Source organism: Microbacterium sp. EF45047 (genome assembly GCF_028472845.1).
GTDB lineage: Bacteria > Actinomycetota > Actinomycetes > Actinomycetales > Microbacteriaceae > Microbacterium > Microbacterium neungamense.
In genome coordinates, this window is record NZ_CP069429.1 from 1,696,845 (window position 1) to 1,753,980 (window position 57,136).

Annotated in this window: 54 protein-coding genes, 1 tRNA gene and 3 rRNA genes (2 of these 58 only partly in view); 7 read left to right on the forward strand and 51 right to left on the reverse strand. The window is 70.7% G+C overall.

Annotated features, from left to right (window positions below):
* Positions 1-46, forward strand: partial view of a hypothetical protein gene (locus JRG78_RS08220; RefSeq protein WP_259606232.1) — the final stretch only. 308 nt of this gene lie to the left of the window's left edge; 46 of the gene's 354 nt are visible here — the last part of the coding sequence; its start codon lies beyond the left edge, outside the window; it ends in the stop codon at positions 44-46.
* On the opposite strand, the gene JRG78_RS08225 is transcribed toward JRG78_RS08220, so the two are convergent.
* Positions 9-85 (reverse strand) — tRNA-Pro (locus JRG78_RS08225). The genes JRG78_RS08220 and JRG78_RS08225 overlap by 38 nt on opposite strands.
* A 130-nt stretch (positions 86-215) precedes the next feature.
* On the opposite strand from JRG78_RS08225, the gene JRG78_RS08230 reads away from it, so the two are divergent.
* The 3 genes from JRG78_RS08230 (at position 216) to JRG78_RS08240 (ending at position 3,071) form a co-directional block, all read left to right on the forward strand.
* On the forward strand, positions 216-800 hold the full coding sequence (locus tag JRG78_RS08230; RefSeq protein ID WP_272653285.1) for a GNAT family N-acetyltransferase: 585 nt from the start codon (positions 216-218) through the stop codon (positions 798-800).
* Positions 801-865: 65 nt separating this feature from the next.
* Positions 866-1,255 (forward strand): RNA-binding S4 domain-containing protein, encoded by a 390-nt coding sequence (locus JRG78_RS08235; protein WP_259608168.1) that lies wholly within the window; start codon positions 866-868, stop codon positions 1,253-1,255.
* Positions 1,256-1,298: 43 nt separating this feature from the next.
* Positions 1,299-3,071, forward strand: coding sequence for an HNH endonuclease signature motif containing protein (locus JRG78_RS08240; RefSeq protein WP_272653286.1), 1,773 nt, complete (start codon positions 1,299-1,301; stop codon positions 3,069-3,071).
* Positions 3,072-3,268: 197 nt separating this feature from the next.
* On the opposite strand, the gene JRG78_RS08245 is transcribed toward JRG78_RS08240, so the two are convergent.
* From JRG78_RS08245 to JRG78_RS08340, 20 genes are all read right to left on the reverse strand, one after another.
* Positions 3,269-4,219: an NUDIX domain-containing protein gene (locus JRG78_RS08245; RefSeq protein ID WP_272653287.1), complete on the reverse strand. Its 951-nt coding sequence runs from the start codon at positions 4,217-4,219 to the stop codon at positions 3,269-3,271.
* Between the two features lie 98 nt (positions 4,220-4,317).
* On the reverse strand, positions 4,318-5,385 hold the full coding sequence (locus JRG78_RS08250; protein WP_272653288.1) for a Glu/Leu/Phe/Val dehydrogenase family protein: 1,068 nt from the start codon (positions 5,383-5,385) through the stop codon (positions 4,318-4,320).
* 151 nt (positions 5,386-5,536) lie between these two features.
* Positions 5,537-7,057, reverse strand: coding sequence for a ribosome biogenesis GTPase Der (gene der / locus JRG78_RS08255; RefSeq protein WP_272653289.1), 1,521 nt, complete (start codon positions 7,055-7,057; stop codon positions 5,537-5,539).
* Positions 7,050-7,748 (reverse strand): (d)CMP kinase, encoded by a 699-nt coding sequence (cmk, locus tag JRG78_RS08260; protein ID WP_272653290.1) that lies wholly within the window; start codon positions 7,746-7,748, stop codon positions 7,050-7,052. The genes der and cmk overlap by 8 nt, the downstream gene beginning before the upstream one ends.
* On the reverse strand, positions 7,741-8,883 hold the full coding sequence (locus JRG78_RS08265; protein WP_432806399.1) for a prephenate dehydrogenase: 1,143 nt from the start codon (positions 8,881-8,883) through the stop codon (positions 7,741-7,743). Before JRG78_RS08265 ends, cmk begins: the two co-directional genes overlap by 8 nt.
* Positions 8,880-9,704: a pseudouridine synthase gene (locus JRG78_RS08270; protein WP_272653291.1), complete on the reverse strand. Its 825-nt coding sequence runs from the start codon at positions 9,702-9,704 to the stop codon at positions 8,880-8,882. Before JRG78_RS08270 ends, JRG78_RS08265 begins: the two co-directional genes overlap by 4 nt.
* Positions 9,701-10,339, reverse strand: a complete 639-nt coding sequence (gene scpB / locus JRG78_RS08275) for an SMC-Scp complex subunit ScpB (RefSeq protein ID WP_259606238.1) — start codon at positions 10,337-10,339, stop codon at positions 9,701-9,703. The genes JRG78_RS08270 and scpB overlap by 4 nt, the downstream gene beginning before the upstream one ends.
* Before the next feature lie 10 nt (positions 10,340-10,349).
* Complete coding sequence (locus JRG78_RS08280) at positions 10,350-11,255, reverse strand: segregation and condensation protein A (RefSeq protein WP_272653292.1); 906 nt, start codon at positions 11,253-11,255, stop codon at positions 10,350-10,352.
* Positions 11,239-12,120, reverse strand: coding sequence for a ParA family protein (locus tag JRG78_RS08285; RefSeq protein WP_259606240.1), 882 nt, complete (start codon positions 12,118-12,120; stop codon positions 11,239-11,241). The genes JRG78_RS08280 and JRG78_RS08285 overlap by 17 nt, the downstream gene beginning before the upstream one ends.
* A gap of 113 nt (positions 12,121-12,233) precedes the next feature.
* Positions 12,234-13,136 carry a site-specific tyrosine recombinase XerD gene (gene xerD, locus JRG78_RS08290; protein WP_259606241.1) on the reverse strand — a complete coding sequence of 301 codons (903 nt, stop codon included), beginning with the start codon at positions 13,134-13,136 and terminating at the stop codon, positions 12,234-12,236.
* Position 13,137: 1 nt separating this feature from the next.
* A complete protein-coding gene (locus tag JRG78_RS08295) occupies positions 13,138-13,785 on the reverse strand; it encodes an NUDIX domain-containing protein (protein ID WP_272653293.1) in 648 nt (215 codons plus the stop codon).
* Positions 13,778-15,475: a CTP synthase gene (locus JRG78_RS08300; RefSeq protein ID WP_432806400.1), complete on the reverse strand. Its 1,698-nt coding sequence runs from the start codon at positions 15,473-15,475 to the stop codon at positions 13,778-13,780. Before JRG78_RS08300 ends, JRG78_RS08295 begins: the two co-directional genes overlap by 8 nt.
* 48 nt (positions 15,476-15,523) lie before the next feature.
* Positions 15,524-15,847, reverse strand: coding sequence for a GH32 C-terminal domain-containing protein (locus tag JRG78_RS08305; protein ID WP_259606243.1), 324 nt, complete (start codon positions 15,845-15,847; stop codon positions 15,524-15,526).
* A 33-nt stretch (positions 15,848-15,880) separates the two neighbouring features.
* Positions 15,881-16,039 carry a hypothetical protein gene (locus JRG78_RS08310; protein WP_259606244.1) on the reverse strand — a complete coding sequence of 53 codons (159 nt, stop codon included), beginning with the start codon at positions 16,037-16,039 and terminating at the stop codon, positions 15,881-15,883.
* Between the two features lie 64 nt (positions 16,040-16,103).
* Positions 16,104-17,783 (reverse strand): DNA repair protein RecN, encoded by a 1,680-nt coding sequence (gene recN / locus JRG78_RS08315; RefSeq protein ID WP_259606245.1) that lies wholly within the window; start codon positions 17,781-17,783, stop codon positions 16,104-16,106.
* A complete protein-coding gene (locus JRG78_RS08320) occupies positions 17,780-18,694 on the reverse strand; it encodes an NAD kinase (protein ID WP_259606246.1) in 915 nt (304 codons plus the stop codon). Before JRG78_RS08320 ends, recN begins: the two co-directional genes overlap by 4 nt.
* Positions 18,691-19,488 (reverse strand): TlyA family RNA methyltransferase, encoded by a 798-nt coding sequence (locus tag JRG78_RS08325; protein WP_259606247.1) that lies wholly within the window; start codon positions 19,486-19,488, stop codon positions 18,691-18,693. Before JRG78_RS08325 ends, JRG78_RS08320 begins: the two co-directional genes overlap by 4 nt.
* Positions 19,485-19,649, reverse strand: coding sequence for a hypothetical protein (locus tag JRG78_RS08330; RefSeq protein ID WP_259606248.1), 165 nt, complete (start codon positions 19,647-19,649; stop codon positions 19,485-19,487). The genes JRG78_RS08325 and JRG78_RS08330 overlap by 4 nt, the downstream gene beginning before the upstream one ends.
* Before the next feature lie 43 nt (positions 19,650-19,692).
* Entirely contained in the window at positions 19,693-20,727 is a 1,035-nt protein-coding gene (locus tag JRG78_RS08335) for an HAD-IIA family hydrolase (RefSeq protein ID WP_259606249.1), read from the reverse strand.
* The gene (locus JRG78_RS08340; protein ID WP_272653294.1) at positions 20,727-21,590 is read right to left on the reverse strand and encodes a hypothetical protein; all 864 of its coding nucleotides are present in this window, start codon (positions 21,588-21,590) and stop codon (positions 20,727-20,729) included. The genes JRG78_RS08335 and JRG78_RS08340 overlap by 1 nt, the downstream gene beginning before the upstream one ends.
* Positions 21,591-21,596: 6 nt before the next feature.
* Between JRG78_RS08340 and JRG78_RS08345 the strand changes: the two genes are divergently transcribed.
* A complete protein-coding gene (locus tag JRG78_RS08345; protein ID WP_259606251.1) occupies positions 21,597-22,199 on the forward strand; it encodes a hypothetical protein in 603 nt (200 codons plus the stop codon).
* A gap of 46 nt (positions 22,200-22,245) precedes the next feature.
* Here JRG78_RS08345 and rrf read toward each other — a convergent pair.
* From rrf to JRG78_RS08360, 3 genes are all read right to left on the reverse strand, one after another.
* Positions 22,246-22,362, reverse strand: a 5S ribosomal RNA gene (rrf, locus tag JRG78_RS08350).
* A 105-nt stretch (positions 22,363-22,467) separates the two neighbouring features.
* Positions 22,468-25,571: ribosomal RNA gene (locus tag JRG78_RS08355) — 23S ribosomal RNA — on the reverse strand.
* Positions 25,572-25,922: 351 nt separating this feature from the next.
* Positions 25,923-27,446: ribosomal RNA gene (locus tag JRG78_RS08360) — 16S ribosomal RNA — on the reverse strand.
* Together the 16S, 23S and 5S rRNA genes form the textbook arrangement of a ribosomal RNA operon.
* Positions 27,447-27,902: 456 nt before the next feature.
* On the opposite strand from JRG78_RS08360, the gene JRG78_RS08365 reads away from it, so the two are divergent.
* A complete protein-coding gene (locus tag JRG78_RS08365) occupies positions 27,903-29,219 on the forward strand; it encodes a CoA transferase (protein WP_259606252.1) in 1,317 nt (438 codons plus the stop codon).
* A gap of 54 nt (positions 29,220-29,273) precedes the next feature.
* Here the strand turns inward: JRG78_RS08365 and JRG78_RS08370 are convergent, their stop codons facing one another.
* The 22 genes from JRG78_RS08370 to infC all read right to left on the reverse strand — a co-directional run bounded on the left by JRG78_RS08370 (position 29,274) and on the right by infC (position 52,382).
* Complete coding sequence (locus tag JRG78_RS08370; protein WP_259606253.1) at positions 29,274-30,050, reverse strand: DUF4184 family protein; 777 nt, start codon at positions 30,048-30,050, stop codon at positions 29,274-29,276.
* Positions 30,051-30,072: 22 nt separating this feature from the next.
* A complete protein-coding gene (gene tyrS / locus JRG78_RS08375) occupies positions 30,073-31,374 on the reverse strand; it encodes a tyrosine--tRNA ligase (protein WP_259606254.1) in 1,302 nt (433 codons plus the stop codon).
* A gap of 65 nt (positions 31,375-31,439) precedes the next feature.
* Positions 31,440-32,261 (reverse strand): hypothetical protein, encoded by an 822-nt coding sequence (locus JRG78_RS08380; protein ID WP_259606255.1) that lies wholly within the window; start codon positions 32,259-32,261, stop codon positions 31,440-31,442.
* The gene (locus JRG78_RS08385) at positions 32,258-32,902 is read right to left on the reverse strand and encodes a SatD family protein (protein WP_259606256.1); all 645 of its coding nucleotides are present in this window, start codon (positions 32,900-32,902) and stop codon (positions 32,258-32,260) included. Before JRG78_RS08385 ends, JRG78_RS08380 begins: the two co-directional genes overlap by 4 nt.
* Positions 32,903-32,997: 95 nt before the next feature.
* Positions 32,998-34,416 (reverse strand): argininosuccinate lyase, encoded by a 1,419-nt coding sequence (gene argH, locus JRG78_RS08390; RefSeq protein WP_259606257.1) that lies wholly within the window; start codon positions 34,414-34,416, stop codon positions 32,998-33,000.
* On the reverse strand, positions 34,416-35,345 hold the full coding sequence (gene argF / locus JRG78_RS08395; protein WP_259606258.1) for an ornithine carbamoyltransferase: 930 nt from the start codon (positions 35,343-35,345) through the stop codon (positions 34,416-34,418). Before argF ends, argH begins: the two co-directional genes overlap by 1 nt.
* On the reverse strand, positions 35,342-36,562 hold the full coding sequence (locus JRG78_RS08400; protein WP_259606259.1) for an acetylornithine transaminase: 1,221 nt from the start codon (positions 36,560-36,562) through the stop codon (positions 35,342-35,344). The genes argF and JRG78_RS08400 overlap by 4 nt, the downstream gene beginning before the upstream one ends.
* On the reverse strand, positions 36,562-37,458 hold the full coding sequence (gene argB, locus JRG78_RS08405) for an acetylglutamate kinase (protein ID WP_259606260.1): 897 nt from the start codon (positions 37,456-37,458) through the stop codon (positions 36,562-36,564). Before argB ends, JRG78_RS08400 begins: the two co-directional genes overlap by 1 nt.
* Entirely contained in the window at positions 37,455-38,612 is a 1,158-nt protein-coding gene (gene argJ, locus JRG78_RS08410; RefSeq protein WP_259606261.1) for a bifunctional glutamate N-acetyltransferase/amino-acid acetyltransferase ArgJ, read from the reverse strand. The genes argB and argJ overlap by 4 nt, the downstream gene beginning before the upstream one ends.
* Positions 38,609-39,667 (reverse strand): N-acetyl-gamma-glutamyl-phosphate reductase, encoded by a 1,059-nt coding sequence (argC, locus tag JRG78_RS08415; RefSeq protein ID WP_272653295.1) that lies wholly within the window; start codon positions 39,665-39,667, stop codon positions 38,609-38,611. Before argC ends, argJ begins: the two co-directional genes overlap by 4 nt.
* A gap of 322 nt (positions 39,668-39,989) precedes the next feature.
* Positions 39,990-41,795, reverse strand: coding sequence for a bifunctional hydroxymethylpyrimidine kinase/phosphomethylpyrimidine kinase (locus JRG78_RS08420; RefSeq protein ID WP_336297713.1), 1,806 nt, complete (start codon positions 41,793-41,795; stop codon positions 39,990-39,992).
* Between the two features lie 839 nt (positions 41,796-42,634).
* Complete coding sequence (locus tag JRG78_RS08425) at positions 42,635-43,069, reverse strand: cupin domain-containing protein (protein WP_259606262.1); 435 nt, start codon at positions 43,067-43,069, stop codon at positions 42,635-42,637.
* Positions 43,070-43,084: 15 nt separating this feature from the next.
* Positions 43,085-45,688 carry a phenylalanine--tRNA ligase subunit beta gene (locus tag JRG78_RS08430; RefSeq protein ID WP_259606263.1) on the reverse strand — a complete coding sequence of 868 codons (2,604 nt, stop codon included), beginning with the start codon at positions 45,686-45,688 and terminating at the stop codon, positions 43,085-43,087.
* Positions 45,688-46,740, reverse strand: coding sequence for a phenylalanine--tRNA ligase subunit alpha (gene pheS / locus JRG78_RS08435; protein WP_259606264.1), 1,053 nt, complete (start codon positions 46,738-46,740; stop codon positions 45,688-45,690). The genes JRG78_RS08430 and pheS overlap by 1 nt, the downstream gene beginning before the upstream one ends.
* Before the next feature lie 68 nt (positions 46,741-46,808).
* Positions 46,809-47,747, reverse strand: a complete 939-nt coding sequence (locus JRG78_RS08440) for an amino acid ABC transporter permease (RefSeq protein WP_259606265.1) — start codon at positions 47,745-47,747, stop codon at positions 46,809-46,811.
* Positions 47,744-48,400 (reverse strand): amino acid ABC transporter permease, encoded by a 657-nt coding sequence (locus tag JRG78_RS08445; protein ID WP_259606266.1) that lies wholly within the window; start codon positions 48,398-48,400, stop codon positions 47,744-47,746. The genes JRG78_RS08440 and JRG78_RS08445 overlap by 4 nt, the downstream gene beginning before the upstream one ends.
* Positions 48,401-48,465: 65 nt before the next feature.
* Entirely contained in the window at positions 48,466-49,383 is a 918-nt protein-coding gene (locus tag JRG78_RS08450; RefSeq protein WP_259606267.1) for a glutamate ABC transporter substrate-binding protein, read from the reverse strand.
* Between the two features lie 42 nt (positions 49,384-49,425).
* A complete protein-coding gene (locus JRG78_RS08455; protein WP_259606268.1) occupies positions 49,426-50,175 on the reverse strand; it encodes an amino acid ABC transporter ATP-binding protein in 750 nt (249 codons plus the stop codon).
* Between the two features lie 51 nt (positions 50,176-50,226).
* Positions 50,227-51,042 (reverse strand): TrmH family RNA methyltransferase, encoded by an 816-nt coding sequence (locus JRG78_RS08460; RefSeq protein WP_259606269.1) that lies wholly within the window; start codon positions 51,040-51,042, stop codon positions 50,227-50,229.
* 78 nt (positions 51,043-51,120) lie between these two features.
* On the reverse strand, positions 51,121-51,507 hold the full coding sequence (gene rplT / locus JRG78_RS08465) for a 50S ribosomal protein L20 (protein ID WP_259606270.1): 387 nt from the start codon (positions 51,505-51,507) through the stop codon (positions 51,121-51,123).
* Between the two features lie 32 nt (positions 51,508-51,539).
* Complete coding sequence (gene rpmI / locus JRG78_RS08470) at positions 51,540-51,734, reverse strand: 50S ribosomal protein L35 (protein ID WP_259606271.1); 195 nt, start codon at positions 51,732-51,734, stop codon at positions 51,540-51,542.
* A 72-nt stretch (positions 51,735-51,806) separates the two neighbouring features.
* Entirely contained in the window at positions 51,807-52,382 is a 576-nt protein-coding gene (infC, locus tag JRG78_RS08475) for a translation initiation factor IF-3 (RefSeq protein ID WP_432806401.1), read from the reverse strand.
* Positions 52,383-52,633: 251 nt separating this feature from the next.
* Between infC and JRG78_RS08480 the strand changes: the two genes are divergently transcribed.
* Positions 52,634-53,071 carry a DUF1844 domain-containing protein gene (locus JRG78_RS08480; RefSeq protein ID WP_432806402.1) on the forward strand — a complete coding sequence of 146 codons (438 nt, stop codon included), beginning with the start codon at positions 52,634-52,636 and terminating at the stop codon, positions 53,069-53,071.
* 252 nt (positions 53,072-53,323) lie between these two features.
* Here the strand turns inward: JRG78_RS08480 and JRG78_RS08485 are convergent, their stop codons facing one another.
* The 5 genes from JRG78_RS08485 to JRG78_RS08505 form a co-directional block, all read right to left on the reverse strand.
* On the reverse strand, positions 53,324-54,109 hold the full coding sequence (locus tag JRG78_RS08485) for an SseB family protein (RefSeq protein ID WP_259606273.1): 786 nt from the start codon (positions 54,107-54,109) through the stop codon (positions 53,324-53,326).
* The gene (priA, locus tag JRG78_RS08490; RefSeq protein ID WP_259606274.1) at positions 54,093-54,839 is read right to left on the reverse strand and encodes a bifunctional 1-(5-phosphoribosyl)-5-((5-phosphoribosylamino)methylideneamino)imidazole-4-carboxamide isomerase/phosphoribosylanthranilate isomerase PriA; all 747 of its coding nucleotides are present in this window, start codon (positions 54,837-54,839) and stop codon (positions 54,093-54,095) included. Before priA ends, JRG78_RS08485 begins: the two co-directional genes overlap by 17 nt.
* Before the next feature lie 87 nt (positions 54,840-54,926).
* The gene (hisH, locus tag JRG78_RS08495; RefSeq protein ID WP_259606275.1) at positions 54,927-55,562 is read right to left on the reverse strand and encodes an imidazole glycerol phosphate synthase subunit HisH; all 636 of its coding nucleotides are present in this window, start codon (positions 55,560-55,562) and stop codon (positions 54,927-54,929) included.
* Positions 55,559-56,176 carry an imidazoleglycerol-phosphate dehydratase HisB gene (gene hisB / locus JRG78_RS08500; protein ID WP_259606276.1) on the reverse strand — a complete coding sequence of 206 codons (618 nt, stop codon included), beginning with the start codon at positions 56,174-56,176 and terminating at the stop codon, positions 55,559-55,561. Before hisB ends, hisH begins: the two co-directional genes overlap by 4 nt.
* Positions 56,173-57,136, reverse strand: the 3' portion of a protein-coding gene (locus JRG78_RS08505) for a histidinol-phosphate transaminase (RefSeq protein ID WP_432806403.1). 137 nt of this gene lie beyond the right edge of the window; the window shows 964 of its 1,101 coding nt (coding positions 138-1,101); its start codon lies off the right edge, out of view — the gene reads right to left on this strand; it ends in the stop codon at positions 56,173-56,175. Before JRG78_RS08505 ends, hisB begins: the two co-directional genes overlap by 4 nt.

Sequence of the window (57,136 nt, forward strand, 5' to 3'; positions counted from 1 at the left end):
GCCTCACCTGGTCGGGCTGACAGGATTTGAACCTGCGACCCCTTGACCCCCAGTCAAGTGCGCTACCAAGCTGCGCCACAGCCCGTGGACGACCGCGCTCTCGCGCGGGCAACTCCCCTATCGTAGCCCACCAGGCAGAGCCCCGCGAACCGCGGACGGACGGGCGTGGCGCCGGATCGTTGCCCGAAGTCGGAGGCACCGCGTAGCGTGCTGACATGTCGAGGATCACGACTGAGAAGGCCACCATCGAGCGCTCGGACGACATTCAGCACTCGCTCACCGGCGGCGACGACGGACCCAGCTGCCAGTGCATGTGGCCGATGCTGACGAACAAGGACTGGAACGCCACGAACGTCGACGAACGGCGCGCGATGTTCCACGACGAGATCGCCGCCGGACCCGCGCCCGGCCTGGTCGCGTACGTCGACGGAGAGGCAGCGGGCTGGATCCGCATCGGACCGCGCGACCGGCAACGGCGCATTCCTCGCACCCGGGCGATCGCGGCGGCCACGACCGAACCTTTCGGCGACCCCGGCGTCTGGTCGGTCACCTGCTTCGTGGTGCGCCGAGATCATCGCGGCAAGGGGCTCAACACCGAACTGCTCCGCGCGGCGATCGACTATGCGCGCGAGTCCGGCGCCCGCCTCATCGAGGCGTATCCCGTCGACACTTCCGAGGGCGAGCACCGCTCCAACGATCTCTTCCACGGCACGCTCTCGACGTTCCTCGCGCAGGGCTTCCAGCAGGGTGCTCCGTTGACGCGGGGGCGCGTCCTCGTGACCCTCAATCTCAGGGGATGACGCCGGACTTCACCCGCATCCCGCGCCTACGATGGACGGATGCTGCGCGAACGTGAGCCCGCCCGATGAACGACAAGCCGGTCCGAGTGGACAGCTGGCTGTGGGCGATCCGCATCTACAAGACCCGATCAGCGGCGACCACCGCCTGCCGAGCGGGGCACGTCCGGGTCAACGGGGAACGGACGAAGGCAGCACAGACCGTCCGACCGGGCGACGAAGTACGCGTCCGCATCTCGGGCTTCGATCGGCTCCTCGTCGTGCGGCAGACGCTGTCGAAGCGGGTCGGGGCCCCGGTCGCCGTCACGGCGTACGAGGACCGCACCCCACCACGGGAACCTGTCGCTCTGGTCGCCGTGCGTGATCGCGGTGCGGGTCGGCCCACGAAGCGCGAGCGCCGGGAGATCGACCGTCTGCGCGGCCGCGACTCCTACCCCACAAGCGAAGATTTCTTCTAACTATTCTGTTGCTTCTATCGTAGTTGTGTTCTAGTATGGGTTCATGGCGGGGACGGATCCTCTGGACTTCGAGCGGCGGGCGGCGCTGCTGGATGAGTGGGTGCGGACCCGGGCCGAGATCGCGGCGCTGGAGGCGCGGGCGGCGGGGCTGCTCGCGGAGCGGATGCGGGTGATGGAGACCGATGCGGCCCGGTCGCCGGTGCATCGGGACGGGATCTGGCGGTCGATGGTCGCGGAGTACTCCGCCGCCGGTCGGCTTTCCAAGGGCAGCGTGGAGTACGCGTTCACGGACGCGTGGGCGCTGGCGGAGGACTTCCCCGCCGTACGCGAAGCGCTCCAGGATGGGCGGGTCACGATCGGGCATGTGCGGGAGATCGTGCGCTGCGCCGGTGCGGTGCACGAGGCGATCGGGCACGGCACGGTCGACCCGGGAACCCTGGCCCTGTACGAGGCGGCGGCGCTCGTGGTGGCCGAACAGGACAGCCCCGCCCGCACCCGCGCGCACGCCCGGCAGGTCGCCGCGTCCCTGGCCGGGCAGACCGTGACCGAACGGCACAGCAAAGCCCGCGCCGAACGCACCGTCACCATCCGCTCCGTCGGCGACGGCCTCGCCCTGCTCACCGCCGTCCTGCCCGAACACCTCGCCGCCGGCATCATGGACCGCCTCACCCAGATGGGCCGCCACCTCCTCCGCACCCACAAACCCACCAGAACCACCAAAGCGGCGGGAACCGCACGAGCCGGGGCGGGTGCAAGGACCACCGCAGCGGCCGGAGCCGGTGCGGCGGCGGGGACCGGGCGGCCGGGACCGCTCGATCCCGACCTTGGCATCGCCCTCCTGGACGCGCACGAGGACGATCATGCCCTCACCGCCGAGGACTGGGCAGCCGTCGACGCTTTCCGCCGCCAACTCGACGGGGTTGATGGTGAGCACGACGAAGGATCGTTTCTTTCCGACAACGACGACGTCGATGACGACGGTGAAGACGAGGACGATGGCGGGATCGATGAGAAGGAATGGACGCGGATCTGGGAACAGATCCTCTCCGCCGACCCCGCACCGCTTCTCCCCGCCGAATCACCCACGGTCGAGGAGACGCGCACGCTGGATCAGATCCGCGCGGACCTGCTCGCCGACCTCCTCCTGACCACGGATCCGGCCCAGGCCCGGGGCACTGCTCTGGACGCCATCACCGCCCGCATCCAGGTCACCATCAACGCCACCACCCTCCACGGCGACGACGAGCGATCTGCCGAACTCGACGGCCACGGCCCCCTCCACCCCGACACCGCCCGCGCCCTCGCCGGCCGCACCACCGGATGGACCCGACTCTTCCTCTCGCCCACCGGCCTCATCACCCACACCGACACCTACACACCGACCGAGCCCATGCGGCGGTTCCTCCGCGCGCGCGACCAGCACTGCCGCTTCCCCGGCTGCCGCATGCCCGCCCACCGCTGCCAGATCGACCATAACCACGATCACGCCAAAGGCGGACCCACCGCGATCGGCAACCTCAGCCACCTCTGCCTCACCCACCACACCATCAAGCACCCCGATCTGCCTGACCACATCCGCTGGGCCGTCCGCCAGCTTCCTGATGGCACTCTGGAATGGACCAGCCCCCTCGGCCGCACCCACACCGACCGGCCCCGAGCACGGGTCCTCTTCACCCCCAACCCCCATCCGGGTCCGGATGCCGACCCGGGTCCAGATCCAGACCGACGTTCAGATCCAGTCCTTGAATCCGATCCCGCGCGCCAGCGGCCCGATCACTGGCGACCCGCACCGGAACGAGAGCCCGCACCCTTCTGAACGGCCACCTCCAGTCCAGGGCTCTGAGCATGCCCGCGTCTGAGCAGGCCGGCTCCGAACATGCCGCGCGTCCGAGCAAGCCCTGTCGAGCAAGCCGTGTCGAGCAAGCCGGCCGATCACGCCCGCGTCCGAACGTGCCCACGTCCGAACATGCCCGCGTCCGCACGATTGCGAACGCCTCATGGTTGAAAGGACCGTCAGTCCGGCAACTGGTCGAGCAACCACCCGGCCGGCATCACCGGCACCCCGGCGGCCACGAGACGCCCCCGCAGTTCCCGGTCGCTGGTGACGCCCGTCACGCGGCGCCCGGCGTCGCGTCGCGCCACAGCCTCGCGCAAGATCGCGTCATCGCCGTGTCCGTCGGCACGCACCACACGGACAGCGGCGCCCCCGGCGAGCCCACCATCCGGACGACCGCTCGAAGCCGCCCCGGCACCGTCATCCATGCCCCGTGCGGCGCCCTCGACGACGAGGGACACCTCGGGGTACCACCGCTCCGCATCCAGGCCGAGCGCGGCCCCCGTCACTCCGGCGTGCGTCCACCGGCGCAGACGCTCGCGCAGCCGCGTGGCTGCGCCGGCTCGATCCTTCCACCACCCGTCCGGAACCGATCCGACGACGTTCGCGGCATCCACCACGATCGCCGGCCGCACCTCGAGCAGCGGACGCAGCCGAGCCCAGGCATCCGCGAACCCGGGATGAAGCGGCCGCTCCGTCACCTCGCCGACGGGAACCCATTCCAGCGCGAGGCTCTCCGGGTCGCTGATCACCGGCTCGAACGGCTCCAGCACCTCCCCGACCACCGTCGTGTACGACCAGTACCCGAGATCGAACACGCTCGCGAACCAGGGCCGCACCGCCTCGTCCGGGATGCCGGCCTCCTCCTGCGCCTCTCGCACAGCGCCGTGCAGCGCGGACTCCCCCTCGTGCAGTGCACCCCCGGGCAGCGCCCAGGTCCCCCCGTAATGGCTCCACCCGACGCGGTGCTGCAGCAGCACGCCGCGCTCCGGGTCGACCGCCAGCAGGCCCGCCGCGCCGTACCGCCCCCAGTACCGCTCCCCCGACGGCGCGACCACCCAGGCGTCGCCGCTGTCCCGCGGCCCTTCCGGGCGCCGCGGCTCACCGGGCTGGGGAGGAACGATCGTCACCTCTCCAGCCTTTCACAGCCGCGGCGCCCGTGCCGCCGTCCGGATCGGACGCCGCGTATCAGTTCGCGCCCGGACGCACCTGCAGCCGACCGCGATCGTCAGCGCGCGGCGACCCCGGCGTTCAGCCGCGCCGCCGCCAGCTCCTCCGCCGCGGCGAGCGGGGTGATGCCGCGAGTCTCCGCGTCGTCCAGAATCCGGCGCACCGTGTCACCGATGCCCGCGACGCGCGCCATGATCTCCTCCGTGCTGCCGAGGTGCTTGGCCTCCAGGTCCAGGTAGATCACGCCTCCCGCGTTGACGACGAAGTCGGGCGCGTACAGGATGCCGCGCGCCGCCAGGCGGTCCGCTCCCGAGTGATCGGCAAGCGGGTTGTTCGCCGGACCGCACACCGCCTTCACGTCGAGCGCGTCGATGACCTCGTCGGTGAGCACCCCGCCGATCCCGGCCGGCACGAAGACGTCGGCGGGCACGAGGTGCTCGGCGCCGGGCTCGACCCAGGTGGCCCCGATCGCCGCCGCCAACTCCTTCTTCGCGGGGTTCACATCTGTGACGGTGAGCACCGCGCCCTCGTCGGCGAGGCGCTTCGCGAGCCGCCCGCCCACCTGGCCCAGGCCGGAGATCGTCACCCGGCGGCCCGCAGGCGACGCGGATCCGGCGATGCGCTCGAACACCGCCTGCATGGAGGAGTACACACCGAGACTGGTCGGCCCGGCCGGCTCGCCCGACCCGCCGACCGTCGACGGAAGGCCCACGACGTGTGCCGTGCGCTCGCTGACCACGAGCATGTCCTCCGTGGTCGAGCCGACGTCCTCCGCGGTGCGGTAGAGACCGCCGAGCAGTTCCACGGCGTCACCGAGGTCGAGGAAGGCGGCGCGCCGCCGGTCGGCGTCGAGCACGGTTCCCTCCGGCAAGCCGATCACGGACTTGCCGCCGCCGGCGTCCAGCCCCGCCGCCGCGTTCTTGAGCGTCATCGCGGCGGACAACCGCAGCGCGTCGCCCAGCGCGTCGCTCCAGTGCGGATACGTCCAGAGCCGCGCACCGCCGAGAGCGGAGCCCAGCACGGACGAGTGCAGCGCGACGGCGATGAACAGGCCGCTCCGAGACCCGGTGATCACCTCCACCCGTTCGTGCGTGAAATCAGGCAGGGGCAGGGTGTGGTGCGTCATCGCGTCCTCTTTCGGCGGGCCTTGTGGGCGTGCGCTGCGGATGCCGCGGTGTTGCGGCATCCGCATCCATTATCGCGCGCGGAGGGACCCTTCGACAGGCTCAGGGACCGTTCGACAGGCTCAGGGCCCGTCAGCCGAGGAGACGGGAGCGCTAGCGCTGGCGGCGCTCGCGGACCCGCATGTTGATGACGATCGGCGTGCCCTCGAACTCGTACAGCTCGCGCAGGCGCCGCTGGATGAACCGGCGGTACCCCGGGTCGAGGAACCCGGTCGTGAACAGCACGAAGGTCGGCGGACGGGTGGACGCCTGGGTGCCGAACAGGATGCGCGGCTGCTTGCCCCCGCGCAGCGGGTGCGGATGCTCGGCGACCAGCTCGGTGAGGAACGCGTTGAACTTCCCGGTCGGGATGCGGCGGTCCCAGTTCTCCAGCGCCTTCTCCAGAGCCGGCACCAGCTTGTCCAGGTGACGTCCGGTCTTCGCGGAGATGTTCACCCGCGGCGCCCACGCGACGTGGGCGAGATCCTGCTCGATCTCCCGCTCCAGATAGCGGCGGCGGTCCTGGTCCTCGTACTCCGGCGTATTCAGCAGGTCCCACTTGTTGAACGCGAGCACCAGCGCGCGCCCGGACTCGAGCACCATGTCGATGATGTTGAGGTCCTGCACGCTGATCGACCGGCTCACATCCAGCACGACGACGGCGACCTCGGCCTTCTCCAGCGCCGTCGAGGTGCGCAGCGACGCATAGAAGTCGGCACCCTGCTGCAGGTGCACGCGGCGGCGGATGCCGGCGGTGTCGACCAGGCGCCACATCTTGCCGCCCAGCTCGACGACCTCGTCGACGGGGTCGCGGGTGGTGCCGGCGAGGTCGTTGACGACCACGCGCTCCTCCCCCGCGGCCTTGTTCAGCAGCGATGACTTGCCCACGTTCGGCCGGCCGAGGATCGCCACGCGGCGCGGTCCGCCGATCTCCTGCTTCGCGACCGCCGACACCTCCGGCAGCTTCGCCATCACGGCGTCGAGCAGATCGGCCACACCGCGCCCGTGCATCGCCGACACCGGGTACGGCTCGCCGAGCCCGAGGTTCCACAGCGCGGCGGCCTCCGGCTCCTGCCGCGCGTCGTCGATCTTGTTGGCGACGAGGAACACCGGCTTGCCGCTCTTGCGCAGCAGCCGCACGACGTGCTCGTCCGTCGAGGTGGCGCCGACCATGGCGTCCACCACGAACAGCACCACGTCCGACAGGTCGATCGCGACCTCCGCCTGCGCGGCGACCGAGCGGTCGATGCCGCGGGCATCCGGCTCCCACCCGCCGGTGTCGACGAGCGAGAACCGCCGGTCCATCCACTCGGCCTTGTACGTCACGCGGTCGCGCGTCACGCCGGGGGTGTCCTCGACGACGGCCTCGCGGCGACCGAGGATGCGGTTCACCAGCGCCGACTTGCCGACGTTCGGCCGCCCGACGATCGCCACCACCGGCAGCGCGGGGAGGTACTCGATGCCGTCCTCGCCGAGCACCGAGCCCTCGAGCAGCTCGGCGTCGTCCTCGTCGAGCTCGTAGTCCGCGAGGGAGGCGCGCAGCGCCTCGGCCCGCTGCTCGGCGAGGTCCTCGTCGAGCTCCGCCATCTTCTCGGCGAGATGATCGGGCGCGCCCTCGTACTCGTCCTCAGCCATTGTCCACTCCTCTTCCATCGCCGCGTCGTCGCTCGATCACCGCGAGCACGGCCTCGACGGTCTGCGGAAAGTCCAGTGCGGTCGAGTCCACCACATCCACGCCCGGCGCGGCGGTGAGGAAGTCGACCATGGTGCTGTCGCGTGCGTCGCGCTTGTGCAGCGCCTCCGCGACGGCGGACGCGTTCTCCGCGCCCAGCTCGTTCGCCCGGCGCGCGGCGCGCACCTCGGGCGCCGCGGTCAGCAGGATGCGCACCGGGGCATCCGGTGCCACCACGGTCGTGATGTCGCGACCCTCGACGACGACCGCCGGATACGGCGCCTCCGCGACGATGCGCCGGAACATCTCGTTCACCTGCACGCGCACCTCGGGCACGCGCGCCACGCCGCTCACCGCCGCCGACACCCGCGACTCGCGGATCGCGTCGGTCACCTCGGTGTCGCCGACGAGCACGCGGCGGTCGTCCGGGTCCAGTCCCTGCCGGAGCGGGAAATCGGATGCCGCGGCGCGCACCGCCTCGGCGTCCTCGGTGTCCGCGCCGCGCTCCAGCACGTGCCAGGCGAGAGCCCGGTACGCGGCCCCGGTGTCCAGGTAGCCGTAGCCGAGGCGGCGGGCGATCTCCTTCGAGACGCTGGACTTGCCGGACCCGGCCGGGCCGTCGATCGCGATGAGATCGACCGTGTGCTCATTCATTCGTGTCTCCCGCGATCCGCCATCCGCGCTGCTCCAGACCCTCGATCGCGCCGCGCAGCGCGGCCGGCTCGACGCTGATCTCGGCGAGGCCGAACTGCGCGCCGGGCGAGTGCTCGAGCCGCAGGTCCTCCACGTTCACGCCCAGCTCGCCCAGTTCGCCGAACAGCCGGCCGAGCTGGCCGGGGGTGTCGTCGACCATGACGACGAGCTTCTCGAACCGGCGGTTCTGGCCGTGCTTGCCGGGCAGCCGCTCCACGCCGTCGTTGCCGCGGCGGATCGCGTCGGCGACGGTGCGGCGGGCGCCTGCGGCCTCCGGCGCGCGCAGCGCCTCCGCCACCTCGCGCAGGTCCTCGGCGAACGCGTCGAGCACCTCGACAACCGGCTCGGCGTTCGCGCCGAGGATCTGCACCCACAGCTCGGGGGCGGACGCCGCGATGCGGGTGGTGTCGCGCACGCCCTGACCCGCCAGCCGCAGCGCGCCCTCGTCGGCGGCGGCGAGGCGAGCGGCGAGCAGGCTGGCGACCACCTGCGGCACGTGCGAGGTGAGGGCGACCGAGCGGTCGTGCTCCTCCGGGGTCATCTCCAGCGGCATGGCGCCGAGGTCGAGGGCGAGGTCCTCCACGAGCGCGAGGTCGGCCGGGCGGGTCTCCTCGTCGCGGCAGACCACCCACGGACGCCCGATGAACAGGTCGGCGCGGGCGGAGATCGCCCCGCCCCGCTCCCGGCCGGCGAGCGGATGCGAGCCGATGTAGCGGGTGAGGTCGACGCCGCGACGGCGCAGCTCGTGCAGCGGCTCCAGCTTCACGCTGGCCACATCGGTCACCACCGCATCCGGGTACCGCTCCAGCTCCGCCTCGATGACGTCGGCGGTCACGTCCGGCGGCACTGCCACCACGATCAGCGCCGGGCGGTCGTCGTCCCGCGCCGCACGGCCGGCGCCGTAGTCGATGGCGAGCCGCAGCTGTGCCGGCGAGGCATCCGCGAGCACCACGTCCACGCCCTTGGCGCGCAGCGCGTGGCCGATGCTCGACCCGAGCAGGCCGGCGCCGACAATGCGCACGGTCCCCGACAGGCGCGGGGCGACCTGCGCCGCACGCGCTCGTTCGCTCTCGCGCGACGGGATGGTATCGCTCACTCGGTCTCCTGCACGCTGCCCTGCTCGCGGCTCAACGACGCGTCCGTAGAGGGATCCTGGCGCGCGAGGGTCAGCAGCGCGCCGCGTTCGATCTTAGTCAGCTCCCTCGTCCTCCCCGCCGGGAGAGTTCCCAGGTGCAGCGGCCCGAACTGCCGGCGCACCAGCTCGAGCACCGGATGCCCGACCGCCGCCATCATCCGGCGCACGATGCGGTTGCGTCCGGAGTGCAGGGTCAGCTCCACCAGGCTGGACGGCCTGCCGCCACCGGAGGAGGTGTCCAGCAGCCGCGCCTTGTCGGCCGCGATCGGCCCGTCCTCGAGGTCGATGCCGCGGGTGAGCCGGGCGATCGTGTGCGGGGTGACGGTGCCTGCCACCTTCGCGATGTACACCTTGGTGACGCCGAAGGACGGGTGCGCGAGCACGTGCGCGAGCTCCCCGTCGTTGGTGAGGATGAGCAGGCCGCTGGTGTCGGCATCGAGCCTGCCCACGTTGTACAGCCGCTCCGGCCACTCCTTCGTGAAGCGGCGCAGGTCCGGCCGGCCCTTCTCGTCGCGCAGGGAGCTGACCACGCCGGTGGGCTTGTTCAGCATCACGTAGCGCTTCGACACGTCCAGCTGCACCGCGGTGCCGTCGACGTCGACGAGGTCGTGCTCGGGGTCGATGCGGGTGCCGAGCTCGGTGACCGTCCGCCCGTTCACGCGGATGCGGCCCTCGACGATGTACTGCTCGATCACCCGGCGGGAGGCGACCCCGGCGTTCGCCAGCGCCTTCTGCAGGCGGACGCCCTCAGCCCCGCCCTCGAGGCCCGTGCCGCCGCTCATCGCGCGATCACCTCGTCGAACCCGTTGGCCCCGTCGTCCAGCAGCGGGGAGATCGGCGGCAGCTCGTCGAGGGAGTTGATGCCGAGGTGCTGCAGGAAGGCGTCCGTGGTGCCGTAGTTGATCGCGCCGGTCTCGGCATCCGCGAACAGCTCCGTGATCAGGCCGCGCGCGAGCAGCGTGCGCACTACGGAGTCGACGTTCACGGCGCGGATCGAGGCCACCTGGCCGCGGGTGACCGGCTGCTTGTAGGCGATCACGGCCAGCGTCTCCAGCGCCGCCTGCGAGAGCCGTGCCGGCGCCTGCCCGCCGACGAACTCGGCGACGAGGTCGTCGTGGTCCTCGCGCACGTACAGCCGCCAGCCGCCGCCGACCTCGCGCAGTTCGAAGCCGCGACGCGGGCCGTCCCCGCCCCCGTCGTAGTCCGCCACGAGCCGCTCCAGGGTCTGCCGCACGGCGGGCACGGGCGCGCCGACGGCCGCGGCCAGGGCGACGAGGCCGATCGGCTCGTCCACGATCAGCAGGATCGCCTCGACGCGCTCGCTGAGCGGCGTCTCCGCGCGCTGGGTGGACCCTTCGACGGGCTCAGGGTCCGCAGCGAGCTCAGGGTCCGTGGCGGGCTCGGGGTCCGTGTCCATGGTCGCTCCTTCATCGGTCATAGTCGGCTCCCAGGGTCGCGAGCATCTCATCCGACCAGCTCTCCGCGCTCCAGCGCAGCGTGAGCTCCCCCAGCGGCTCGAGCTGCTCGAACGACAGCGCGGCGTGCCGGTACAGCTCCAGCACCGAGATGAACCGTGCCACGACGATGCCCGGCTCGGTCACCCCCGACACCAGCTCGCGGAAGGTCATCGACTCGGTGCTGCGCAGCAGCGTCACAACGGTGGCGGCCTGCTCGCGGATGCTGACCAGCGGCGCGTGCAGGTGGTCGAGTCCGACCGTGGGGATCTCCTTGGGCGCGAAGGCCAGCACCGCCAGCGCGGCGAAGTCCTCCTTGCTGAGCGTCCACACCAGCTCCGGGGTCTTCCGGCGGTGCTTCTCGTCCAGCGGCACGGCGCGCACGTGCCGGCGCTCCTCGCGCTGCAGGCAGCGGGCGAACCAGACGGACACCTCCTTGAAGGCGCGGTACTGCAGCAGGCGGGCGAACAGCAGGTCGCGCGCCTCGAGCAGCGCGACCGCCTCGGCGTCCACCAGCTCGCCCTGCGGCAGGAGTCCGGCGACCTTCATGTCCAGCAGCGTGGCGGCGACCACGAGGAACTCGGAGGCCTGCTCGAGCTCCTCGTCGCCGTCGAGCTCCTTCAGGTAGGAGATGAACTCGTCGGTGACCTTGCTCAGCGACACCTCGGTGATGTCGAGCTCGTGCTTGGAGATGAGGTTCAGCAGCAGATCGAACGGGCCGTCGAAGTTGCCGAGCGAGACGCGGAAGCCGGTATCGGACGCTGAGCCTGTCGAAGCGTCCGCTGAGCCTGTCGAATCGTCCGCTGAGCCTGTCGAAGCGTCAGGCCCTTCGACGGGCGCAGGGGCGGACCCGGAAACCCTGTCAGGCGACGGCGCCACGTGCGACCAGCTCCCGCGCCAGTCGCAGGTACGCCTGGGCGGCGGCGTGCTCCGGCGCGAACTCGGTGATCGGAACGCCCGAGACCGAGGCATCCGGGAACTTCACGGTGCGGCCGATCACGGTCTCCAGCACGTCGTCGCCGAACGCCTCCACGACCCGCTCCAGCACCTCGCGGGAGTGCAAGGTGCGCGGGTCGTACATCGTGGCGAGCAGCCCGTCCAGCGTGATCGCCGGGTTCAGCCGGTCGCGCACCTTGTCGATCGTCTCGATGAGCAGCGCGACGCCGCGCAGTGCGAAGAACTCGCACTCGAGCGGGATGAGCACGCCGTGCGCGGCGGTGAGGGCGTTCACCGTGAGCAGGCCGAGGGACGGCTGGCAGTCGATGAGGATGACGTCGTATTCGCCGGTGACCTGCCGCAGCACGCGGGACAGGATCGTCTCGCGGGCGACCTCGTTGACCAGGTGCACCTCGGCCGCGGAAAGGTCGATGTTCGCCGGGATCACGTCCAGCCCGTCCACCGCGGTGTGCACGATCGCGTCGTGCGCGTCCCGCTTGGTGTCCAGCAGCAGGTCGTAGATCGTGGGCACGTCGTGGGTCTGGATGCCCAGGCCTGCCGACAGCGCGCCCTGGGGGTCGAAGTCGACGGCGAGCACCTTGCGTCCGTACTCGGCGAGGGCGGCGGCGAGGTTGATCGAGGTGGTGGTCTTGCCGACCCCGCCCTTCTGATTGCACAGGGCGATGATGCGGGCCGGCCCGTGCGAGTCCAGGGGCGCCGGAATGGGGAAGCCGTTGTACGGGCGTCCGGTCGGTCCGATCGGGGTGTCGCCCTTCTTGGTCCTCGTCTTCGCCGCGTTCTCCGCCACCGGTTCTCCTGCTCCCTCGTGCTTGGTCGATTGTAGCGACCCGCGTCCGTCGATCCCTGACGGTGTGCGGCGATCCGCCGCATCCGCCTCCCGGCGGGCGACGGACGCGGCGCTCAGCGGGCGCGCGGATGCGAGGTGGCGTAGACGTCGCGGAGCGTGTCGACCGAGACGTGCGTGTAGATCTGCGTGGTGGCCACCGAGGCGTGCCCGAGCAGCTCCTGCACCACCCGCACGTCCGCCCCGCCCTGCAGCAGGTGGGTCGCGAAGGAGTGCCGCAGGGTGTGCGGCGAGACCTCCGCGCTGATCTGCGCGCGGGCGGCGGCGTCGCGGATGATCAGCCACGCGCTCTGCCGGGACAGCGGGGCGCCCCGGGCGCCGAGGAACAGGCGCGCGGTCGCCCTGCCCTTCGCCGCCAGCGCCGGGCGGACCCGGGTGAGGTAGGCGTCCACCGCGGCGCGCGCGAAGGAGCCGACCGGGACGATCCGCTCCTTGTCGCCCTTGCCCCGCAGCCGCAGCACGTCCCCGTAGGCGAGGTCGTCCACGTCCAGCGCGACCGCCTCCGACACCCGCGCTCCGGTCGCGTACAGCAGCTCCAGCAGGGCGCGGTCGCGGATGCCGATCGCCTCGTCGGCGGGGGGTGCGGCCAGCAGCCGCTCGACTTGGTCGATGGTGAGGGCCTTGGGCAGCCGCTTCGGGGTCTTCGGCGGCCGCAGCCGGCCGGAGGGGTCGTCCGGCTCGATGCCCTCGCGGGCGAGGAAGCGGTGCCAGCCGCGCACCGAGGACTGCAGGCGGGCCAGGCTCGTCGCCGCGGGCGGCGGCTCGGCCCCGGCCCGCTCGGCGACGAACGAGGCGATGACGGATGCGGTGACCTCGGCGGTGTCGCCGATCCCGCGCTCCGTCAGCCAGTCGCGGTAGCCGTCGAGGTCGCGTCGGTAGGCGGCGACCGTGTGGGCGGACAGGCCGCGCTCGATCGTGATGTGCCTCAGGTAGGCGTCGATCGCGCGGTCGAGCTGCACGCTAGGCCCCGCCGGCTCGCGTCCCGCCCTGCGCGCTTCCGGACGCGGATGCCCCGCCGTCGGTACGCGTGGCGCCGAGCCGGCGCTCCGCGGCGAGGACGCCGATCGAGAGCACCGCGTTGCGCATCCGCCCTTCCAGCACCGCGTCGGCCGCCTCGCTCAGCGGCACCCAGGCGACCCGGATGTCCGCCTCCTCGTCGATCCGGCTGTGCACGGCATCCGCGCGCGCGAGCCCCGTGGCGAGGAAGACGTGGATGATCTCGCTGTTCCCGCCCGGGGTGGTGTACGTCGACAGCAGCGGCTCCCAGTGGGCGGCGACGATGTCGGCCTCCTCGGCCAGCTCCCGCTGCGCGGCGAGCAGCGGCTCCTCGCCCTCCACGTCGAGGAGTCCTGCGGGCAGCTCCCAGTCGCGGCAGCGGATCGGATGCCGGTACTGCTGGATCAGCAGCACCCGCCCCTCGTCGTCGAGGGCGACCACGGCGACCGCGCCGGTGTGGTCGACGTACTGGCGGCGGATCTCGCCGTCGCCGTAGCGCACCCGGTCGTCGCGGACGTCCCACACCGCTCCGCGGTACGCGAGGGTGCTCTCCAGCACCTCCGGCTGGAACGGCTCGTCACGCAGACCGGCGGCCGAGGCGGCGTCACTCATCGTCGCGGAACAGCTCGCTGGCGCGGTGACGCTCGATGGCCGCGCCGACCAGCCCGCGGAACAGCGGGTGCGCCGCGGTAGGCCGGGAGCGCAGCTCGGGGTGGGCCTGCGTGGCGATGTAGAACGGGTGCACCTCGCGCGGCAGCTCGACGTACTCCACGAGGTCCAGCTCCGGGTTCAGGCCGGAGAACACCAGGCCTGCCTCCGCCAGGCGGTCCCGGTACGTGTTGTTCACCTCGTAGCGGTGGCGGTGGCGCTCGGAGGCGACCGCCTCGCCGTACAGCTCGCGCGCGAGCGAGCCCTCCGCCAGTGCCGCCTCGTACAGTCCGAGGCGCATGGTCCCGCCCAGGTCGCCGCCGTCGAGGATCTCGACCTGCTCCGCCATGGTCGCGATCACCGGCTCGGAGGTCTCCGGGTCGAACTCGGTCGAGGAGGCGCCCTCGATGCCGGCGACGTGGCGGGCGTACTCGATGACCATGCACTGCAGGCCCAGGCACAGCCCCAGGGCGGGGATGCCCTGCTCGCGCGCGAAACGCAGCGCGCCGAGCTTGCCCTCGATGCCGCGGATGCCGAAGCCGCCGGGCACGCAGATGCCGTCCAGGTCGGCCAGTGCCTTCGCGGCGCCCTCGGGCGTCTGACAGGTGTCGGAGGGGATCCAGCGGATGTTGACCTTGGTCTCGTGCGCGAAGCCGCCGGCGCGGAGCGCCTCGGTCACCGACAGGTACGCGTCCGGCAGGTCGATGTACTTGCCGACCAGGCCGATGGTCACCTCGGTCTTCGGGTTGTGCACGGCGTGCAGCACCCGGTTCCAGCGCGTCCAGTCCACCTCGCCGGCCTGCAGGCCCAGCCGGCGCACGATGTACGAGTCCAGGCCCTGCTCGTTCAGCGTCGACGGGATGTCGTAGATGCTGGGCAGGTCGACGGTGTTCACCACGCCCTCGGCATCCACGTCGCACATCAGCGCGATCTTGCTGCGGTTGCTCTCGCTCACCGGCCGGTCGCTGCGCAGCACGAGCGCGTCCGGCTGGATGCCGAGCTGACGCAGCGCGGCGACGGAGTGCTGCGTGGGCTTGGTCTTCTGCTCGCCGGAGGCGCCCATGAACGGCACCAGCGACACATGCGCGAAGAACACGTTGTCGCGGCCGAGCTCGTGACGCAGCTGACGGGCGGCCTCCAGGAACGGCTGCGACTCGATGTCGCCCACGGTGCCGCCCACCTCGGTGATGATGACGTCGGGCCGGGGCTCCTCGGTGGCCTGCAGCCGCATCCGGCGCTTGATCTCGTCCGTGATGTGCGGGATGACCTGCACGGTGTCGCCGAGGTACTCGCCGCGGCGCTCCCGCGCGATCACCTGCGAATAGATCTGCCCGGTGGTGACGTTCGCGGCCTGGGACAGGTTGATGTCGAGGAAGCGCTCGTAATGTCCGATGTCGAGGTCGGTCTCGGCGCCGTCGTCCGTGACGAACACCTCGCCGTGCTGGAACGGGTTCATGGTGCCCGGGTCCACGTTGAGGTACGGGTCCAGCTTCTGCATCACGACGCGCAGTCCGCGCGCGGTGAGCAGGTTGCCGAGACTGGCGGCCGTCAGGCCCTTTCCGAGCGAGGAGACGACACCGCCCGTCACGAAGATGTGCTTGGTGGTCTTGTCCCCGGCCGAGGGGCGGGCGTCCGCGCGAGAAATGTCCGTCACGGGCTTCCATGCTATCAGCCCGCACCCTCGAACGGGCTGATCGTACGGTCAGCCGCGCGGCGCGGCGACCGCGAACCGCTCCAGCTCGACAGGCCCGCCGAGCCCGCGCACGGACACCCGTTCGCCGGCCTTCACGTCGGTGAGATCGGTGAGCACCGACACGCCTCCGTCGGCGAAGATCTCCACGGAGGAGACATCCAGCCAGGCCGTGAACGCCAGCCGACGGCCCGCGCCGACGGGCATCCGCTGCACGGTCCGGAAGGCGTCCGGGAAGGCCGTCCCCGCGCCGGTCCGGTCGTGCGTGAGGACGCCGGACTCCGCGTCGTACGCGATCCGCACGCCCCCGTTCCCGGCGTCGTCGTGCCCGAGCACGATCTACCGCTCGTGATCGTGAACGGCTCCTCGTCACTGGAGCATCCGAACGTGCTGCCCGCGGAGCGGGAGGCCGGCGCGGCGGTGGTCCGCCACCTCCTCGAGCGCGGGCACCGCAGGATCGGCATCATCGGCGATCTGCCGGAGATCGTGGCCGGAGCTCGCGCACGAGCGGGTGCCGATGCCGCTCATCGTGCGGGAATCCGTCCGCGACCTGCGCTGAGGCGCAGCCGGGCGGGTCTCAGCGGGGCGGGTCTCAGCGGGGCAGGTCGAGCAGCTCGCGGGCGTGCGTGAGCGCGGCATCCGAGTCAGTGAGACCCGACAGCAGCCGCGCCATCTCCGCCTCGCGCTCCTCGCCTTCGAGGCGGCGGACGCTGGAGGCCGTCACCACGCCGTCGTTCGACTTCACCACGGACAAGTGGTTCGTGGCGAACGCCGCGACCTGCGCCAGATGCGTGACCGCGATGACCTGCGACGTCTCGGCGAGCCGTGCCAGCCGGCGCCCCACCTCGATCGCCGCGGCGCCGCCGATTCCGGCGTCCACCTCGTCGAACACGATGGTCGGCACGGGGTCGGTGCCGGCGATCACGACCTCGATCGCGAGCATGACGCGCGACAGCTCTCCGCCGGAGGCGCTGCGCGCCACGGGACGCGGCTCGGCGCCCGGGTGCGGGGCGAGCAGGATCGCGACGTCGTCGCGGCCGTGGGAGCTCTCCGCGCCGGGTGCGACGCGCACCTCGAGCCGGGCGTCCGGCATGGCGAGGGCGTGCAGCTCCTCGGTGACGGCGGCGGAGAGGCGCTCGGCCGCGGCGGATCGAGCGGCGGTCAGCGCGGCGGCCGCCTCGTCCAGCGCGGCGCGGGCGGCGTCGCGTTCGGCCTGCAGGCGCTCGATGCGGTCGCCGTCGTCGTCCAGTTCGGCGAGCCGGGCCGATCCGGTCCGCCACACCTCCAGCGCCGTGTCCAGCGAGCCGTGCTGCCGGATGAGGGTGGCCAGCGCCGCGCGACGCTCCTCGACGGCGGCGAGCTCGTGCGGCCCGGTCTCGTCGAGGTCGGCGAGGTAGGCGGAGAGCTGGCCGGCGAGGTCGGCGGCGCGGTACCCGATCTCGGCGACGCCCTCTGCGATCGCGGTCAGCTGCGTGTCGGAGGAGCGCTCCAGGGCGCGTCGCGCCTCGGCCAGCAGGCCCTGCACGTCCGGGGCGTCGTTCTCGCTGGAGAGGGCCTCGTGGGCGAGGGCGGCGGCCAGGCGCAGCTCCTCGGCGTTGCTGAGCCGCTCGGCGCGCTCGGTGAGGGCGACGTCCTCCCCCGGCTGCGGGTCGATCGCCTCGATCTGCGCGAGGTCCTCGCGCAGGCGGGCGGCCTCCTCGGCGCGGCGGTCGCGGTTCTCGGTGAGGTCGGCGACCGTGGCCTCCAGCTCCCGCCACCGGGCGTAGGCGTCCGCGTAGACGGCGCGGGGGCCGGTGACGGCCGCTCCTCCGAATCGGTCGAGCGCGTCGCGCTGCGCGGCGGCGGATCGCAGCCGGAGCTGTTCGGACTGGCCGTGCACGACGACGAGCTCGTCGGCCAGGGCGGAGAGCACGCCGGCCGGAGCCGGGCGACCGCCGACGCTGGCCCGGCTGCGCCCTTCGGCGGTGAGCGTGCGCGAGACGTACAGTTCGGCGGCGTCGCCGGCGGGTTCGAGATCGCCGCCGGCATCCGCGACGATCTCGGCGACGCGCCCCTCCGGCGGGACGACCCAGACGCCGGCGACGGATGCCTGGGCGGCGCCGGCGCGCACGGCGCCGGAGTCGGCGCGAGCGCCGAGGAGCAGGCCGAGCCCGGTGACGACCATGGTCTTCCCGGCGCCGGTCTCGCCGGTGACGGCGGTGAAGCCGGGCCCGAGGGGCAGCACGGCGTCGTCGATCACGCCGAGGCCGCGGATGCGCATCTCGTCGATCACGCCGACGCCCCCTGTCCGCGCCAGCCGGTCACCGGGAGCTGGAACTTGCGCACCAGGCGGTCCGTGAACGCGGCCGGATGCAGCCGCGCCAGCCGCACCGGCTGGGAGGAGCGGCGCACGACGACGCGCGCGCCCGGCGGCAGCTCGTGCGAACGCCGTCCGTCGCACCACAGGATGCCGGTGCCGTCGGTCCGCTCGAGCATCTCGATCGCCACGGCCGCTTCAGGGCCGACCACGAGCGGCTTGGCGAACAGGGCGTGGGCGGAGAGCGGCACCAGCGCGATGGCCTCGACCGACGGCCAGATCACCGGACCGCCGGCGGAGAAGTTGTACGCGGTGGATCCGGTCGGCGTGGACACCACCATGCCGTCGCATCCGAAGGTGGACAACGGGCGGCCGTCGATCTCCACGACCACCTCGATCATCCGCTCCCGGCTGGCCTTCTCCACCGTCGCCTCGTTGAGCGCCCAGGTCTCGTAGACGACCGCGCCGTCGGCGTCCTTCACCCGCACGGACAGTGCGAGCCGCTCCTCGACCTCGTAGTCGCGTGCGATGACGCGGTGCACCGCGTCATCCATGTCGTCCCGCTCGATCTCGGCGAGGAATCCGACGTGACCCATGTTGATCCCGAGCACCGGCGCACCGGTGCCCCGGACGAGCTCGGCCGCGCGGAGGATGGTGCCGTCGCCGCCGAGGACGATCGCGAGTTCGAGCGCCGACGCCTCGACGTCGGCGCCGAGCACGTCCACGCCGCTGAAGCGCGGGTCGACGGCGCCGAGGTCCTCCCGGTCGCCGGGGGCGACCACGGGGCGGGCTCCGGCTGCGCGGAGTGCTTCGACCACGCGCAGCGCGGCGGCCACGGTGTCGTCCCGGTGGGCGTGGGCGACGACCAGGATGCTGCGCTCGTTCATCGTCCTCCTGCCAGCTCGTCGATCCGCTTCGTCCATTCTGACGGATCCTCGCCGCGGCCCGGAGCGAGGTGCACCAGGTACTCGGCGTTCCCGCGGGTGCCCAGGATCGGAGAGGGCAGGATGCCGAGCATGCCCAGTCCGGCATCCCACGCGCTCCACACCGTGCGCGCGACGGCGTCGGCCCGGGTGGCGGGATCGGTGACCAGCCCGCCGCGCACCGCGGTGCGTCCGACCTCGAACTGCGGCTTGACGAGCAGCACCACGTCGGCATCCGTCGCCGCCACCGCCGCGACGGCGGGCAGCACGAGCTCGAGCGAGATGAAGGAGAGGTCCCCCGTGACGAGGTCGGGCGCCGCTGATTCGCCGGTGGCGGCGGCGAGGTTCTCCGGGGTCATGTGCCGGACGTTGTAGCCCTCGACAGCGACGACGCCCGGGTCCGCCGCGACGGATGCCGCGAGCTGACCGTGCCCGACGTCGACGGCGAGGACGCGCCGGGCGCCGCGCTCGCGGAGCACCTGGGAGAAGCCTCCGGTGGAGGCTCCCATGTCGAGGGCGAGCCGGCCCGCGACCGGGATCCGGAACCCGTCGAGCGCGGCGATGAGCTTGTGCGCGGCGCGGCTGACGTACTGGTCGGCGCCGTCGACGGTGAGCCGTGCATCGTCGGACACCTGCAGGGACGGCTTCACGGCGGGGCGCCCGTCGACGCGCACCATGCCGTCGGCGATCAGCGCCGCGGCATGGGTCCGTGAGCGTGCGAGGCCGCGGGCGGCGAGTGCGGCGTCGAGGCGGGTCACCGTGGCCCGCTGTCGAGGCGCTTCATCAGCTCGTCGTGCAGCGCGGAGTACGCCTCGGCGCGCGCGGCCAGCGGCTGGCCTTCGATGAGGCGAAGGCGACTCCACAGCGCGTCCGTGGGCTCGTCGACGCGGCGGGCGTCGGGCTCGGCGGTGTCGTCCATCCGTCCACTGTATCCCGCGCTGCGAGGGCGGGCGGGGTGACGCTCAGGGCCTGTGGAAAGGGTCCGCGTACAGACGCTCGGGGACGTCGAACACGTAGATCGCGGCCCCGGTGGCCCAGATCGCCGCGGCGCCCGCGCGCAGCAGGTCGATCTGCGCCGATCCCTCCGCGACGATCTCGACCTCGGCGCCGGTGACGCGCACGGATGCGCCGTTGACCGTGAACACGCCGTTCTTCTCGACGGTCTGCGGGTAGGGCTCGTGCAGTTCGCGCAGGTCGCCGAGGATGTAGGTCGGACGCGAGCCCTGCGGCGCGGCGAGGACGTGCTTGGGACGGTCGATGCCGGTGAGCACGAGCGCGGAGTCGATGCCGGCGCGGCAGGCGCCGAGGATGTCGGTGTCGAGCCGGTCGCCGATGAAGAGCGGGTTGGCGGCGCCGAAGCGGGCGATCGCCTCCTCGAAGATCGGGGTCTCGGGCTTGCCGGCGACGGTCGCGAGCCTGCCGATCGCGGTGTGCACGGCGGAGACCAGGGTGCCGTTGCCGGGGGCGACGCCGCGCTGCTGCGGGATGGTCCAGTCGGTGTTGGTGGCGATCCACGGGATGCCGCCCTCGTCCTCGGGCTGCTTGAGGGCGAAGGCGGCCTCGGCGAGGTCGGTCCAGGAGACGTGCGGGGCGAAGCCCTGCACCACGGCGTCGGGTCCGTCCTGCGCGCTGCGCGTGACGGTGTACCCGGCCTTCTCGGCCTCGTGCACGAGGCCGTCGCCGCCCACGACGAGAAGGGTCGCCGGCGGCGGGACGATGTCGGCGAGGAGCCGCATCGCCGCCTGCGGGCTGGTGATCACATCGTCGGGCCGCACGTCGAGGCCGAGTTCGCGCAGGTGTGCGGCGACCGAGGCATCCGTGCGGGCCGCGTTGTTCGTGATGTAGCCGAGCCGCACGGCCTCGGCGGCGCGGTTCAGGCTCTCCACGGCGTGCGGCAGCGGCCCGGGGCCGGCGTACACGACGCCGTCGAGGTCGGCGAGGACGGCGTCCCGCCCGGTCAGCGGGGTCGGCGGGGTGCTGCGGCGGAACAGCCCCATCAGGCCTCCCCCTCCTCCGGACGCTGAGCCTCTTCCGGACGCTGAGCCGGTTCCGGACGCTGAGCCCGTTCCGGACGCTGAGCCGGTTCCGGACGCTGAGCCTGTCGAAGCGTCGTCCCTTCCTCCGCGCCGGCCTCGCTCGCGTCGGCGTGGCCCTCGTCCTCGACGAGTCCGTCCTCGACGAGTCCGTCCTCGACGACGATCTCGTCCTCGTCGTCCTCGAGCCCGAGGGCGGATGCCGCGACCTCGGCCCGTTCGGTCCAGAACGCGGCCTCCTCGGTCCGGCCGAGGTCCTCGAGGACGGCGGCACGGGCGGCGAACAGAGCGGGACTCCACGCGAATGCGAGGTTCGGGTCGAGCTCGGGGATCTCGAGCTCGCCGAGCGCGAGCTCGGTCTCGCCGCGGTCGAGCCGGGCGCCGGACATGGCGATCGCCAGGGCCACGCGGACCTCGACCGGAAGGGACGCGCGGTCCACGGCGCGGCCCTCCTCGAGCGCGCGGTCGGGGCGGCCGACGCCGCGCTCGCTGTCGACGATGAGGGCGATCTGATCGTCGCGCCCGGAGATGCGGCGGTAGGTGCGCAGTTCGCGCAGGGCGAGGGCGAAGTCGCCCAGTGCGTAGGCGGTGATGCCGAGTGTCTCCCGCACGACGGCGACGCGACCGGCGCGCCGGGATGCCGCGAGGGCGTGCTCGTGCGCGCGCTGCGGGTCGTCGTCGATGAGCCGCGAGGCCATCGCCAGGTGCCGGGCCACCTGCTCGGCGTTCTCCTTGCTCAGCGTCTTCAGCTCGTTGCGCGCGGCCGGATGCAGGTCCTTGGGCGTGATGTCCTCGGGCAGCGGCGGCTCGGGAACGCGCTCGCGCACGGGAGCGTGCTCGTTGCGGGGGCGGTCCGCGCCGCCGCGCTGCGGGAATCCGCGCCGTTCGCCCGAGGGCTTGCGGTCGCCGTATGGGCGACGTTCGCCGGACTGGTTCCGGTCGCCGTAGGAACGGCGCTCGCCGGACTGGTTCCGGTCGCCGTATGGGCGACGTTCGCCGGACTGGTTCCGGTCACCGAACGGACGGCGCCCACCGGACTGATTCCGGTCACCGTACGGACGGCGCCCACCGGACTGGTTCCGGTTGCCGTACGGACGGCGTTCACCGGATGCGGCGCGGTCGCCGAACGGACGGCGCCCACCGGACTGATTCCGGTCACCGAACGGACGGCGCCCACCGGACTGATTCCGGTCGCCGTACGGGCGCCGTTCGCCCGACGGCTTACGCTCACCGTAGGGACGGCGCTCACCCGTTCCCCGCTCACCGCGGTCGGAGGCGTTCCGGTCGCGATCACCCTGCGGGCGACGCTTGCCGGCATCGGAGAAGCGCGGCATGCGCGCCCGGTCAGAGCCCGAACGCCGGTCCGCGGCTCCGTCCGCGTTCTCGCGACGGTCTCGCTGATCTTCCGACATTCTGACTCCCTGTTGTCTTGTTAACGCAAGATGGCCACCCAGCTCTGGGTGGCCATCTTACTTAAGAGAAGTCCGGCGGTGTCCTACTCTCCCACAGGGTCTCCCCTGCAGTACCATCGGCGCTGTGAGGCTTAGCTTCCGGGTTCGGAATGTGTCCGGGCGTTTCCCTCACGCTATGGCCGCCGAAACACTGTTGACATGTTCATCGGCAACACACTCGTGTGGTGTGTTGTTTGGTTCCGACCGTACGTCGAGAACCACAAAGTGGACGCGAGCTTTCTCAAGGGAAAGTGTTATCAAGTCGTCGGCTTATTAGTACCAGTCAGCTGCACCCATTGCTGGGCTTCCACATCTGGCCTATCAACCCAGTCGTCTGGCTGGGAGCCTCTCCACCCGAGGGTGATGGAAGTCTCATCTTGAGGCCGGCTTCCCGCTTAGATGCTTTCAGCGGTTATCCATCCCGAACGTAGCTAACCAGCGGTGCTCCTGGCGGAACAACTGGCACACCAGAGGTTCGTCCAACCCGGTCCTCTCGTACTAGGGTCAGATCCTCTCAAACTTCCTACGCGCGCAGCGGATAGGGACCGAACTGTCTCACGACGTTCTAAACCCAGCTCGCGTACCGCTTTAATGGGCGAACAGCCCAACCCTTGGGACCTACTCCAGCCCCAGGATGCGACGAGCCGACATCGAGGTGCCAAACCATGCCGTCGATATGGACTCTTGGGCAAGATCAGCCTGTTATCCCCGAGGTACCTTTTATCCGTTGAGCGACAGCGCTTCCACAAGCCACTGCCGGATCACTAGTCCCGACTTTCGTCCCTGCTCGACCTGTCAGTCTCACAGTCAAGCTCCCTTGTGCACTTACACTCGACACCTGATTGCCAACCAGGTTGAGGGAACCTTTGGGCGCCTCCGTTACTCTTTGGGAGGCAACCGCCCCAGTTAAACTACCCACCAGGCACTGTCCCTGAACCGGATCACGGTTCGAAGTTAGATATCCAGAGTGACCAGAGTGGTATTTCAACAATGACTCCACCCGAACTGGCGTCCGAGCTTCACCGTCTCCCACCTATCCTACACAAGCCACACCGAACACCAATACCAAGCTGCAGTAAAGGTCACGGGGTCTTTCCGTCCTGCTGCGCGTAACGAGCATCTTTACTCGTAATGCAATTTCGCCGAGTTCGCGGTTGAGACAGTTGGGAAGTCGTTACGCCATTCGTGCAGGTCGGAACTTACCCGACAAGGAATTTCGCTACCTTAGGATGGTTATAGTTACCACCGCCGTTTACTGGGGCTTAAATTCTCAGCTTCGCCTTGCGGCTAACCGGTCCTCTTAACCTTCCAGCACCGGGCAGGCGTCAGTCCGTATACATCGTCTTGCGACTTCGCACGGACCTGTGTTTTTAGTAAACAGTCGCTACCCACTAGTCTCTGCGGCCCCCACGCCCTTTCGGAGCAAGTCCTAATAAGCGGAGGGCCCCCTTCTCCCGAAGTTACGGGGGCATTTTGCCGAGTTCCTTAACCACGATTCTCTCGATCTCCTTGGTATTCTCTACCTGACCACCTGAGTCGGTTTGGGGTACGGGCGGCTAGAACCTCGCGTCGATGCTTTTCTCGGCAGCATAGGATCACCCACTTTTCATCCGCATCGTGTCTCAGCCTGTATGAGCCGCGGATTTGCCTACGACTCGGCCTACGCACTTGCACCAGGACAACCATCGCCTGGCTTGGGCTACCTTCCTGCGTCACACCTGTTAATACGCTAGCCGCACCAGCATGGGGTCGCGCGCTCCCCACCACGATGCCACCCGAAGGCGGCGGTGTGATGGTTCGGGCGCTTAGCACCACTGGATTGACTGGGGCGGTTCTTCGCCGGTACGGGAATATCAACCCGTTGTCCATCGACTACGCCTGTCGGCCTCGCCTTAGGTCCCGACTTACCCAGGGAAGATTAGCTTGACCCTGGAACCCTTGGTCTTCCGGAGGACGTGTTTCTCACACGTCTTTCGCTACTCATGCCTGCATTCTCACTCGTGTGGCCTCCACGGCTAGATCACTCTGCCGCTTCACCGCCCACACGACGCTCTCCTACCCATCAACACGGCTGGACCACGAAGGCCTACCAAAAATGTCAATGCCACAACTTCGGTGGCGTGCTTGAGCCCCGTTACATTGTCGGCGCGGAATCACTTGACCAGTGAGCTATTACGCACTCTTTCAAGGGTGGCTGCTTCTAAGCCAACCTCCTGGTTGTCTGAGCAACTCCACATCCTTTTCCACTTAGCACGCGCTTTGGGACCTTAGATGGTGGTCTGGGTTGTTTCCCTCTCGACTATGAAGCTTATCCCCCACAGTCTCACTGCTGCGCTCTCACTTACCGGCATTCGGAGTTTGGCTGACGTCAGTAACCTGGTGGGGCCCATCGGCCATCCAGTAGCTCTACCTCCGGCAAGAAACACGCAACGCTGCACCTAAATGCATTTCGGAGAGAACCAGCTATCACGAAGTTTGATTGGCCTTTCACCCCTATCCACAGCTCATCCCCTCAGTTTTCAACCTAAGTGGGTTCGGCCCTCCACGACGTCTTACCGTCGCTTCAGCCTGGCCATGGATAGATCACTTCGCTTCGGGTCTAGGACATGCGACTCAAACGCCCTATTCAGACTCGCTTTCGCTACGGCTACCCCACACGGGTTAACCTCGCCACATATCACTAACTCGCAGGCTCATTCTTCAAAAGGCACGCTGTCACACCTACCAGGGGTGCTCCAACGGTTTGTAAGCAAACGGTTTCAGGTACTATTTCACTCCCCTCCCGGGGTACTTTTCACCTTTCCCTCACGGTACTTGTCCGCTATCGGTCATCTGGGAGTATTTAGGCTTATCAGGTGGTCCTGACAGATTCACACGGGATTTCTCGGGCCCCGTGCTACTTGGGATACACTCCACGCTGCGAACCGCATTTCGACTACGGGGCTGGCACCCACTACGGCTGGCCTTTCAAGACCATTCGTCTATACGATCGCATCACGTCGGCCACTCGGCAGAACGACCAGGAGAGTCCCGCAACCCCGGATATGCAACGCCTGCCGGCTCTCACACACACCCGGTTTAGCCTCATCCGCTTTCGCTCGCCACTACTCACGGAATCACGGTTGTTTTCTCTTCCTGTGGGTACTGAGATGTTTCACTTCCCCACGTTCCCTCTACCCGCCCTATATATTCAGACGGGAGTCACCAGGTCGGCACGCCGCCCGGCGGGGTTTCCCCATTCGGAGATCCTCGGATCAAAACTCGCTTATCAGTTCCCCGAGGCTTATCGCAGATTGCTACGTCCTTCTTCGGCTCCAGATGCCAAGGCATCCACCGTTTGCTCTTAAAGACTTGAAATCACATGAGCACGACCAACCCCAAAAGGGCCGGTCGAAGTTTTCTTTAAGATGCTCGCGTCCACTGTGTAGTTCTCAAAGTACGGGCGGTCCCCCTCCCCCACCACCACCACGGCGACAGAAGAAAGGGCCACGAGGTCCAGTCCAACCCGAAAGCCGGCCCGGTCCCTCAGGACCCAACAGCGTGCAGACGCCCCGCTCACCACCCCCCACCTTCCAACCACCGAAGCGGCGTACTAGCAGAAGACAGCTGCGCTGACGTCATGTCAAATGTTCCACCCATGAGCTGACCGGCGGGAACGTTCGCCCCGAACCGGCGCCTGGACACCAACAGGTGCCAGATGCTCCTTAGAAAGGAGGTGATCCAGCCGCACCTTCCGGTACGGCTACCTTGTTACGACTTAGTCCTAATCACCGATCCCACCTTCGACGGCTCCCTCCACAAGGGTTAGGCCACCGGCTTCAGGTGTTACCGACTTTCATGACTTGACGGGCGGTGTGTACAAGACCCGGGAACGTATTCACCGCAGCGTTGCTGATCTGCGATTACTAGCGACTCCGACTTCATGAGGTCGAGTTGCAGACCTCAATCCGAACTGGGACCGGCTTTTTGGGATTCGCTCCACCTCGCGGTATCGCAGCCCTTTGTACCGGCCATTGTAGCATGCGTGAAGCCCAAGACATAAGGGGCATGATGATTTGACGTCATCCCCACCTTCCTCCGAGTTGACCCCGGCAGTATCCCATGAGTTCCCACCATAACGTGCTGGCAACATAGAACGAGGGTTGCGCTCGTTGCGGGACTTAACCCAACATCTCACGACACGAGCTGACGACAACCATGCACCACCTGTTCACGAGTGTCCAAAGAGTTCCCTATTTCTAGGGCGTTCTCGTGTATGTCAAGCCTTGGTAAGGTTCTTCGCGTTGCATCGAATTAATCCGCATGCTCCGCCGCTTGTGCGGGTCCCCGTCAATTCCTTTGAGTTTTAGCCTTGCGGCCGTACTCCCCAGGCGGGGAACTTAATGCGTTAGCTGCGTCACGGAATCCGTGGAAAGGACCCCACAACTAGTTCCCAACGTTTACGGGGTGGACTACCAGGGTATCTAAGCCTGTTTGCTCCCCACCCTTTCGCTCCTCAGCGTCAGTTACGGCCCAGAGATCTGCCTTCGCCATCGGTGTTCCTCCTGATATCTGCGCATTCCACCGCTACACCAGGAATTCCAATCTCCCCTACCGCACTCCAGTCTGCCCGTACCCACTGCAGGCCCGAGGTTGAGCCTCGGGTTTTCACAGCAGACGCGACAGACCGCCTACGAGCTCTTTACGCCCAATAATTCCGGATAACGCTTGCGCCCTACGTATTACCGCGGCTGCTGGCACGTAGTTAGCCGGCGCTTTTTCTGCAGGTACCGTCACTCACGCTTCTTCCCTGCTAAAAGAGGTTTACAACCCGAAGGCCGTCATCCCTCACGCGGCGTTGCTGCATCAGGCTTGCGCCCATTGTGCAATATTCCCCACTGCTGCCTCCCGTAGGAGTCTGGGCCGTGTCTCAGTCCCAGTGTGGCCGGTCACCCTCTCAGGCCGGCTACCCGTCGACGCCTTGGTGAGCCATTACCTCACCAACAAGCTGATAGGCCGCGAGCCCATCCCCAACCGAAAAAATCTTTCCAACCACAGACCATGCGGCCATGGCACATATCCAGTATTAGACGCCGTTTCCAGCGCTTATCCCAGAGTCAGGGGCAGGTTGCTCACGTGTTACTCACCCGTTCGCCACTAATCCACCCAGCAAGCTGGGCTTCATCGTTCGACTTGCATGTGTTAAGCACGCCGCCAGCGTTCATCCTGAGCCAGGATCAAACTCTCCGTAAAAAAACAGAAGCCAACCAACAACCGGGAAAACAGTCGAAGGCCAGCGAGTTCAATCATGACCAAAACGAATGTCACTGACATCCGCAAATTGATCCAAAGGAATTCTCAACGACTCCGAAAAGCCGACGAGGATAATTTGGCATTTGACAAGTGCACGCTGTTGAGTTCTCAAGGATCGGACGCACCCACACACCCACCAACCAAGGCAGGACGCGCAGGGCAACTTCGCAATCTGTCCGGGCACCGTTGAGGCTGTGCAGCCTTCCGGACCCGGGCCCTCCATCCTACACCAACGTGACCACTGATGTGAAGTAGGAGGTGTGTCCGCCGCTTGGAGGGGAGCTGGACCTTCCGGCCTTCCGCTCAACCGCTTGGGGCGAACAGGTAATAACTTACGCGGATCCCGCCGACCCGGCAAATCGGCCTCGGATCCCGGGCGTGTCGTACGATCGGCGCATGGCCGACGACCCCGCGCTCCCCCTGCTGGAGCGGCTCTCCGCCGAGCTCCGGCTGCCGGCGTCCGTGCTGGTCCCCGCGGCTCCGCCGCAGCCGGTGCCGCTCCCCTCCCGGCTGGCGACCGGCGCGCTGGCGTGGGCATCCATCCTCGCCGCCGCGGCGTCCGCCGGTGACGGGCGGCGCCCGCCGGCGGTCCCCGACCCCGAGCGCATCGCGGCGGCGTACCGGAGCGACCGCCTGCTCACCATCGACGGCATCGCTCCCGATGTCTGGTCTGCGCTCTCCGGCTTCTGGCGGGCGCGGGACGGCTGGATCCGCACGCACGGCAACTACCCGCATCACGCGCGGGCGCTCCGCCGCGGTCTCGCCCTCCCCGCGGACGCCGCGGCCGGGCGGACCGCCGAGACCATCGCGGGTCTGGACGCCGAGGACGCCGTCACCCGGATCACCGACGCCGGCGGCCTGGCCGTGCGCGTGCTGCCCGAGGATCCCGCCCGGGACCGCGAGCTGCGGCGGCGCGCGCTGATCCCGGTGACCCGTCTGTCGACGGAGGGCCCGACCCGCCAGGTCCGGACAGACCCGGCGCTCCCGCTCGCCGGCATCCGCATTCTCGACCTCACCCGCGTGATCGCCGGCCCCGTGTGCACGCGCACGCTGGCACTCCTCGGGGCCGAGGTGCTCCGCATCGACCCGCCGGGCCTGGCGGAGCCCGAATGGCAGCACCTCGACACCGGGCACGGGAAGCGGTCCGCGATCGCGGACGCCCGAGCCGCGACCGTGGACGCCCTGATCGACGGCGCGGATGTGGTCGTCCTCGGCTACCGCCCGAGCGGGCTGGCGGCGATCGGCCTCTCCCCCGACACGCTCGCGGCCCGCCGCCCCGGCCTCGTGATCGCACAGCTCAGCGCGTGGGGCGAGGGCGTGCCCGATCGGCGCGGCTTCGACAGTCTGGTGCAGGCCGAGTCGGGAATCGCGGTCATCGAGTCGCCCGACGGCGAGCGGCCCGGCGCGCTTCCCGCACAGGCGCTCGACCACAGCGCCGGCTATCTCCTCGCCGCCGGCGTGTGCACGGCGCTCCGACGCCGTCGGGACGAGGGCGGCACCTGGCTCGTGCGCACCTCGCTCCGGCGGGTGGCGGCGGAGCTGCTCGGGATGCCGCGACGGAGCGAGCCCGAGCCGGAGCGTCCGTTCGATCCCGCCGCGCATTCGCAGGCGTTCGAGGTCGCCGGTCGCGCCGTGGTCACCGCGGCATCCGCGATCCCGGGCTTCGCGTACGCGGCGCCGCGCCCGTGGGGCGCGGACGTTCCGTCCTGGTGAGCGGCCGCGCCGAGCGGCGGCCCGCTCGACCCGCGACTGAGCACGAGGCGCGGCTCAGCGGCGCCGGCGCGCGGCGAGCACGATGCACAGCGCCAGCGTCGCCGCGCCCCACACCGCGCACGCCGGCGGCAGCACCCGGTAGGCGAGGTGCTGCGGGGTGAACTCGGCGGTGAACGGCCCGAGGGCGACGAGCCCGGCGACCCAGGCGACCACCAGCACCGCGGGCAGCGCCAGCCACCAGCCGAGCCGTGCCCACGCGGGGAGCACCCGCGTGATCGGCGTCGATGCGTCCCGGCGCGACAGCCAGAGCACCGCGAACACCGCCAGCACGGCGAGACCTGCGGCGCTCGAGCCGTGCTGCAGCCACTTGTAGCCGAGCAGCGGGCCCCACTGCTCCTGCAGCGCCGGGATCGCGGTGACGCCCCAGCGTCCCTCGTGGGTGAACAGGTCCCAGGCGATGTGCGAGAACACGCCCAGCAGCAGCGATCCCGCCAGGAGCACCGGGTACCGGACGCCGCGGCCGACCCCGACCGCGTGCCGCGCGGCATCCGCCGCCGGCTCCGACCACTCGGCCGGCAGCCGGCGCGCCACCGCGGCGGGCATCAGCTCCGGCACCACCGGCCTCAGCAGCACGCGCCACACCAGGAACAGCAGGAACGCGAGCGCCGCGGTCCAGATCGCGTTCCCGAAGGCGTGCGTGAACCCGTAGTCCAGCACCCGCAGGAACAGCGGCAGGTCCGGGGTCATCGCGCCCACGGCGATCGCGCCGGGCACCAGCGGAGTGCGCAGGAACGGCAGCGCCACCACCGCATGGCTGGGTGTCAACGGCATCCGCTGCCCCTCCGCGGTCGGCTCAGCGCAGGAACACGCCGGCGAGCGTCTTCTTGCCCCGCCGCAGCACCGACACGCCGCCTGGCAGCGAGCCCTGCACCGTCGCCGTGTCGTCCGCGACGCGCGCGCCGTCGAGGGAGACGCCGCCCTGCGAGATCGCGCGGCGCGCCTCGGAGACGCTGCTGACCAGGCCGGTCTCGACGAGCGCCTCGGTCACCGGCGTGCCGGCCGCCACGGTCGCGTTCGGCAGCTCCTCGAGCGCGGTGCGCAGCGTGCCCGCATCGAGGGCGGCGAGGTCGCCCTGGCCGAACAGCGCCTCGGACGCGGCGATCGCCGCGGCCGTCGCCTCGGGGCCGTGTACGGTGGCGCACACCTCCAGGGCGAGGCGCTTCTGCGCGGCGCGCCGGAACGGCTCGGCCTCCACGAGCGCGGCGTACTCCTCGATCTCGGCCCGGGTGAGGAAGGTGAACACCTTCAGCCGGTCGATGACGTCGGCGTCGTCGGTGTTCAGCCAGAACTGGTACATCCGGTACGGGCTGCACATCTCCGGATCCAGCCAGATCGCGTTGCCCTCGCTCTTGCCGAACTTCGTGCCGTCGCTGTTCGTGATCAGAGGGGTGCCGATCGCGTGCACCGAGACGCCCTCGACACGGTGGATGAGGTCGGTGCCGCTGGTGAGGTTGCCCCACTGGTCGCTGCCGCCGGTCTGCAGCACGCAGTCGTACGTGCGGTACAGCTCGAGGAAGTCCATGCCCTGCAGGATCTGGTAGCTGAACTCGGTGTAGCTGATGCCGGCCTCGGAGTTCAGCCGCGCGGCGACGGCGTCCTTCTTCAGCATCGTGCCGACGCGGTAGTGCTTGCCGATCTCGCGCAGGAAGTCGATCGCGCTCAGCGGCGCGGTCCAGTCGAGGTTGTTGACGATGCGCGCGGCGTTCTCGCCCTCGAAGCTGAGGAAGCGCTCCACCTGGGCGCGCAGCCGGCCCACCCACTCCTCGACGGTCTCGCGGGTGTTCAGGGTGCGCTCGGCGGTCGGCCGCGGGTCGCCGATGAGGCCGGTGGAGCCGCCGACGAGCCCGAGCGGCTTGTGCCCGGCGAGCTGGATGCGCCGCAGCGTGAGCAGCTGGACGAGGTTGCCCAGGTGCAGGCTCGGCGCGGTCGGGTCGAAGCCGCAGTAGTAGGTGATCGGGTCCCCGGCAAGCAGGGCGCGCAGCGCCTCCGGATCGGTGGACACGTGGACGAGTCCGCGCCACACGAGCTCGTCCCACACGTTCTCGAACGAGGGATCGAGCGCCACCGGCGCGGTCGTCAGAGCGGGATTCGACACGCGTTCCAGGCTATCAGCGCGCCGGACGCGTCCCGTGCGGCGCCCTCGGGTCAGGGGGCCCGGGATCAGGCGTTCACGCTCCACCAGACCAGGAAGGCGGCGGCGAGGGCGATCACCCAGCTGACCAGGCTGCCGACGAGGAAGTACTCCGCGCGCGCACCGGTCTCCCCGTCGCGGGAGATCTCGGGGAAGCGCACGATGCCCTTCGCCGCCAGCATCGCGGCGAGCAGCGAGTATGCCGTGGCGAGGGTGAGCAGGAACACGATGAGGCGTTCGAGCGGCCCGATCAGGCGCCCGCCCTTGAATCCGCCCGTGAGCGGCGCCGGCACCGCCGCGGGAGGCGGGACCGCGGATGCCGAGGCCGAGGGCTCGGATCCCGGGGCCGAGGACTCGGGTCTCGGGGTCGAGGGCTCGGATGCCGCCGTGGGGCCTGCGAAGCCGACCTCGGCGGGGTGCCAGGCGTGCTCCCCCGCCAGCGCCGCGCGGACGACGACGTTCCCGGATTCCAGCAGGAAGGCCACGACGCCCAGCACGAGGAGGGCCAGATCCGCCGAGACCTCGCCGAACGGCGTGTCCAGCCGCCACACGCCGCCGAGGACGCCGGCCGGCCCCCGATCGCCCAGCCAGAGCACGGCCGCCGCCGTGATCGCGCCGAGGGCGACCGCGGGCCAGAACGCCATGCGCGACTCGCCGCGATCCGGCATGCTCCACACCCAGCCGGCCCCGGCGGCGAGCGCGGCGACCGCCGGCAGCACCGCATCCGTGAGCCCCCCGATGACGAGCGCGGCCGCGGCGACGACGAGGTAGCCGATCCATCGCCGCTCGACGAACTGGCGCACGAGATCCGCCGCCCCGACGACGAGCAGGACGAGCCCGGCGACGATCACGACGCCCCTCCGCTCAGCTGCGGCAGCCCCTGCAGGATCGCCACCGCCCCGCTGCGGCGGAGCGCCTTCGACACGCTGGGCTGCGTGATGCCCTCCTGTTCCGCGAGCTCCTGCTGCGAGGTGCCGATCAGACGCCCGTACGCCAGGCGCCGTTCCCGCTCGCTCATCGCGCCGACCAGCTCGTCGCGCAGCAGCAGATAGGCGTTCGCGGCGGCCACGGTGCTCTCCATGACCTCATCCTGCCCCTCGGCGGCCACGATCCAGCTGCGCGCGCTCGGCATGCCGCCCCGCTCGTGCTCCTGGACGATCCCGATCGCCGCCCGCGCCGCCCACCATCCCGGCCCGTCGCTGAGCGGGCCCCCGGAGGAGTCGAAGGCGCGGATCTCGCCGACGCCGAGCCCGAATCGGAAGCCCAGTCCCCCCGGCAGCGCCAGCTGCAGCATCAGCAGCGAGGTCAGCGCCTCGCCGAGACCGCCGTACACCCCCTGCTGCTCGTCCCCCACGGTGGGCGTCAGCGGCTGGACGGCCAGCGGCCGATCCCGCTCCACCCGAGCGATGGTGTGATCCAGCATCCGCTGCGCCGCGGCGCGATCGCGCAGCCGGCGGGAGCCGACGATGTCCGCGATGACCGCGATGACCATGACATAACCTTATCACGAATATCTCGGTAAGATTCTGTATAAAGGCATATACCGAAAATATAACCGTATACGGCATTATCGGGCGACGGCAGACCTCAGAGACCGAGGGCGTGGACGGCGGCCTGCGCGCGCGCGATCAGCTCGGTGCGCTGTTCGGCGACCCGCTCCGGCGCCGTGCCGCCGGCTCCCGCGCGGGAGGCCACGGAGCCCTCGATCGAGAGCACGTCGCGCACTTCGGGCGTCAGCCGCTCGGACACCGAGCGGAGCAGCTCGTCGTCGGCATCCTCGAGCCCGATCCCGCGCTCCTCGCACGCCCGCACCAGCGCACCCGAGATCTCGTGCGCGTCGCGGAACGGCACCCGCCGCTTGACCAGCCACTCCGCGACGTCGGTGGCGAGCGAGAAGCCCTCCGGGGCCAGCGCCGCCATCCGCGCGGTGTCGAACCTCAGCGTCGCGATCATGCCGGCGAACGCGGGCAGGACGACCTCGAGGGTCTGCACCGAGTCGAAGACCGGCTCCTTGTCCTCCTGCAGATCGCGGTTGTACGCCAGGGGCAGCCCCTTGAGGGTCGCCAGCAGGCCGGTGAGGTTGCCGATCAGCCGACCCGACTTGCCGCGCGCGAGTTCGGCGATGTCGGGGTTCTTCTTCTGCGGCATGATGCTCGATCCGGTCGAGTACGCGTCGTCGAGCGTGACGAAGCCGAACTCACGCGTGTTCCAGAGGATGATCTCCTCGCTCAGCCGGGAGATGTCCACCCCGGTCATCGCCGCGATGAAGGCGAACTCGGCGACGACGTCGCGCGCCGACGTGCCGTCCAGCGAGTTCTCCGCCGGCCGGTCCAGGCCGAGCTCGCGCGCGACGAGAGCCGGGTCGAGGCCGAGCGTGGACCCGGCGAGCGCGCCCCCGCCGTACGGGGACACCCCGGCGCGCCGGCGCCAGTCGACGAGTCGCTCGAGCTCGCGCACCAGCGGCCAGGCGTGCGCCTGCAGGTGGTGGGCGAGCAGCACCGGCTGCGCGTGCTGCAGGTGCGTGCGCCCCGGCAGGATCGCGGACGGATGCGCCTCGGCCTGCGCGACGAGCGCGTCGACGACGCGCAGGATGTCGCGGGCGATCACCCGGGCGTGGTCGATGAGGTACATCCGCACCAGCGTCGCGATCTGGTCGTTGCGGCTGCGGCCGGCGCGCAGGCGCCCGCCCAGTTCCGGGCCGACCTCGGCGATGAGCGCCTTCTCGAGGGCACCGTGCACGTCCTCGTCGCCCGGGTCGGGGCGCAGGCTGCCGTCGGCGATCCGTGCGGCGAGGGCGTCCAGGCCCTCGTGCATCCGCCGCGCCTCCTCCGGCTCGAGGTACCCGGCTGCCTCCAGCGCGGTGGCGTGGGCGTGCGAGCCGGCGATGTCGTAGGGAGCGAGCGCCCAGTCGAAGTGGGTGGACCGGCTGAGCTCGGCGAGCTCGGGCGAGGGTCCCCCGGCGAAGCGGGCGCCCCACAGGGCGCCGTCGTTGGTGGTGCCGGCCATCAGTCGTCCTTCTTCCCGAGCAGCCACACCAGCAGCGCCTTCTGCGCGTGCAGACGGTTCTCCGCCTCGTCCCAGACGACGCTCTGCGGGCCGTCGATCACCTCGGAGTCGACCTCGTAGCCGCGGTCGGCGGGGAGGCAGTGGATGAAGATCGCCTCCGGGTCGGCGAGCCCCATGATGCCGGAGGTCACCTTGTAGCCGCCGAGGTCGCGGATGCGGGCGATCTTCTCCTCCTCCTTGCCCATCGACACCCAGGTGTCGGTGACGATGACGTCGGCGCCGGCCGCCGCCTCCTCGGGGTCGGTGAGCAGCGTGATCGATCCGCCGGTCTCCGCGGCTCGGCGCTCGGCATCCGCCACGACGTCCTCGCGCGGCGCGTACGCCGCCGGCGAGGCGACCCGCACGTGCATGCCGGCGGTGACCCCGGCAAGCACGTAGGAGTGCGCCATGTTGTTGCGGCCGTCGCCGAAGAAGCTGAGCGTGAGCCCCGCGAGCCGGCCCTTGTGCTCGCGGATGGTGAGCAGGTCGGCGAGCAGCTGACAGGGGTGGAAGTCGTCGGAGAGGGCGTTGATGACCGGCACCCGGGTGCCGGCGGCCATCTCCTCCAGGCCGGACTGCGCGTAGGTGCGCCACACGATCGCGGCCACCTGGCGCTCCAGCACCCGCGCCGTGTCGGAGGGGGTCTCCTTGCCGCCCAGCTGGCTGTTCGCGGTGGAGATGATCAGCGGCGAGCCGCCGAGGTCGGCGATGCCGACCGCGAACGACACGCGGGTGCGGGTGGAGGACTTGTCGAAGATCACCGCGACGGTCTGCGGACCGGCGAGAGCCTTGTTCGACCAGCGGTCCTTCTTCAGCTCGAGGGCGAGGTCGAGGATCTCGGCCTGCTCGGCCGGGGTGAGGTCGTCGTCGCGCAGCAGGTGGCGGGTCACTTCTGGGTCTCCAAGGGGGCGTCGATGGTCTCGGCGACGGCGGCGAGCGCCGCGCCGAACAGGGTGAGGAACTCCGACACCTCGGCATCGCCGATGGTGTAGGCGGGGGCGATGCGGATCACGTCGTCGGCGGGCGCGTTCACGATCAGCCCGCGCTCGTGGGCGGCCTCGCGCACGCGGCCGGCGACCGGATGCGCGAGGGTGATGCCGATGAGCAGCCCCGCGCCCCGCGTGCCGGTGACCAGCGGCAGGCCGCTCACGCCGTCGCGCAGCTGGGCGCCGCGAGCGGTCACGTTGCCGAGCAGCCCCTCGTCCTCGATGTGGCCGAGGACGGCATCCGCCACGGCGCTGGCCAGCGGGTTGCCGCCGAAGGTGGAGTTGTGCGTGCCGGGGTAGAACAGCTCGCTGGCCGCGCCGAAGGTGATCAGGGCACCGAGCGGGAACCCGGCGCCGATGCTCTTGGCGAGGGTCACCGCGTCGGGCGTCACGCCGTCCCGGCCGAAGGCCTCCTCACGCTGGAAGGCGAACCATTCGCCGGTGCGTCCGGAGCCGGTCTGCACCTCGTCGAGGATGAGCAGCGCGTCGTGAGCGGTGGACAGCTCGCGGGCGCGGGTCAGGAAGCCCTCGGGCAGCTCCACGACCCCGGCCTCGCCCTGGATGGGTTCGACGATGATGGCCGACACGGTGTCGTCGAACGCCTGCTCCAGGCTGTCCAGGGTGCGGGCGACCGTGCGCACCCCCGGGATGGCGGGCTGGAACGGGTCGCGGTAGGCGGCCTTGGGCGTCAGCGACAGCGCCCCCATGGTGCGGCCGTGGAACGCGCCCTCCACGACGAGGATGGTCGGCCGCTCCGCACCGCCGTGCAGGCGGGCGAGCTTGATCGCCATCTCGTTCGCCTCGGTGCCGGAGTTCGCGAGGAAGACCCGCCCCTGCTCGCCGGTGCCCGCGAGGCGCTTCAGCCGGGCGGCGAGAGCGAGCTGCTGCGGGGTGGCGAAGTAGTTCGACACGTGCGCGAGGGTCGCCGCCTGCCGGGACACGGCCTCGACGAAGACCGGATGCGCGTGGCCCAGGCAGTTCACGGCGATGCCGCCGAGGAAGTCCAGGTAACGGTTTCCGTCGGCGTCCCACACCTGGGATCCCTCACCGTGGGTGAGCAGCGCCAGCCGCCCGCCGAGATTCATCAGGTCGCGGGACGCATCGTGCTGCCAGCCGATCATCAGCGCACCACCTCCGTGCCGATCCCCTTGCTGGTGAACAGCTCGACGAGCACCGAGTGCGGCACCCGCCCGTCGATGATGGCGGCCGCTCCCACGCCGCCCTCGACGGCGTCGAGGCAGGCGCGCATCTTCGGGATCATCCCCGACTCCAGCGTCGGCAGCATCTGCACCAGCTCGGCGGAGGTGAGGTGCGAGACGAGGGAGTCGCGGTTGGGCCAGTCCGCGTACAGCCCGGGCACGTCGGTGAGGATGACGAGCTTGCGCGCCCCGAGGGCGACTGCGAGGGCGGATGCCGCGGCATCCGCGTTCACGTTCAGGGACTGCCCGGGGTGGTCGAGATCGGGGGCGATCGAGGAGACCACGGGGATGCGGCCGGCGGCGAGGTGGTCGAGCACCGGCGTCGGGTCGACCTGGACCACGTCCCCGACGCGGCCGAGGTCGACCTCCTCGCCGTCCACGACGACGCCGCGGCGGCGGCCGCCGAACAGGCCGGCGTCCTCGCCGCTCAGGCCGGTGGCGATCGGTCCGTGCGAGTTGATCTTCGCCACCAGCTGCGGGTTGACCTGCCCGGTGAGCACCATCCGCACCACCGTGATCGCCTCGGTGCTGGTCACCCGGTAGCCGCCGCGGAACTCGCTGGGGATGGCCAGCCGGTCGAGCATGTTCGAGATCTGGGGGCCGCCGCCGTGCACGACGACGGGCTGCACGCCGACGTAGCGCAGGTAGGCGATGTCCTGGGCGAACGCGTCCTGCAGCTCCTCCGAGACCATAGCGTTCCCGCCGTACTTGACGACGACGATCTGATCGCGGAAGGTCTTCAGCCACGGCAGCGACTCGATGAGGGTCGCCGCCTTGACCGCGGCCTCCTCGGGCGGGGTGTCTTGCAGGTCTGTCATGAGGCGTAGGCGCTGTTCTCGTGCACGTAGTCGTGGGTCAGGTCGTTGGTGAGGATGGTCGCGGTCTCGTCGCCGGCCTTCAGGTCGATGACGAGGTGCGTGGCGCGCGGGGTCAGATCGACCTCCTCGCGCGGGCGGTCGGGCCCGCCGGCGGTGCAGACGCGGACGCCGTTCATCCAGACGTCGACGTCGTACGGGTCGAACACGGCGCGGGTGGTGCCGATCGCGGCGAGCACGCGCCCCCAGTTCGGGTCGTTGCCGAAGATCGCCGCCTTGAACAGGTTGTTGCGGGCGACGGAGCGGCCCACCTCGACCGCGTCCTCCTCGGAGGCGGCGCCCTTCACCTCGATGGTGATGTCGTGGCTGGCGCCCTCGGCGTCCTGCTGCAGCTTGCGGGCGAGCTCGAGGCACACCTCGGTGAGCGCGGCGGTGAACTCGTCGAGGTCGGGGCGGATGCCGCTGGCCGCGTTGGCGAGCAGCGTGACCTGGTCGTTGGTGGACATGCATCCGTCCGAGTCGAGCCGGTCGAAGCTGACGTGCGTGGCGCGGCGCAGCGCGGCATCCGCGTCGACGGCCTCGAGGTCGGCATCCGTGGTGAGCACGACGAGCATCGTCGCCAGGCCCGGCGCGAGCATCCCGGCGCCCTTCGCCATGCCGCCGATCGTCCAGCCGTCGCGCTCGGCGACCGCGGTCTTGGCGACCGTGTCGGTGGTCATGATGGCCTCCGCCGCCGCCTGCCCGCCGTCCGCGCTGAGCTCCGCGACGCCCTGCTCGACGCCGGCGAGCACCCGGGCGCGGAACTGCTCGTCGCCGGTGCCGATGAGGCCCGTGGAGCAGACGAGCACGTCGCCCGCGCTCACCCCAAGGAGCTCGGCCGCCTTCTCCGCGGTGAGATGGGTGGTCTGGAACCCGAAGCTGCCGGTGAAGCAGTTCGCCCCGCCGGAGTTGAGCACGATCGCCTCGACGGTGCGGTCGACGATCACCTGCTGCGACCACAGGATCGGGTTGGCCTTGGCGCGGTTCGTGGTGAACACGGCGGCGCCGACCTTGCGCGGGCCGCGGTTGACGACCACGGCGACGTCGGGCTTTCCGGTGGACTTCAGCCCGGCGGCGACGCCGGCGGCCTCGAACCCATGGGGTGCGGTGACGGTCACGGTGCCACTCCGTTCACGGTGAGGGCGCGGTCCTCGGGGAGACCGAGCGCGATGTTCATGGACTGGATCGCCGCCCCGGCGGTGCCCTTGACGAGGTTGTCGACGGCGGTGACCACGACGACGCGGTTCGCGGCCCGGTCGACGGCGAGGCCCATCAGCGCGGTGTTGGCGCCGAGCACGTCCGCGGTGCGGGGGAAGTGTCCCTCGGGCAGCAGCTGCACGAAGGTCTCGTCGCCGTAGGCGCCCTCCCACGCGTCGCGGATGTCGGTGTCGGTGACGCCTTCGGCGATCGGGGCGGTGGAGGTGGCGAGGATGCCGCGCGCCATCGGCACAAGGACCGGCGTGAAGGAGATGCGGATGCCGTCGTCCCCCCGATCGTGGAGCGAGGACGCCGCCAGCGCCTGCCGGATCTCCGGGATGTGCCGGTGCGTGCCTCCGACGGCGTACGGGTTCGCGGTGCCCAGCAGCTCGCTGCCGAGCAGGTGCGGCTTCAGGCTCTTGCCCGCCCCGGACGGCCCGACCGCGAGGACGGTGACGATGTCGGACGGGTCGATCACCCCGGCCGCCACACCGGGGGCCAGGCTGAGGCTGACCGTGGAGGCGTTGCAGCCGGGGGCGGCGATGCGGGTCGCGCCGCGCAGGTGCTCGCGCTGCTTGCCGCCGCCGACGGGCAGCTCGGGCACGCCGTAGGTCCACGGCTCGTGGAACGCGCCGCCGTAGAAGGCATCCCAGGCGTCCCGCGAGGTGAGCCGGTGGTCCGCGCCCGCGTCGATCACCAGCGGCGCGTCGCCGAGGGCATCCGTGTATTGCCCGGATTGCCCGTGCGGCAGGGCGAGGAAGACGATGTCGTGGCCGGCGAGGATCTCCGGGGTCGTCTCCTGGAGGGTGAGGTGCGCGAGGGAGCGCAGGTGCGGCTGGTGTTCGATGAGAGGCTGACCGGCGTTCGAGTGTGCCGTGACGGTGCGGATCTCGATGTCGGGATGCCCGGCGAGCAGGCGCAGGATCTCGCCTCCTGCGTAGCCGGATGCGCCGGAGACGGCGACGGTGTACGTCATGTTGCCACCTTAACGGTCGTGGGTTCCGCTCCGATCGGTTGTTGCCGTGCGACAACGGGCCGGAGCGCTGGCCGGGGACGGCGACCCGGCTCACCCCGTCGGCGGTGGGTCCGCGGACACGACGGGAGGCGGGGTCGCCTAGATTCGGCGGCCGCCGCGGCGTCGGCGCACGACAGGGACGCTCGGGACGAGCGTCGGACGGGGGTGCGCGGCCGAAGGCATGTCGCGACGATAGCGGTCGCGTCGCGGCCTCCGCAAATCCTCTGCCCTTTCGAATCGCGCAATCGGCCGGGCCGGATTCCCGCCGATTGCGCGATTCCGATCACAGGGGTGGCGCGGCGAAGAAGGCGAGCTCGTGGGCGGCGGAGCGCTCGAACGCGGTGAACATGCGCTGCCGGGTCGCGGTGTCCGCGGTCGACGCCGCGGCGGCGGTGATGTCGGTCGCGCGGCGGCTCGCGGCGGAGAACGCCGGATCGCCGTAGGTCGCCAGCCAGGAGGCGTACGGATGCCCGGGATCCTGCGTGTACGCGCCGAAATCCCCGGCCCGCAGCCGCTCGCCGAGGTCCGCGTACAGCCAGTAGCAGGGCAGCAGGGCGGCGACGAGCTCCGCGTATCCACCGCCGTGCGCGACGGAGCGGAGATGGTCGAGGTACGCCCTGGTGGCCGGGGCGGGGTCGCCGGCGGGCTCGCCCAGCCACGACTCGTGCAGCTCCCGCTCGACCGCGATGCAACGCGCCGCGGATTCCGCCCAGAACACCTGTTCCGGTGCGGAGGGCGCGCGCCGGGCGGCATCCGCGAGAAGCCGCGCGTAATCGCTGAGGTACAGTGCGTCCTGCGCGAGGTAGAACCGGAACGCCGGGTCGGGCAGCGTGCCGTCGGCGAGGCGGCGGATGAACGGCAGTTCGTCGATGCCGGTGCGGATGCCGGCGATCCGGTCCCACCAGTCCGCCTCGATCTCGGCGGGCGTCGGGGCGGTGTCCAGGCCGCCGCGGGCCCACAGGCCGGCGAAGTGGCTGACCGGCCCGTGGCCGCGGCCGACGTCGAGGTCGGCGCCGGCGCGGATCGACTCGCGCAGCCAGGTGCGGGCCTCCTCGGCCGCCCGCGGCCAGTCCGCGCCGCGCGCCCGCCGGGTGGCGAGCGCGGAGGACAGCGAGCATCCGGTGCCGTGCGTGGCGTCGGTGGCGATCCGCTCCCCGGGGAAGGAGGCGACGACGCCGTCGGCGCCGACGAGGGCGTCCGGGGCGTGCGGGCCGTCCAGGTGCCCGCCCTTGACGAGCACGAGCGCGCCGGTGCGGGCGGCGAGCCGTCCGGCCTGCGCGAGCGCGGCGTCCCAGTCGTCCGCGGCCGGCTCGCCCAGAAGCGCGCCGAGCTCGGGGAGGTTCGGGGTGACGACGTCGGCCAGCGGCAGCAGCTCGCGCAGGGCGTCCTCGGCGGCGGCGTCCAGCAGCCGGTCGCCGCTGGTGGCCACCATCACCGGGTCGAGCACGACCGTCTCCGGGCGCTCCCGGCGCAGCCACGCCGCGACCACCTCGATCACCTCGACCCCGGCGAGCATCCCGATCTTGACCGCCTCGATGCCGACGTCGTCGGAGAGCGCGTCCAGCTGCTCGCGCAGGAACGCCGCCGGTGGCGTGTGCACGGACCGCACACCCGACGTGTTCTGCGCGGTGAGGGCGGTGAGGGCGGCCATGCCGTACCCGCCGTTGGCCGCGATGGACTTCAGGTCGGCCTGGATGCCGGCGCCGCCGGACGGGTCGCTGCCGGCGATGCTGAGCACGCGGGGCGGCCGGTCGCCGCGCCAGGCGCGCAGGAACGTCCGCGCGGCGGCGCACGGGTCCTCAGCCGCGCACAGGGCGGAGACCACGGCGACCCCGGCGGCACCGGCCGCGCGGAGCGGGGCGACGTCGTCGAGACCGATCCCGCCGATCGCGACGCAGGGCAGCGGGCTGTCGGCGGCGAACGCGGCGAAGCCTGCGATCCCGAGCGCAGGCGGGTGATCCGGCTTGGTCGCGGTGGGGTGGATGACGCCGACGCCGAGGTAGTCGACAGTGCCGACGGGCAGAGCGCGCACGGCGTCCAGGTGGGCGGCCGTGTTGGCGGTGAGGCCGATGACCGCGTCCGGTCCCAGCGCCGCCCGCGCGTCGAGGACGGAGGCGTCGGACTGGCCCGGTGTGCCCGGCCGCCGCGCGGATGTCCCCGAGCAGGTCCGCGAGCGGCAGCGGGTCGCCGACCGCGTTCACGACGCCCGACCGCGGCGGCCCGGCGGCGAACGCGGCGACGTCCTCGACGTCGATCACCTGCGTCGTCCGCCCGGCGGGGCGCGGTGCGAGCACGGGCTCCGCGCCGGCGCGCGCGAAGGCGGCCGCCCAATAGCCGAAGCGGTCGGTGGGGTCGCCCTGACCGACGATGAGTCCGGGCCGGATGATGAGCGCACGGTCGCCGAGGCCGGCGACGACGGCATCCTCGGCGGCCACCTTCTCCCGTGCGTAGTCGTACTCGTCGCCGTCGTGGGCGGGCTCATGCCGGGCGGCCGTCTCATCGGCATCCGGCACGGTCTCGTCGGCGTAGACCGACACCGAGGAGACGTACGTCCAGTGCGCGGTCCGTTCGCCGAGCGCCGCGACCGCCTGCCGGACGTGCCCGGCGCGCGAGGAGATGTCGACGATCTCGTCCCAGTCCGTCCGAGCCGCGGCGTCGTACGCGCCGGAGTCGTCGCGATCGCCGCGGAGGAGCACCACGCCGCCGGGCGCCGGACGCGACCCGCGCGCCAGCACCGTCACCTCGTCACCGGCATCCCGCCGGCGCCGGGCGATCCGCCCGGACAGCCAGCCCGTCCCACCGAGGATCAGCACACGCGTCATGCCCCCATGACACCAGTCCGGGGGCCGACACCGGAAGGAGATCCGCCGTCAGCGGATGCCGCCGGGCTCTCGCCCACGCGACGCCGCGGGGCGGATTCCGGACGGCTCAGTCCGCCCAGGGCATCGGCCGGTCGGGGTCGCGGGCGCCGTCGTTCGGCATGTGCGGCAGCTCCTCGCCGCCGGCGCGGATGCACAGCCAGCGCAGCTCGCCGGGGCTCTCCGGCCGGGCGCGCCAGGTGCGCCAGACGCCCTGCCCGACCCGGACGACCGTTCCGGGGCCCACGTCGATCACGTCGTCGTCCAGCCCCATCTGCCCGAGCCCCTCCAGGAACACGTACAGCTCCTCGACCCGGGAGTGGGTGTGCCAGTAGCCGGCCTCCTCGCCCGGGACCAGGGCGTTCGCCGTCATCCCGATGTACTGCATGGTCAGCTCGTGGTCCACCACGCGCCGGCCGTCGCGCGAGCGCGCCGCGTCGAAGCCGCCGTAGTGCCCGCGCCACTCCCCGAGGGCGCCGATCTGCGTGATCTCGTAGTCGCTCATGTTCGGTACTCCCTGTCAGTCCCGGATGCTCGCGCCGAAGCGCTCGGCCGCGACCGCGACACCCGCCATCTTCGCCTCGGTCGCCTCGGCGGAGGTGAGCGTCCGGTCCGCGGCGCGGAAGCGCAGCGCGAACGTCAGGCTCTTGGAGCCGTTCGGCAGACCCTCGCCCCGGTAGTCGTCGACCAGCCGCGCGGACTCCAGCAGCTCGCCGGCCCCCTCGACGAGGGCGGCACGCAGCTCGGCGGCGGGCACATCCGCGGCGACCACCAGCGACACGTCCTGCGTCGCCGCCGGGAAGGTCGACAGGGACGCGGCGACGACCCGCGAGCCGGCCAGGTCGAGCAGGCGGTCGAGATCGAGTTCCGCGACGACCGCACGTCCGGGCAGGTCGGCGTCGTCCGCGACCTGCGGATGCAGTTCGCCGACGTAGCCGATCTCCTCGCCGGCGACCGTGAGCACGCCGGTGCGGCCCGGATGCAACGCGGCGCGCCGACCCTGAGCCACCTCGATGTCGACGCCCGCCGCCGCGGCGATCACCCGCACGGCGTCCAGCGCGTCGGACAGCCCGGCGGCCTCGGCGGCCCGGCCGGGCTGGCGCGGCGAGATGCTGCCGGTGAGCAGCACGGCCACGTGACGACGCTGCGGCGGGATCGACGCGTTCAGCTCGGCGAGCTTCTCGTCCGAGGGACGCTCGCCCAGCGGCGGCACGTCGTCGGTGCCGTAGGACACCCCGGCTTCGGGCAGGAACACCACCCCGGTCTCGAACAGCGCGAGATCGGTCAGTCCGCGGGAGATGTTGCGATGCGCGGTCTGCAGCAGGCCCGGGATCAGCGAGCGGCGCAGGAACGGCACGTGCCCGTCGATCGGGTTCGCGAGACGGATGCCCGGCAGGTGCTCCCCGGATGCCGAGCCGTGCAGGTCGTTCTGCGCCTCGGTCGTGAACGGGAAGGCCGGGGTCTCCACGAAGCCGGCCGCGGCGAGGGCGTCCGCCACGCGACGGCGTCCCTGCTGCAGCGGCGTGAGGCCGCGTCCGGACGGCGGGGTCGGCAGCACCGAGGGGATGCGGTCCAGCCCGTGGATGCGGGCGACCTCCTCGGCGAGCGTCCACTTGTCGGTGAGGTCGGGCCGCCAGGACGGCGGGATGACGAACCATCCGGCGGACGGGGACGCTTCGACAGGCTCAGCGTCCGCGACGGGCTCAGCGTCCGCGACGGGCTCAGCGTCCGCGACGGGCTCAGCGTCCGCGACAGGCTCAGCGTCGGCGCGGGTCACCTCGGCGCCGATGGTCTCCAGGGCTCCGGTGATCTCGTCGTCGCTGTACTCGACCCCGACGACGCCCTGTACGAAGCCGGCGGGCAGCTCGATGCCCTCGATCACGACGTCGGTGAACAGCGCGCCACCCTCGTCGGTGAGCGTGCCGCCGGCGAACTCGACCATGAGATCGGCGACCCGGCGGGCCGCGACGAACGGGATGAGCGGGTCGACGCCGCGCTCGAAGCGCTTGGACGCCTCGCTGGGCAGCTTGTGCCGGCGCGCGGTGCGCGCGATCGTGACCGGATCGAACGTGGCCGCCTCGATGAGCACGTTGCGGGTGTCCGCGCTCATCTCCGTGGTCCCGCCGCCCATGACGCCGGCGAGCCCGATCGGCCCGGATCCGTCGGTGATCAACAGGTCCTCCGGGTGCAGCGCCCGCTCCTGCCCGTCCAGGGTGGTGAGCTTCTCGCCGGCCTCGGCGCGGCGGACGGTGATGGTGCCGTCGAGCCGGTCGAGGTCGTAGCCGTGGATGGGCTGGCCCAGCTCGAGCATCACGTAGTTGGTGATGTCGATGAGCACGCCCAGCGACCGCATGCCGGCCAGGGACAGGCGCGCGATCATCCACGGCGGCGTGGGACGCGACGGGTCCACGTCGCGCACCACCCGGGTGACGAACTCGCTTGCCCCCACCCGGCCGCGGATCGGCCGGACGTCGTCGACGATCGCCGTGCGGCCCGTTCCCGGCTGCAGCTCGGCGAAGTCCCGGTCGGCGGGGTCACGGAAGGCCGCGCCGGTGGCGTGCGAGTACTCGCGCGCCACACCGCGGACCGAGAACGCGTAGCCGCGGTCGGGGGTGACGTTGATGTCGACGGCGACGTCGTCCAGGCCGAGCAGCGCGATGGCATCCGTCCCCACCGGCGCGTCCACGCCGAGTTCGGACAGGATCAGGATGCCGTTGTGCTCGTCGCCCAGGCCCAGCTCGCGGGCCGAGGCGATCATGCCGTCGGAGACGTGACCGTAGGTCTTGCGCGCCGCGATCGGGAACGGCCCCGGCAGCACCGAGCCGGGCAGGGTCACCACGACCTTGTCGTCCACGGCGAAGTTGCGGGCGCCGCAGACGATGCCGCGCACGCCGCCGTTCTCCGCGCCGACGTCGACCTGGCACCAGCGGATCGTCTTGCCGTTGGACTGCGGCTCCTCCTCGAAGGACACCACCCGGCCCACGACGACGGGACCGGAGATGTCGAAGCGGTGGATGTCCTCCTCCTCGAAGCCGACGGAGACGAGGGCCGCCAGGACGTCCTCGGCGGTGGCATCCGGCGCCACATCCACGTACTCGCGCAGCCATGACAGCGGAACGCGCATCACACCACCATCCCGAACTGCTCGCTGAAGCGCACATCGCCTTCGGCCATGTCGCGCATGTCCTTCACATCGCTGCGGAACATCAGCGTCCGCTCGATGCCCATCCCGAAGGCGAAGCCGCTGTACACCTCGGGGTCGATCCCGGCCGCGCGCAGGACGTTCGGGTTGACCATGCCGCATCCGCCCCACTCGATCCAGCGGGCGCCGCCCTTGAAGGTCGGATGCCACAGGTCGAGCTCGGCGGACGGCTCGGTGAACGGGAAGTAGTTCGTGCGCAGGCGGGTCTTCGCCTCCGGCCCGAACATCTGCCGGGCGAAGTGGTCGAGCGTGCCCTTCAGGTGCGCCATCGTGATGCCCTTGTCGACGACCAGGCCCTCGAACTGGCTGAACACCGGAAGATGGGTCGCGTCGAACTCGTCGGTGCGGTACGTCCGGCCGGGGCAGAGCACGTAGATCGGCACCTCCCGCTCGAGCATGGAGCGCACCTGCACCGGGCTGGTGTGCGTGCGCATCACCAGGTGACGGGCGGGCGGGTCGACGTAGAAGGTGTCCTGCTCCTGTCGCGCGGGGTGGTCCTCGTCGAAGTTCAGGGCGTCGAAGTTGAACCACTCGTGCTCGAGCTCGGGTCCCTCCGCGATCTCCCAGCCCATGCCGACGAACACGTCGCACACCTGCTCCTGCAGCAGGCTGAGCGGATGCCGGGCGCCGACGCGGCTGCGCGACGGGACGGCGGTGATGTCCACGCGCTCGGCCTCGAGGCGCCGCGCGGTCTCGGCCTCGGCGAGCTCGGCCTCCTTCGCCGCGAGGGCCTGGGTGACGCGGCCTCGTCCCTGCCCGATCAGCTTGCCGAACGCGGCCTTGTGCTCGGGCGCGACCTGGCGCATGGAGGCGTTCAGCACGGCGAGCGGCGAACCCTCCCCCACATGCGCGGCGCGCGCGGCCTTCAGCGCGGCGGTGTCGGCGGCGGCGTCGATCGCGGCGAGCGCTGCGGCGACCGCGGACTCCACCGCCTCGGGCGTGATCTCAGGCGGATTCTCGGGAGATTCGGACACGAGAGTCGAGTCTACCGGTGCGGGCACGCCGGCCCGTGACGGAGGCGGTGAGGGCCGAAGCGCGCGGATCAGAGGTTCGTCGGTGGGACTCCGCTGCCGGCGTCGAACTTCCCCGCGCCGCGCTGCATCGCGATCACCTCGGTCACCGTGGAGCCGTCGTGGATGCGTGGGTCGCCGCCACCGGCATCCGGGGTGTAGCCCTTCAGCTTGGGCGAGCGGCGCGTGCGGTCCTCGACGACCTTCGCGACCCAGGCCAGGATCAGGCACATCACGACGTAGATGCCGCCGATGATGAAGGCCGACTGCAGGATCGGCCGGCCCTGTTGCGAGGTCAGCTGCTTGGCGTAGTAGAGCAGCTCCTGGTAGGTGATGATGAACCCGAGCGCAGTGTCCTTCATGGTCACCACCAGCTGGGCGATGATGACCGGAAGCATGGCCCGGATCGCCTGGGGCAGCAGGATGAACTGCATCACCCCGCTCTTGCGGAGCCCGATCGCGTAGCCGGCCTCCTTCTGCCCGCGCGGCAGGGATTCGACGCCGGCGCGGAGCACCTCCGCGAGCACCGACCCGTTGTAGGCCATCAGGGCGAGCACTACGGCCCAGTACGGGTCCATGCGGATGCCCACGACAGGAAGGCCGTAGTACAGCAGCATCATGAACACCAGCACCGGGACGGCGCGGAACAGCTCGGTGATCGTGGTGACCGGCACGCGGACCCAGGAGTGGTCGGAGAGCCGGCCGATGGCGAGCACGAAGCCGAGCGCCAGGGCGAGCACGGCCGCCAGGGCGAACGCGCCGAGGGTGTTGCCGAGCGCCTTCAGGATGCCCATCCAGACCGCGCTGAACGTGAACACGTACCACTTCTGCGGCGTGAACTGGCCGGTGGCGATCATGCGGTAGATGACGAAGCCGATGACGGCGAGCACCACCAGGACGGTGAGGACGGCGAGGATGCGGTTGCGCGCGATCGCCCGGGGGCCGGGGACGTCGTAGAGGACGGAAGTCATCGGGCGATCCTCCAGCGGTTCTCGAGGTGGCGCTGCACCGCGCTCATCAGCAGCACCAGGACGACGAAGACGACGGCGACCCAGAGCAGGACCTCCATCGGGTTGCCGGGACGGTTCGGCGCGTCGTTGATGGTGGCGCGGAGGGCGGCGAGCTCGGCGATGGAGAAGCCGGCGGCGACCGTGGTGTTCTTCAGCAGGGCGATGAACACGCTCATCATCGGCGGCACCACCGAGCGGAACGCCTGCGGCAGGATCACCAGGGTCATCACCTGCCCGAACGGGAGGCCGATGGCACGCGCGGCCTCGGCCTGCCCGACCGGGACGGTGTTGATGCCCGCGCGCAGCACCTCGGCGACGTAGGTGGCGGTGTACACGCCGATCGCCAGGATGCCGAGCACGGTGTTGGACAGGTCCGGCAGCCCGAGCTGCGGGTAGCCGAACACGAAGAAGAAGAAGACGAGGGTGAGCGGGGTGTTCCGCACCAGGTTGACGTACACGGTCCCCACGGCGCGTGCGATCGGAATCGGCGAGACGCGCATGGCGCCCACGATGACGCCCAGGACCAGCGCGATCAGGCCGCCGACGAAGAACACCAGCAGGGTGTTCCCGATCGCCTGTCCCCACAGATCGAGGTTGCCGAAGATGACGTCCACGTCACCGTCTCCTTCTCAGGTGGATGGGAGGCGGCCCCGCCCGAGGGCGGGGCCGCCGCGGTCGCTCAGTACGCGTCGACCTCGGGCTGCTCGACCTCGATGCCGGAGTCGCCCAGGTTCTTGTCGAAGATCGCCTGCCAGATGTCGCCGCCCTCGGTGAAGAGGTCGTTGATGTGCTGGCGCAGCACGTCGTCGCCCTTCTGCAGGCCGACGCCGTAGCGCTCCTCGGTGAACAGGCCGCCGGTGACCTTGACGTCGTCCGGGTACTGCGCGGCGTAGCCGATCAGGATGGCCTGGTCGGTGGTGACCGCGTCCACCTTGCCGTCGATCAGGTCCTGCACGCAGGCGGAGTACAGGTCGTACTCCTGCGTCTTGATCTCCGGGAAGTTGGCCTTGATGTTCTGGATCGGGGTGGAGCCGGTCGCCGAGCAGACGGTCTTGCCGTTGAAGTCCTCGAGCTTGTCCGCCTCGGGGGCGTCCTTCGCGACCAGCAGGCCCTGACCGGTGACGAAGTACGGGCCGGCGAAGTCGATCTGCTCCTTGCGCTTGTCGTTGATCGAGTAGGTGCCGACGTAGTAGTCGATGTCGCCGTTCACGATCGCCTGCTCGCGGTTCGCCGACGCGATCGGCTTGAACTCGATCTGGTCCTCGTCGAAGCCGAGCGAGGCGGCGATCCAGCGGGCGATGTCGATGTCGAAGCCGGTGCGCTCGCCGGTGGTGACGTCGAGGTAGCCGAGGCCCGGCTGGTCCTCCTTGACGCCGACGACGACGCCGTCGCGCTCCTTCATCTTGTCGAAGGTGGGGCTGCCCTCGAGGTTGACGTCCTCGGCGACCTCGAACCACGTGGTCTCCTCGCCGCCCTCGCCGGTCTCCCCGCCGGTGCCGCCGCCCGGGCTCGAGGGCGAGCCGCTGTTGCAGGCCGTCAGCGCGAGCAGCGCCGCCGCCGCGATACCGATTCCGGCCATTGTCCGTGTGCGTCGCATGTGCGTCTCCTTCTGTTGGTGCAGGTTGCTGGCTGTGACGGCTCAGTGGGTGAGCAGCTTGGAGAGGAAGTCCTTGGCCCGGCTGCTCTTCGGGTTCGTGAAGAACTCCTCAGGCGTGGCCTCCTCGACGATCTGCCCGTCGGCCATGAACACGACGCGGTTGGCCGCCTTGCGGGCGAAGCCCATCTCGTGGGTGACCACGATCATCGTCATGCCCTCATGCGCGAGGCCGACCATGACGTCGAGCACCTCGTTGATCATCTCCGGGTCGAGGGCGCTGGTCGGCTCGTCGAAGAGCATCACCTTCGGATGCATCGCCAGGGCCCGCGCGATCGCGACGCGCTGCTGCTGGCCGCCGGAGAGCTGCGCGGGCAGCTTGGAGGCCTGCTGGGCGACGCCGACGCGCTCGAGCAGCTGCATCGCCTCGCGCTCGGCATCCGCCTTCGTCATGCCGCGCACCTTGATCGGGCCGAGCGTGACGTTCTCGAGGATCGTGAGGTGCGCGAACAGGTTGAACGACTGGAACACCATGCCGACCTCGGCGCGGAGCTTCGCGAGGTCCTTGCCCTCGGCGGGGAGCGCCTTGCCGTCGACGCGGATCTCGCCGCTGGTGATCGTCTCCAGCCGGTTGATCGTCCGGCACAGGGTCGACTTGCCCGACCCGGACGGGCCGATCACGACCACGACCTCGCCCTTGTCGACCCGGAGGTTGATGTCCTTGAGGGCGTGGAACTCGCCGTAGTGCTTCTGGACGTTCTCCACGACCACGAGGGCGTCGTTGCGCTCTGCCATGCCTCCACATTAGGAGCAGCGACCGACGGCGGCGATGCGCGCCGTGGGTGTTTACCGATTCGTGACGTCGGCGCGCTGCGCGAAGGCGCTCTCGTAGAGGCACACGCTCGCGGCGGTGGCGAGGTTCAGCGACTCGGCGCGGCCGAAGATCGGCAGCTTCAGGATGCGGTCGGCGAGAGCGAGGGCGCCCTCCTCGAGCCCTCGCGCCTCGTTGCCGAACAGCCATCCGGTGGGCCCGGCGAGCACGCCCTCGGCGCGGGCGGCGAGCAGATCCTCGCCCTTCACGTCGGCGGCGAGGATGCTCAGGCCCGCACCGTGCGCGTGCTGGACGACGTCGGCGAGATCCCCGCCCACGGAGACCGGCAGGTGGAACAGGGAGCCGGTGGTGGCGCGCACCACCTTCGGGTTGTACGGGTCGACGGTGCGGCCGGTGAGCACGACGGCATCGGCCCCCGCGGCATCCGCGGCACGGATGATGGTGCCGAGGTTGCCGGGGTCGCGCACCTCCTCGCAGATCGCGACCAGCCGCGGTGAGGCGGCGAAGATGTCGCGCACCGAGGTGGGCGTCTGCCGGGCGACGGCGACGAGACCCTGCGGCGTCACCGTGTCGGCCATGGCCGAGAGGACGTACTCGGTGACGAACTCGACCTGCACCCCGGTCGCCTGCGCCTTGGCGCGGAGGTCGGCGTGCTTCTCCCAGCTGGTCGGCGTGGCGAACAGCTCGACGATGGCGTCCGGCCGGTAGGCGAGCGCCTCGCGCACCGCCTGCGGCCCCTCCAGGAGGAACAGGCCGGTCTCGGTGCGCGCGCTGCGCTTGGTGAGCTTGGCGACGGCACGGACACGCGGCGAGCGGGGGTTCTCCAGCACGCTCCCAGTCTATGGGTGCCCCGGATGCGGAAACGGGCGCCTCCCCGGAGGGAGACGCCCGATTCCGGATGCGATGTCTCAGGCGGCCGACTTCGGCGCGTTGACGTCCGAAGGCAGCGCCTTCTTGGCGACCTCGACGAGAGCCGCGAAGGCACCCTGGTCGGTCACCGCGAGCTCGGCGAGCATGCGGCGGTCGACCTGGACGCCGGCGAGGCCGAGACCCTGGATGAAGCGGTTGTACGTGATGCCGTTCTGGCGGGCAGCGGCGTTGATGCGCTGGATCCACAGACGACGGAAGTCGCCCTTGCGCTTGCGGCGGTCGCGGTACGCGTAGACGAGGGAGTGGGTGACCTGCTCCTTCGCCTTGCGGTAGAGGCGCGAACGCTGGCCACGGTAACCCGAGGCGCGCTCGAGGATGACGCGACGCTTCTTCTGCGCGTTGACGGCGCGCTTGACTCTTGCCATTTCTCTGTCTTCCTATTCCTGCGTTCGGGCGCTCAGCGGCCGAGGAGCTTCTTGACGACCTTCAGGTCGTTTCCGGAGATGACCTGGTCCTGGTTCAGGCGGCGGGTGCGACGGCTCGACTTGTGCTCGAGGTTGTGGCGCATGTTGGCCTGCTGCTTCTTGATCTTCCCGCTGCCGGTGATCTTGAAGCGCTTCTTGCTGCCCGAGTGGGTCTTCTGCTTCGGCATCTTCTCTTCCTTCGTGTGGCGCCCTGCGGGCGACGGTGGGCACCCGCTCGGCGCGGGAGTCTCAGGGGCGGATCACTCCGCGGCGGGAGCGGCGGCGCTCCCGGACTTGGCCTCGCGGGCCGCCTGCTTGTTGGCGGCGCGCTGGGCGTTCTGCTCGGCCTTGGCCTCGGACTTGTTCTTCAGCGGTGCGATGACCATGACCATGTTGCGACCGTCGATGGTCGGGTTCGACTCCACCGTGCCGAACTCGGCCACGTCCTCGGCGAACTTCTTCAGCAGGCGCACGCCCTGCTCGGGACGGGACTGCTCACGGCCGCGGAACAGGATCATCGCCTTGACCTTGTCGCCCGCCTTGAGGAAGCCCTCGGCGCGCTTCAGCTTGGTCGTGTAGTCGTGAGCCTCGATCTTCAGGCGGAACCGGACCTCCTTGAGGACCGTGTTGGCCTGGTTGCGACGCGCTTCCTTCGCCTTCTGTGCGGCCTCGTACTTGAACTTGCCGTAGTCCATGATCTTGACCACGGGCGGCTTCGAGTTGGGTGCCACCTCGACCAGGTCGAGATCGGCCTCCTGTGCGAGGCGGAGCGCCACCTGGATGGCGACGACGCCGATCTGCTCGCCTCCGGGGCCGACGAGGCGGACCTCGGGCACGCGGATGCGCTCATTGGTGCGGGGATCGCTGATGCGGAACTCCTTAGCTGGGGGTTTTCGGCCTCCGCGACGCGGTTCGCGTCACGGGCGAAATCGGAGTCTCCCCACCCGCCGGCAGCTCAGACGCCGGCTCTGCACCCTGTCGCCGGTGCGGACACCGGCCTACCGGCACGCGGCCGGCGGAGCGCTGGAACCCGGTAGCCTGGAACGGCAAGCGCGGGTGGGAATCGAATCCTCTTTCGTACCGGAGCATGACGCCCCGGAGCCCGCAGAAGTCTACCAGAAAGCACCATGAAGTGACGATTCCGGGATCGGATGCCGCAGACGACGCGCGCCACGAGCGCTGGCAGGAGCAGGAGGAGGCCGCGGCCGCGGCGACGCGGGACATCGCGGACGTCGCCGCGGTGGAGGTGATCACGACCACCGCCGTGCACCTGATGAGCGCCGCGGCGGTGAAGGTCGGGCTGGCCGACGACCCGGATTCGCAGCGCGACCTGGACGAGGCGCGCAAGCTCATCAACGCCCTCGCCGGGCTGATCACCGCCGCCGCACCCGAGGTCAGCGACATGCACGCCCGGTCGCTGCGGGACGGCCTGCGCTCCCTGCAGCTCGCGTTCCGCGAGGCATCCGTCATCCCCGACCCGATCGGGCAGGGACCGGGCGAGAAGTGGACGGGTCCGGTCACCTAGCATCCGTGATCCGGCGGCTGGGAGGTTCCTTGCGCTCGCCGCGGATCCTTCCGATGCCCGGCATCCGCATCCGAGCACGCCGACGGATGGCGCCGCCGCGCACAGTCCGCGCGGAGATGTGCGCTACGCGCGGACGGATGCCGAAGATTCGGCCGCGGGAACCGCACAAGGCCGCGCGAACGCACACGGGATCCGTCGGCCTACGGCGCCAGGTTGGCTGCGCTCGCTCGACGAGCGGGGCGAGCGGGCGGGTCAGCTTGCGGCGGTGAGCTTGACGGTGAGGGAGTCCACGAGCACGGCGATGCGGTCGTCCGCGGCCCAGCGCTGGGCGAGGCGCGCCAGCACGGCGTCCAGGGTCTCGCGCTCGAGGCCGTCGACGAGGTGCAGGGTGACGACAAGTTCGGGGCCGCGCATCCGCGCATCGGGGTCGCCGGGCGCGACGGAGAGGTCGACGACGGCGAGTTCGTGCGCGACGCTGCGCTGCAGGGCGGCGAACACCTCCGGGGAGAGATGGCTGGGCTCCCAGCGCTGGTCCTGTGCCACCGCCCACACCGCGGGGCGGCGGATCACGAACTCGGTGTCCGAGGCCGGGTCGATCACGATCAGGTCGGTGTCGTCGCTGGACGCCGCCAGCGCGGCGCGGGTCGCCTCGACCGGGATCGGGCGGGCACCGGCATCCCACCGCGCCATGGTCTCCACCGAAGTGAACACCGGCTGCACGCGCCGGCCGTCCGGCGCCGCAACCGTGACGATCGACAGCTCCTGCGTCTTGTCGACGACCAGCCCGTGCGGGCCGACACCCTCCTCGCCCTTCGCCGCCAGCAGCGGGACGAGCACGCGGGCGCCGCGGAACGCGTCGACCACCTCGACCTGCGACCCCTCGCCGGCGCGGAAGCGCCGCAACGCGTCGAGCAGCGCCGGGTCGGCGGAGCCGTCGTCCGCGGCGTGCGGGTTCTCCTGGAAGCGGCGCCCCTCCCAGGGAACGCCGGCGGAGTCGCCCGCCGGATGGCAGGCGTGGTCGTCAGTCCCCGGCGACATCCAGCGCCTCGGCCAGGGTGAACGCCCCGGCGTAGAGGGCCTTCCCGATGATGGCGCCCTCGACGCCCAGCGGGACGAGCTGGCGCAGCGCCGCGATGTCGTCGAGGCTGGCCACGCCGCCGGAGGCGATCACGGGCTTCGGCGTGCGCGAGGTGATCTCGCGCAGCAGCTCGAGGTTCGGGCCGCGCAGCGTGCCGTCCTTGGTCACGTCGGTGACGACGTAGCGGCTGCAGCCGGCCTCCTCCAGTCGCTCCAGCACGTCCCAGAGGTCGCCGCCCTCCTTGGTCCAGCCGCGCGCCGCGAGGGTGGTGCCGCGCACGTCCAAGCCGACGGCGACGGCCTCGCCGTACCGGCTGATCACGTCGGCCGCCCACTCCGGGTTCTCCAGCGCGGCCGTGCCGAGGTTGATGCGCGCGGCGCCCGACTCGAGCGCCGACTCGAGGCTGGCGTCGTCACGGATGCCGCCGGAGACCTCGACGTTGACGCCGCGGAACTGCTTGATGACCTTGCGCAGGATGCCGGCGTTGCTGCCGCGTCCGAACGCCGCGTCCAGGTCGACGAGGTGGATCCACTGCGCACCCTGGGAGACCCACTCCCCCGCGGCATCGATCGGGTCACCGTAGCTGGTCTCGGTGCCCGCCTCGCCCTGCGTCAGGCGGACGGCCTTGCCGCCGGCGACGTCCACAGCGGGCAGGAGGATCAGGGAGGGTGACTGCGCGAAGTCGTTCATGTCGTCCTTGGGTGGATCAGAGGAGGCCCGGTCGCGGGCACGAATCAAGAGAGTAGTCCCGCATCGGGCGGGCGCCAAACCGGTGCGTTACAGGCTCTCCACCCAGTTGCGCAGCAGGCGGATGCCGGCCTGGCCGGACTTCTCCGGGTGGAACTGCGTCGCCGACAGCGGGCCGTTCTCCACGGCGGCGAGGAACCGCTCGCCGTAGGTCGACCAGGTGAGCGCCGGCTGCGGGAACGGCGGGATCACGTCGAGCTCCCAGGCCTTGGCCGCGTAGGAGTGCACGAAGTAGAAGCGCTCGTCCTCGATCCCGCGGAACAGCACGGTCCCGGCATCCGGCTCCACCGTGTTCCAGCCCATGTGCGGCAGCACCGGCGATTCCAGCCGTGTCACCGCCCCCGGCCACTGGCCGAGACCTTCGGTGTCGTGCCCGCGCTCGACCCCGTGCGCGAACATCACCTGCATCCCGACGCAGATGCCGAGCACGGGCCGCCCGCCGGCGAGGCGGCGCTCGATGATCTCGTCGCCGCCGCGCGCGTGCAGGGCGTCGCGGACGGCGGCGAACGCCCCCACCCCGGGCACCAGGAGGCCGTCGGCCTCCAGCGCGGCCTGCCGGTCGCCGGTCAGCTCGACGTCGGCGCCGGCGGCCGCCAGCCCCTTGACGGCGGAGTGCACGTTCCCGGACTCGTAGTCGAAGACCGCCACGCGCGGCGTGCGGGTCACAACGCCCCCTTGGTCGACGGGATGCCCTCGACGAGCGGATCGAGCGCCTTGGCCTGGCGGAAGGCGCGCGCGAAAGCCTTGAACTCGGCCTCGGCGATGTGGTGCGGGTCGCGTCCGCCGAGCACCCGCACGTGCACGGTGAGCCCGGCGTTCAGCGTGATCGCCTCGAACGCGTGCCGGACCAGCGATCCGGTGAAGTGCCCGCCGATGAGATGGAACTCGAAGCCTGCGGGCTCGCCCTCGTGCACGAGGAACGGACGGCCGGAGATGTCCACGACCGCCTGCGCCAGCGCCTCGTCCAGCGGCACGAGCGCGTCGCCGTAGCGCGAGATGCCGGCCTTGTCGCCGAGCGCCTGCCTGATGGCCTGGCCGAGCACGATCGAGATGTCCTCGACGGTGTGGTGGGCGTCGATGTCGGTGTCGCCGGATGCCCGCACGGTGAGGTCGGTGAGCGAGTGCTTCGCGAACGCGGTGAGCATGTGGTCGAAGAACGGCACCGAGGTGTCGATGCTGCTGCGGCCGGTGCCGTCCAGGTTCAGCTCGAGCTCCACGGTGGACTCGGATGTGCTGCGGTGGACGCCCGCGGTGCGGGGCTCGGAGGGGGCGGCGCTCATGACGCCGATCCTACCGAGGCGGTGTCGCCCACGGATGCGAGCGCGTCCAGGAAGGCGGTGGTCTCGGCCTCGGTTCCCGCGGTGACGCGCAGGTGGCCGGGGATGCCGACGTCGCGGATGAGCACGCCTCGGTCGTAGAGGCACTGCCAGACCGCCTTCGGGTCGTCCACTCCCCCGAACAGCACGAAGTTCGTCCACGATTCGTGCGGGCGGTAACCCAGCGCCTCCAGGGTGGCGGAGATGCGGTCGCGCTGCTCGACGATGTCGTCCACCATCCGCAGCATGGTCGGCGCGTTGCGCAGCGCTGCGACCGCGGCGGCCTGGGTGAGCGCACTGAGGTGGTACGGCAGGCGCACCAAGCGCAGGGCGTCGATGAAGGCCGGGTCGGCGGCGAGATAGCCGACCCGTGCACCCGCGAACGCGAACGCCTTGCTCATGGTGCGGGACACCGCGAGCCGCGGGCGGCCGTCGAGCAGGGTGAGGGCCGACGGAGCGTCCTTCGGCGCGAACTCCTGATACGCCTCGTCGACGACCACCACGCCGCGGGCGGCCTCGTAGACGGCCTCGACGACGTCGAGGCCGAGGGGTGTGCCGGTCGGGTTGTTCGGGGTGCAGAGGATGACGACATCCGGGTCGGCGTCCGCCACCTGGGCGGCGCCGTCCTCGGCACTCACCCGGTAGTCCGCCTCGCGCGTGCCGGCGATCCAGCGCGCGCCCGTGCCCTGGGTGAGCAGCGGGTACATGGAGTAGGTGGGGGCGAAGCCGAACGCGGTGCGTCCAGGGCCGGCGAAGGCCTGCAGGATGTGCTGCAGCACCTCGTTCGACCCGTTCCCGGCCCAGATGCGGTCGGGCGTGAGGCCGTGGCCGAGGTACTCGGCGAATCCCTCGCGGAGGAGGGTGAACTCGCGGTCGGGGTACCGGTTCACGTCACGCAGGGCCAGGGCGATGTCGTCGAGGATG

Excerpts from the sequence above, each read along its gene's own strand:
- JRG78_RS08230 (WP_272653285.1), top strand. The coding sequence starts at position 216 with ATGTCGAGGATCACGACTGAGAAGGCCACCATCGAGCGCTCGGACGAC.
- JRG78_RS08235 (WP_259608168.1), top strand. The coding sequence starts at position 866 with ATGAACGACAAGCCGGTCCGAGTGGACAGCTGGCTGTGGGCGATCCGC.
- JRG78_RS08240 (WP_272653286.1), top strand. The coding sequence starts at position 1,299 with ATGGCGGGGACGGATCCTCTGGACTTCGAGCGGCGGGCGGCGCTGCTG.
- JRG78_RS08250 (WP_272653288.1), bottom strand. The coding sequence starts at position 5,385 with ATGACGCACCACACCCTGCCCCTGCCTGATTTCACGCACGAACGGGTG.
- der (WP_272653289.1), bottom strand. The coding sequence starts at position 7,057 with ATGGCTGAGGACGAGTACGAGGGCGCGCCCGATCATCTCGCCGAGAAG.
- cmk (WP_272653290.1), bottom strand. The coding sequence starts at position 7,748 with ATGAATGAGCACACGGTCGATCTCATCGCGATCGACGGCCCGGCCGGG.
- JRG78_RS08270 (WP_272653291.1), bottom strand. The coding sequence starts at position 9,704 with ATGAGCGGCGGCACGGGCCTCGAGGGCGGGGCTGAGGGCGTCCGCCTG.
- scpB (WP_259606238.1), bottom strand. The coding sequence starts at position 10,339 with ATGGACACGGACCCCGAGCCCGCCACGGACCCTGAGCTCGCTGCGGAC.
- JRG78_RS08295 (WP_272653293.1), bottom strand. The coding sequence starts at position 13,785 with ATGAGTGACGCCGCCTCGGCCGCCGGTCTGCGTGACGAGCCGTTCCAG.
- JRG78_RS08310 (WP_259606244.1), bottom strand. The coding sequence starts at position 16,039 with ATGAGCGGCATCGGCACCCGCTCGTGCGCGAGCTCCGGCCACGATCTC.
- JRG78_RS08320 (WP_259606246.1), bottom strand. The coding sequence starts at position 18,694 with ATGAACGAGCGCAGCATCCTGGTCGTCGCCCACGCCCACCGGGACGAC.
- JRG78_RS08330 (WP_259606248.1), bottom strand. The coding sequence starts at position 19,649 with ATGGACGACACCGCCGAGCCCGACGCCCGCCGCGTCGACGAGCCCACG.
- JRG78_RS08335 (WP_259606249.1), bottom strand. The coding sequence starts at position 20,727 with ATGGGGCTGTTCCGCCGCAGCACCCCGCCGACCCCGCTGACCGGGCGG.
- JRG78_RS08365 (WP_259606252.1), top strand. The coding sequence starts at position 27,903 with ATGGCCGACGACCCCGCGCTCCCCCTGCTGGAGCGGCTCTCCGCCGAG.
- JRG78_RS08370 (WP_259606253.1), bottom strand. The coding sequence starts at position 30,050 with ATGCCGTTGACACCCAGCCATGCGGTGGTGGCGCTGCCGTTCCTGCGC.
- JRG78_RS08385 (WP_259606256.1), bottom strand. The coding sequence starts at position 32,902 with ATGGTCATCGCGGTCATCGCGGACATCGTCGGCTCCCGCCGGCTGCGC.
- argH (WP_259606257.1), bottom strand. The coding sequence starts at position 34,416 with ATGGCCGGCACCACCAACGACGGCGCCCTGTGGGGCGCCCGCTTCGCC.
- JRG78_RS08400 (WP_259606259.1), bottom strand. The coding sequence starts at position 36,562 with ATGATCGGCTGGCAGCACGATGCGTCCCGCGACCTGATGAATCTCGGC.
- argB (WP_259606260.1), bottom strand. The coding sequence starts at position 37,458 with ATGACAGACCTGCAAGACACCCCGCCCGAGGAGGCCGCGGTCAAGGCG.
- argC (WP_272653295.1), bottom strand. The coding sequence starts at position 39,667 with ATGACGTACACCGTCGCCGTCTCCGGCGCATCCGGCTACGCAGGAGGC.
- JRG78_RS08425 (WP_259606262.1), bottom strand. The coding sequence starts at position 43,069 with ATGAGCGACTACGAGATCACGCAGATCGGCGCCCTCGGGGAGTGGCGC.
- JRG78_RS08430 (WP_259606263.1), bottom strand. The coding sequence starts at position 45,688 with ATGCGCGTTCCGCTGTCATGGCTGCGCGAGTACGTGGATGTGGCGCCG.
- JRG78_RS08440 (WP_259606265.1), bottom strand. The coding sequence starts at position 47,747 with ATGACTTCCGTCCTCTACGACGTCCCCGGCCCCCGGGCGATCGCGCGC.
- JRG78_RS08450 (WP_259606267.1), bottom strand. The coding sequence starts at position 49,383 with ATGCGACGCACACGGACAATGGCCGGAATCGGTATCGCGGCGGCGGCG.
- JRG78_RS08455 (WP_259606268.1), bottom strand. The coding sequence starts at position 50,175 with ATGGCAGAGCGCAACGACGCCCTCGTGGTCGTGGAGAACGTCCAGAAG.
- rplT (WP_259606270.1), bottom strand. The coding sequence starts at position 51,507 with ATGGCAAGAGTCAAGCGCGCCGTCAACGCGCAGAAGAAGCGTCGCGTC.
- rpmI (WP_259606271.1), bottom strand. The coding sequence starts at position 51,734 with ATGCCGAAGCAGAAGACCCACTCGGGCAGCAAGAAGCGCTTCAAGATC.
- JRG78_RS08480 (WP_432806402.1), top strand. The coding sequence starts at position 52,634 with ATGACGCCCCGGAGCCCGCAGAAGTCTACCAGAAAGCACCATGAAGTG.
- JRG78_RS08485 (WP_259606273.1), bottom strand. The coding sequence starts at position 54,109 with ATGTCGCCGGGGACTGACGACCACGCCTGCCATCCGGCGGGCGACTCC.
- priA (WP_259606274.1), bottom strand. The coding sequence starts at position 54,839 with ATGAACGACTTCGCGCAGTCACCCTCCCTGATCCTCCTGCCCGCTGTG.
- hisB (WP_259606276.1), bottom strand. The coding sequence starts at position 56,176 with ATGAGCGCCGCCCCCTCCGAGCCCCGCACCGCGGGCGTCCACCGCAGC.